Consider the following 57,671-nt stretch of genomic DNA (forward strand, 5'->3'; position numbering starts at 1 on the left):
AGCTACCAAGCATTGGTTTATTGCTTCTTTTACAACAAATGGAGAGTGGCAGACTATAGAAATTAAGCTAAGCAGTATGTATGCAATGTTTAGAGGAAATAAGGTTGACATTCCTAATTTTAATGGTGACAACATTAACGAAATAGCCTTTTTAATAGGAAATAAAACAGCAGAGAATTTTAGTTTAGAACTGAAGAGTATTGCTTTAAAATAACAATCTTACTTTTTTAGGCTTCCCTTCTTTATTAGTCTTTTTAGTTGTAAAAAACCGTTTGTAACATTTCCTTTATTTACCACAATTGGTATCGCCAAGGTTACTAAAAGAGCAATACAGGCGGCAGAACCCAATCCGCCTCCAAAGCCTGTGAAAAATTTACTTGTATTTAAAAAAAGCAGTGTAAAAATTGCTCCAGATACACCTATTATCCAATAGCTTTTTACCAGATTAGAAGATACCATACCTATAAAAGAAGCTCCAAAACATACCAATGGTAAATTCTGCGATAAATAACTTGACAAGACATTAGGAAATAACAACACAAATAAACCCGAAAAAACACCAACCAATGAAGATGATCTTACAGCACTTTGCTTGTACTTAAACTGAAGTAAATATGTTACAATTGCTGATAAACTACCGGCAAAAACTAATATAAAATGTACTATTTTCATTGCGATAGTAAAAATGTTATTAAAAATGCCAATACAACTCCGCCAAAAGCTAATGTACCAAGCTTACCTCCTACTCCGTGAAAACTATCTTTAGATCCCACTAAAAGTAACCCTGTAAAAACACTTGCCAAGGCTATAAACACATAATCTGGAGCAATACTAGCGTTCGTCATACCCACAAATGCGCCACAATAAACGGCTGTTGGTATCGTATTTACTACTGTATTATCTTTAATAATGTTAGGAACAAAACTAATGACCAACCCCACTATTGAAGCTGCCAAAACAGTAGAAAATCCAAAAGATGTATGCAATACATAGGTCACAATAGCGCCAAAAAAAACGAAGGCTACAGTTAAAAAATGTTCAAAAGTGTGATTTTTAGCACTAACTGGTGTCTTTTTATAAGTAACAAGTAACAAGGCCAATGCAATAATTAAAAAGCCAAAAATTAAATAATTGTTTTGCTTTTCAAAAAGAATAGCCGCCAAGAAACCTAAATGACAAAGGATTATTAAAATAAAAGTAAGCTGTTTTGCACGCTTCTTAATCATACTACTAATTTAATAATTGGTAAAAATAAGCAATATAACAAGTGTACAAGCATAGAATTTGTGTGAAAAATGAATATAAATGAGATGAATTAGTGTTGTTGCAAATTTTGTAACTTACCTACTTATTCATCAATCTATAAAAATGGAAAATCAAAAACAGAACAGTAGCAGAAGGTCTTTTATTAAAAATGCCTCTTTATTAACCATGGGTACAAGTAGTTTACTAGCATTTCCTTTAGGAAAACCATCAACAATTGTTACACAAGAAACTGATATTAATATTATTGGCCCAAAAGAAGGCTATAGTCCGCAAATAGGAACTTTAGTTTCTATGATGACTTGGATGCGCATGGTAATATTAGCTCCTGTACATAATATGAGTGCTACAGATTTAGATTATTTGGTAGACGATAATGCTAACTCTATTGGTGCAATGCTTATGCATTTAGCTGCAACAGAACGCTTTTACCAAATACATACATTTAACGATAAAGCTTGGGGAGATTGGCCCAAAGAAGATACAAAAAGATGGAGTATTGCTTCTGGTTTAGGCGATAAAGCACGAAAAAAAATTAAAGGAAACGAGCTAAGTTATTATTTAGATGCCTTAGATGAAGTACGACAAAATACTTTAAAAGAGTTTGCTAACCGGGATGATAAATGGCTTTTAAAAGTAGATGAAGCATTTCCTTGGGGACCAACAAACAATTATTGTAAATGGTTTCACGTTTGCGAACACGAGTCTAACCACAATGGACAGTTTAAGTTTATAAAAAGTAGAATACCATCTTAATAAAAGACAAAAAAGCAGGATTATAAAAATCCTGCTCTTTTTTTAAAAATGGTTGTGTTTGTGCAATGGTTATGTTTGGTAATGGTTAGTGTTTACGTAATGGTTGTGTTTATTTTTTTATCATTTTACCACTCCAAATAGCATTATTAGAGCTAATTAATTTGTATAAATAAATTCCTGTTGCTAAGCTAGATACATTAACATCTATACTATTTTGTCCTTGTTTTGCACTACCAACTATGGTGTACGCAGGCATTAATGTTCCTGATACAGTATAAAACTCTAATGTATAGGTGCTTGGCAGCTCTTCAAAAAAGTACAATGTTGTATTTTCTTCTACAGGATTAGGTAGTAAAAAAGATTTAGTTCTGTTTTTTTCTAAATATGCATTACGCTTTTCAGTGTTATTAAAATCAATATCCGACAATTGCAATTCCTTATTTTGCAAACTACCATCACTCGACTTTAAATTAAACAACAATACTTTTAATGAATTAAAATCTGTAATGCCACCAAATTGATTTCTAAAATCGCTATCTTCTATCACAAAACGTTTTGCTTCTCTTGTTAATTCTACTGTAGCAATATATGGTTCTCCAGAGCCTTTAAGCAATTTAACTTCTAAGGCTCCTGTGCCAGATGCAGTAAAAGATAATTTTTTATATTCTGATAAGTCTACTGCCAAGAATCTAGGGTTAAAAGCTCTATATGCTCCTAAATACTCTTGTGTTGTACCTTTTAAATGCAGATTACGCTCTACTCGGTAACCATCTCCAAAATACGAAGTACTGTTTTGTTCTATCTCATAAGTATCAATAGACGTAGAAGCAGAAGAATTATCTAACCCCCAAGGAGCATCTGCAACAAATAAATCGTCCGGAGTATCTCCTTTTTCATTTTTAAGTCTAAACCCTAAATCGAATAAAGCACCTGTTTCTATAGTAATTACATCTATATATTTATCTAAAGAAGATTCTAAAGTTACTTTATCTGTTTCACTAGTTTCAGTACGTTTTAATCCGCCTTCTAAAGTTATTTTTTTAGAAACGTTTGTATTTACAACCTTCATTTCTACAGTGCCATTTACATATTTTGCAGATCTAACAAATACTGGTGGTGGCGCAGAACCTTTGTACGCTGTTATTTTATTATTAGACTCTAACAGGGACAATATTTCTTCAGCAAGTAGTACTAAATCATCAACAGAATTAGACCATATCTGAAAATTATAAAACATATTATTGTTCTCGTATGCATCTATATTCCAATGAGATTCTACTGTAAAAGTCTTATCAGTATTAAGTCTTGCAGAAAAAGACAGTGCAAATTCCTTATTGCCATCTGCTTGTTTAATTATAGATTTTATAAAATTATTATCTTTTACTTTTAAACTTGATACTGATAGTAACTCTGCTCCTAAAAAACGATCACAAATAAACTTACTGTGCTCATACACTTTATCTTCAGTTTTAATAACCATTAAAGCTCCAATAGTTTCATTTTCGTATAAATAATCTACAGAGAAAATATCACTAGCATTGGTAAGAGCAAGTAAATCTGCCGGAGAAGATTCTATGGTACTAGTCTCACCAATAACACCTAAAGGCACAAGCTTATTTAGAGGTATGTTAGCACTATCGTATTTTCCACTAAGCTTATACTCTTTACTTTTTGTTACCTGTGCTGCGGTTAATTTGTCAAAAATGTAATTATTTTTTGCTCTATTATAATTTCTATTGGTAATTAAGTTTGCAAGCCTATCGTTACTTTCTAATCCGCCATCGTTACCACCAGAAGTTGTTGTAATTACGGGACAAGCACTAACTCCAGAACAAGAAGGATCATCACAATCTACTAGTCCGTCACCATCATCATCTATTCCATTTGCACAATTCTCTTGTGGCACTGGAGCTGTTGGGCAACGCGCACCATCGTTAGAAGAACTAGAAGGGCCAAAAGCAAATATATTAGATGTTATATTGTTTGGCGTAATATCTTGTACATTATTAATTTTATAGACAGAACCTGTCTGGTTTGCAGAAACATAAAGGTTACCATCTACATCAAAATAAACAGCACCATATGTATAACTAAGTCCTGCTAAAATAGGAACTTCACCTAAATCTTCTACCGTACCTGTTTCTGCTGTAATTCTGTACAAACGGTTTGTACTTTTACTAACGCTATATATTTTACCATCTACAGCATTAAAAGCCCAATCATGAATACTAATACTTGTGTCTAAAGTATAAGAACCTATATATTCTAGATAGTTATTAGATTCGGGATTTAAGTCTATTGCATAATATGTAGTGCCACCAGCTCTTAAATAATAAATGCCGTCCAAATTAATATCTCCAACATACTTATTACCATTAGTAGGCAATTCTGGAATAGTGTGTATCGTTGGCTTAAAATCTTTTCCTATTTGTACTATTGACATCTGTGGAGAGGATAAGTAACCCCAAATATAACCATCAGCAGAATTATAAGCAGCTGCATTAATATTACCTGGCACTATGTCTTCTGCAACTATGTAGGAGCTTCCCGAGGCTAAGTCTAATGCGTAAATATCGTTTGTCTGAAATAAATACGCATTAAAATCGCACTCAAAAGGATCTGACTGAGCCGATACTTTTATACTTATAAATGTGGTAGCTAAAAACAAAAAAAGTGTAATCCTTTTTTTTATGTAACTTAAGTTGCGTAGATATTTATTCATAATTAATAATTTGGGCGTTAATTAATTACGGCAAATATCCTAAACACTTAGTGATATTTTTATTGCTTAAAGATGGCCTGTTTTATTTGTGCTATAAAATGCGATTTACTGTAGACAAATGGTAAAAAAATACAAATCGCCCTAAAAAAGAGATACTTAAGAATAAAATTATAACATATAATTATATATTTCTGGTTTATAATTGTTGTATTTTAGATATGTCTTTGGCAATAAAAGTGTACTTAATTAAGTTAAAAAGAATAAAAACAAATCAATTGTTAATCTAAAAATTATTTTAACAAAATGTTAACTTGTTAAATTATAGCATTTTACTAAACTAGACTAAGAAAATAATAGAATTTACAGTGTTTTTTTACGAATCTAATTTTAAAATAAGCATTCCTTTTCTTAATTTGCAACTCTGATACAATCAATTCTTATGCAAGAAGTTACTAGACTATTTGATTTCCCTTACTATCAATTAAAAGAATACAACCTACAACAATCATTAGCTACAAAGTACGATGGCAAGTGGGTATATATGTCTACGCAAGAGTACATAGACAAAGCAAATACAATGAGTAGGGCCTTGTTAAGGCTAGGTGTTTCTAAGGATGACAAAATTGCCGTAATATCTTCTGCCAATAGAATGGAATGGAATATTATGGATATTGGTATTCTGCAGTTGGGCGCACAAAATGTTCCTGTATATCCGACTATTTCTGAAGAAGATTATGCTTATGTTTTAAATCATTCTGGAGCTAAATACTGTTTTATTTCTTGTCGTGATGTTTATGAAAAAGTAAAATTAATCAAGGACCAAGTACCCTCTTTATTAGACGTATATTCTTTTGATGATTTAGACGATTGTAAAAATTGGTCAGAAATGTTAGAACTTGGCAAAGATCAATCTAACCAAGTAGAAGTAGAAAAATTAAAAAACAGCGTTAAGCCAACAGACTTAGCTACTCTAATATATACTTCTGGCACAACCGGAAGACCTAAAGGTGTTATGTTATCTCACGAAAATCTTGTGAGCAATGCTTTGGGAAGTTTTAAAAGAATACCAATAGCATTAGGTACTTCTAAGGCGCTTAGTTTTTTACCACTATGTCATGTATACGAGCGTATGTTAATATACTTGTACCAATATTGTGGTGCAACTATACATTATGCGCCAATAGACCAAATTAGTGAGTATGCACAAGAAATACACCCGCATGTAATGACGGCTGTACCGAGACTACTAGAAAAAGTTTACGATAAAATTATAGCTAAAGGAGCGGCATTAACCGGCATAAAAAAGAAATTATTTTTCTGGTCTGTAGATGTTGGCTTACAATACGAGCCTTACGGAGCAAACGGATGGTGGTACGAACAAAAATTAGCAATAGCTCGTAAGCTAATCTTTAGCAAATGGAAAGCTGCTTTAGGTGGCGAAGTTGGTGTTATGGCCTCTGGTAGTGCGGCATTACAACCACGCTTAGCACGTGTATTTAACGCTGCAGGTTTTGGTGTTATGGAAGGTTATGGGCTTACGGAAACTTCTCCAGTTGTATCGGTAAACGATATGCGTAATCGTGGTTTTAAAATTGGCACCGTCGGTAAACCTATTCAAAACACAGAAGTTAAAATTGCATCAGACGGAGAAATTTGTATTAAAGGTCCACAAGTAATGATGGGCTACTATAAAGATGAGGTTAAAACAGCAGAAGTAATTATAGATGGTTATTTTCATACAGGAGATATAGGCGAAATAGATGCTGAAGGCTTCTTAAAAATAACAGATCGTAAAAAAGAAATGTTTAAAACATCTGGTGGTAAATATGTTGCGCCACAGTTATTAGAAAACAGATGTAAACAATCTAGATTTATAGACCAAGTAATGGTTATTGGTGAGGGCGAAAAAATGCCAGCTGCTTTTATACAACCAGATTTTGAATTTATAAGAAACTGGGGAAAAATACATAATCTTGAATTGGGTAGCAATGAAGAAATTGTTGCTAATAAAGAAGTAATTGCACGTTTCCAAGAAGAAGTAGATGCTGCCAATGAAAACTTTGCTAAATGGGAAAAAATTAAACAATTTAGATTAACTGCAGATACATGGAGTGTAGAGGGCGGACACTTAACCCCTACTCTAAAACTTAAAAGAAAAATTATAAAAGAGAAGTATAAAGCTCTTTATAACGATATTTACGGATATTAAATTGTATTTAGCTGCTAATGCCCTAAATCATTAGCAGCTAAACTACTACACTACTTCACACACCACGTATACTTCATGTTAAGTATACATTAAGTCCTCATTTTTTCTTAAATTTATTATGCATGCATAATAAATTTTACTATATTTGGTAACCTATTCAAACAACAAATGAAGGAGATTACCATAGATTATGCTTTACGAGAAACTTGGCTAGCTGTAGCCAAAATGTATAACGAAGAAGCTAAGAACCATAATAACACAATGGCTATGGCTTTTACCTTATTAAGTATAGACCCGAAAACAGGTACTGCATCTACTGCATTAGGCCCAAAAATGGGAATGGAAGCCACTAGTCTATCTAGAATATTAAAGAGTTTAGAAGCAAAAAAATTTATAGTTCGTAAACCCAACCCAAATGATGGTAGAGGCGTAATAATACACCTAACAGATATAGGTTTAGAAAAAAGAACCCTATCCAAGGATACTGTATTTCAATTTAATAGCGTTATAAAGGCAAGTATTCCAGAAGAAAAGCTAAATAACTTTTTTGAGGTTACAGAAACAATCAACGCACTTATTGCTAAAAAAGAAATTTTTAAATAAAATTATAACTAATAAATAGGTCTAAATAAAAATGAACAAACACATAAAAAAAATAGCTGTAATTGGCTCTGGTATTATGGGTAGTGGCATTGCTTGTCACTTTGCCAATATTGGTGTAGAAGTGCTATTGTTAGACATTGTTCCAAGAGAACTAAACGACAAAGAAAAAGCTAAAGGCTTAACACTAGAAGACAAAGTAGTTAGAAATAGATTGGTAAACGATGCTTTAACTGCATCTTTAAAATCTAAACCTTCTCCTATTTACAATCAAAAATTTGCTAATCGTATTACTACGGGTAACCTAGAGGATGATATTGCTAAAGTTGCCCATGTAGATTGGATAATGGAAGTTGTTGTTGAAAGGCTAGATATAAAGCAACAAGTTTTTGAAAAGCTTGAAAAGTACCGTACACCAGGAACGTTAATTACATCAAATACCTCTGGTATTCCTATTCATTTTATGAGTGAAGGTCGTTCTGAAGATTTTCAGAAACATTTCTGTGGAACGCACTTTTTTAATCCTGCACGTTACTTAAACCTATTCGAAATTATTCCTGGACCAAAAACTGATGCGTCTGTATTAGAGTTTTTAAGCGGTTACGGAGAAAAATTTTTAGGTAAAACATCTGTAGTTGCAAAAGATACGCCGGCCTTTATTGGTAACCGTGTTGGTATTTTTAGCATTCAGAGTTTGTTTCATGCTGTAAAAGATTTAGACTTAACTATAGAAGAAGTAGATAAATTGTCTGGTCCAGTAATTGGTCGTCCAAAATCTGCAACTTTTAGAACTGTAGATGTTGTTGGTTTAGATACTTTAGTACACGTAGCAAACGGTATTAGAGAAAACTGTCCAAAAGACGAACGCTTAGAGCTTTTTAAATTGCCAGATTTCATCAACACAATGATGGAGAATAAATGGTTAGGAAGCAAAACGGGACAAGGCTTTTATAAATTAGAAAGACACGCAGATGGTTCTAAAGACATTTTATCTTTAGACTTAAACACTTTAGAATACAGACCTAACAAACGTGCAAAATTTGCAACTTTAGAATTAACTAAAACTGTTGATAAGGTTGTAGATAGATTCAAAATTTTAGTAAAAGGTAAAGATAAAGCAGGTGAGTTCTATAGAAAAAGCTTCACTGCATTATTTGCTTACGTATCTAACCGTATTCCTGAAATTACAGATGAATTGTACAAGATTGATGATGCAATGAAAGCTGGTTTTGGTTGGGAACACGGTCCTTTTCAAATTTGGGATGCTATTGGAGTAGAAAAAGGAATTGAATTAATGAAAGCTGAAGGCTTAGAGCCTGCTGCTTGGGTTAATGAAATGATTGCTTCTGGCAGTACGTCATTTTATACCGTTAAAGATGGTGCTTCATTCTTTTACGATATTCCTACTAAAAAACAAACAAAAATTCCAGGTCAAGATTCTTTTATCATTCTAGATAACATCAGAAAAACAACAGAAGTATTTAAAAACTCTGGCGTTGTTGTTGAAGATTTAGGTGACGGTATCCTTAATGTAGAATTCCAGTCTAAAATGAACACTATTGGTGGCGATGTTTTAGCAGGATTAAACAAGGCTATTGACCTTGCTGAAAAAGACTTTGCTGGTTTAGTTGTAGGTAACCAAGCTGCAAACTTCTCTGTTGGTGCTAACATAGGTATGATATTTATGATGGCTGCAGAGCAAGAGTATGATGAGCTAAATATGGCTATTAAATACTTCCAAGATACAATGATGCGCATGCGTTATTCATCTATACCAACTATTTCTGCTCCTCACGGAATGGCTTTAGGTGGTGGTTGTGAATTATCATTACACGCAGATAAAGTAGTTGCTGCAGCAGAAACTTATATGGGACTTGTAGAGTTTGGTGTAGGTGTTATCCCTGGTGGTGGTGGTTCTAAAGAAATGGCTTTAAGAGCTTCTGACCTTTTTAGCAAAGGAGATGTACAATTAAATGTATTACAAGAGCATTTCTTAACTATTGGTATGGCAAAAGTATCTACTTCTGCTTACGAGGCTTTTGACTCTAACCTTTTGCAAAAAGGAAAAGATATAGTTGTAGTTAACAAAGCACGCCAAATAGCAGTTGCAAAACAACACGCTAAATTAATGGCAGATATGGGGTATACACAACCTGTACGCAGAACAGATGTAAAAGTACTTGGTAAACAAGCTTTAGGTATGTTCCTTGTTGGTACGGATTCTATGGAAGATAGTAACTATATTAGTGAGCACGACCATAAAATTGCCAACAAATTAGCTTATGTAATGGCTGGTGGAGATTTATCTGAGCCAACACTTGTTAGCGAACAATATTTATTGGATTTAGAACGCGAAGCTTTCTTAAGTTTATGTACAGAACGTAAAACGCTAGAAAGAATTCAGCATATGTTAACTAAAGGGAAACCACTTAGAAATTAGAAACAAGACCTGGGGACTAAAGAAAATTTGTCTTGACTCTTGATTCTATTAATCTTAAAGAAAAAAAATGAAAACAGCATATATAGTAAAAGCATACAGAACCGCAGTTGGTAAAGCTCCAAAAGGCGTGTTCCGTTTTAAAAGAACAGATGAATTAGCTGCAGAGACCATTAAACATATGATGAGTGAGCTGCCTGGTTTAGACCCAAAGCGTATTGATGATGTTATCGTTGGTAACGCAATGCCAGAAGGTGCTCAAGGATTAAATATGGCACGTTTAATCTCTTTAATGGGATTAGATATTGTTGATGTTCCTGGAGTTACCGTAAATCGTTTTTGTTCTTCTGGAATAGAAACTATTGGTATGGCTACTGCAAAAATACAAGCCGGTATGGCAGATTGTATTATTGCTGGTGGAGCAGAGAGTATGAGTAGTGTTCCTATGACTGGTTTTAAACCAGAATTAAACTATGATATAGTTAAGGCAGGACACGAAGATTACTATTGGGGAATGGGTAACACCGCCGAAGCTGTTGCAAAGCAATTTAAAGTATCTCGTGAAGATCAAGATGAGTTTGCTTTTAACTCGCATATGAAAGCTTTAAAAGCCCAAGCAGAAGATCGTTTCCAAGACCAAATAGTTCCTATAGAAGTAGAACAAACTTATGTTGACGCTAACGGAAAAAAAGCAACAAAAACGTATACTGTTACTAAAGATGAAGGTCCACGTAAAGGAACTAGTAAAGAGGCTTTAGCTAAATTACGTGCAGTATTTGCTGCAGGTGGTAGCGTTACAGCTGGGAACTCGTCACAAATGAGTGATGGTGCTGCTTTTGTAATGATAATGAGCGAGGATATGGTTAAGGAATTAAATCTAGAACCTATTGCTCGTTTAGTTAACTATGCAGCTGCTGGTGTAGAACCTCGTATTATGGGTATTGGTCCAGTTAAGGCTATTCCAAAAGCATTAAAACAAGCAGGTTTAAAGCAAGAAGATTTAGGTTTAATTGAATTAAACGAAGCTTTTGCTTCTCAATCTCTAGCCGTAATTAGAGAATTAGGTCTTAACCCTGATATTATTAACGTAAACGGTGGTGCAATAGCACTGGGTCATCCACTTGGTTGTACAGGAGCAAAACTATCTGTACAGTTATTTGACGAAATGCGTAAACGTGATATGAAAGGTAAATACGGAGCTGTTACAATGTGCGTAGGTACAGGACAAGGAGCTTGCGGAATATTTGAGTTTTTAAACTAAAAAGAGAAAAGAGAACAGAGAACAGAATATAGAGTTAAGACAAATGTGTGCCAAACAAAGACATAATTATAGAAATTTAAAAATTTGGAAGCTTGGTTTAGAGATTACAAATGATATTTCTGATATATTATTAAACTTTCCAAAGCACGAGAGATTTGATTTAAGTTCACAATTAAGTAGATGCTCAGTGTCAATGCCAAGTAACATTGCTGAGGGTTCTTCTAGAACAGATAAATCTTTTAGTCATTTTCTAGATATTGCTTTAGGTTCTTCTTTTGAATTAGGAACTCAGTTATTAGTAGCAAAACATAGACAATATATAAACAACGAAATATTAAAAACAATTGAAGATAAAATAGAAGAATTCCAAAGAATGACGATGGGATTCCAAAACGGGCTAAACTGAGTCTATATTCTATTTTCTTTCTTCTATAATCTAATATAAAAAAACAAATGGCAGATACAGAAAAAGATATCCTACGTGGAGGTCAATTCTTAGTAAAAGAAACAAATTGCGAAGACGTTTTTACTCCTGAAGATTTTTCAGAAGAACAAACAATGATGAAAGAAGCGGTAGCTGAATTCAACGAACGTGAAATTATAGCACACAAAGCAAGGTTCGAGGCTAAAGATTATGCATTAACAGAAGAAGTTATGCGTAAGGCTGGTGAATTAGGATTTTTAGGTGTTTCTGTACCAGAAGCATATGACGGTTTAGGTATGGGCTTTGTGTCTACGGTATTAACTTGTGATTACATCTCTAGTGGTACCGGTTCTTTTAGTACTGCTTTTGGTGCACATACGGGTATTGGTACAATGCCAATTACATTATATGGTACCGAAGAACAAAAACAAAAATACGTTCCTAAATTGGCTACTGGTGAGTGGTTTGGTGCGTATTGCTTAACAGAACCAGGTGCAGGATCTGATGCAAATTCAGGTAAAACAACTGCGACTCTTTCTGATGATGGTAAGACATACAAAATAAACGGACAAAAAATGTGGATCTCAAATGCAGGTTTCTGTAGTTTGATGATTGTTTTTGCTCGTATTGAAGATGATAAAAACATTACTGGTTTTATTGTTGAGTACGATCCAAAAAATGCCAATGGTATTACATTAGGTGAAGAAGAGCACAAATTAGGTATTAGAGCATCTTCTACGAGACAAGTTTTCTTTAGCGATACAGTTGTATCTGCCGATAATATGCTTGCTGGTCGTGGAGAAGGATTTAAAATTGCAATGAACGCATTAAACGTTGGTCGTATTAAATTAGCTGCTGCTTGTTTAGATTCTCAACGTAGAATTGTAACAACTGGCGTACAATATGCTAACGAGCGTAAGCAATTTAAAACTCGAATATCAGATTTTGGAGCTATTAAAATAAAATTAGCTGAAATGACAACTAACGCTTATGTTGGTGAGTCTGCAACATACAGAGCTTCTAAAAACATAGAAGATCGTATTGCAATGCGTGAGGCTGCGGGTAATACACACCAAGAAGCGGAACTTAAAGGTGTAGAAGAGTACGCTATTGAATGTTCTATACTAAAAGTTGCAGTATCAGAAGATGTACAGAGTTGTGCAGATGAAGGTATCCAGATTTTTGGCGGAATGGGCTTCTCTGAAGAAACACCTATGGAAGCTGCTTGGAGAGATGCTCGTATTGCTCGTATTTACGAAGGTACAAACGAAATTAACCGTATGCTTTCTGTAGGTATGTTGGTTAAAAAGGCAATGAAAGGTCACGTAGATTTATTAGGCCCTGCAAGTGAAGTACAAAAAGAATTAATGGGAATACCATCTTTTGAAACTCCAGATTTCTCTGAGTTATTTTCAGAAGAAAAAGTAATGATTAAGAAATTAAAGAAAACATTCTTAATGGTTGCTGGTGGTGCTGTTCAAAAATACGGTCCACAATTAGAAGATCACCAACAGTTATTAATTGCTGCTGCAGATATTTTAATTGAGATTTACATGGCAGAATCTGCAATTCTTAGAACTGAGAAAAACGCAAAACGTTTTGGTGAAGATTCTCAGAAAACGCAAATAGCAATGTCTAAATTGTACTTATACAATGCTGTAGATATTATAGAGAAAAAAGGTAAAGAAAGTATTATTTCTTTTGCTGAAGGCGATGAGCAACGTATGATGTTAATGGGACTTAAACGTTTTACGAAGTACCAAAACTACCCAGACATCGTAGATTTACGTAACGAAATTGCAGAAAAAGTAAAGGCAGAAAACAAATATTGTTTCTAATATAAAAGAAACTATACGTACTGCCGTTCTTACTCATTTTAGCAGGTAAGAATGAAGATTGACTAATTCGAATTGAAGCTTACAAAGCAGAGATTTAACAAACCATCAGTTTTTGCTGATGGTTTTTTTTGTTTAAAAGGCTTAATTTTACAACAACTGTTTAATTCTTATAGATTGAAAAAATTAACCGAAGCTTATAGTCCAGAAAATTTCAGAAAAAGAGGTCACGATTTAATAGACCAATTAGCCGATCATTTTGAAAATACAATTCAAGAAAAAAACACCAAGGTTATACATTGGAGTCAGCCTAACGACGAACATATTTTTTGGAAAGACTATTTAAAAAACGGAGATGAAGAAAATTTATTTAGTACTATTATTGGTCACTCAATACACGTACACAATCCTAAATATATTGGACATCAAGTAACACCAACTTTGCCTATAACAGCTCTTACTGCAATGCTAAGTGCATCTTTAAATAATGGAATGGCTGTTTATGAAATGGGTGTAGCAGCATCTGCCATAGAACGCATTGTTACAGATTACATTTGTAAAAAATTAGGCTATACAACAGCTTCTAACGGCATATTAACCTCTGGCGGCACATTAGCCAACTTAACAGCGTTACTTGCAGCACGTAAAGCAAAAGCAGCTACAAACGTATGGAGACAAGGAAGTTCTAACGCATTAGGAATTATGGTTAGTGAAGAAGCACATTACTGTGTAGATAGAGCTGCTAGAATTATGGGATTAGGCGATGCTGGGATTATAAAAATACCATCTACTTCTAATTTTAATATGGATATTAACTTGCTAGATAAAGAATACGAGAAAGCAAAAAGTAATGGAATAGAAATATTTGCCATTATAGGCAGTGCTCCATCTACCTCTACCGGTATTTATGACGATTTAGAAGCCCTTGCAGATTTTAGTACTCAAAAAGATATATGGTTTCACGTAGATGGTGCTCACGGCGGTGCCGCTATCTTTTCTAAAACCTATAAGCATACGGTAAAAGGAATTGAGAAAGCAGATTCTATTGTAATAGATGGTCATAAAATGATGATGATGCCAGCGTTAACCACTGCTCTACTTTTTAAAGATGGCAGCACGTCTCACGCAACATTTAGTCAGAAAGCAGATTATTTACTAGAAGAATCTATAGAAGAAGATTGGTATAATATTGCCAAACGCACCTTTGAGTGCACAAAAACAATGGCGTGTATACATTGGTACACTATTTTAAAAACGTATGGCGAAGAAATTTTTGATGAATATGTTACTACGCTTTACGACTTAGGGCATCAATTTGCAGAAATGGTTACTGCTAATCCTAATTTTGAAATTGCGGTACAACCGGCTTCAAATATAGTTTGCTTTAGATACGTTGACGCGCATTTGTCAGAAAAAGAAACGAACTCTTTAAATGAAAAAATTCGTCAATCTATATTAGAAAAAGGCGAATTTTACATTGTACAAACAAAACTAAGAGGTATGCATTATTTACGAGTAACAATAATGAATCCGTTTACAACTAAAGCACATTTACAACAATTGCTAGATCGTGTATTAGAAGAAGTAAACTAAAATATGCAGACAAAAAAGATCCCTTACAATGATGTAAGGGATCTTTTTTATAATACAATAATGAAAAAACCACTACCCTACTCTCTCATAGATTCAAGTATTTTTTCTTCATTTTTTTTTGCAGAAAAATTAAGAGCACATTCTATTAAAGCTAAATGAGAATACGCTTGAGGGAAATTACCCAAAAGTCTTTTTGTTTTAAAATCGACATCTTCACTAAACAGACCTAAGTGGTTGCTATACCCTAGTAACTTATCAAAATACATACGTGCTTTTTCTTCTTCACCTATTTTAAACAAACTGTTTATAAACCAGAATGTACAAATAGTAAAAGATGAAGATGGGAGTCCAAAATCGTCTTCATTCTTATATCTATATAACAAACCGTCATTACATAGGTTTTCTTCTACAGCTTTAACTGTTGCAACAAACTTTGGATGCTTAGCGTGTATAAATCCGTAAGATTCCATTAACAAAACAGAAGCATCTAAATCTGTAGACCCGTAGGACTGTGTAAATGCATTTACGTCGTCATTCCAAGCATTATCGTGAATATCCCGTTTAATTTCTTGTTCTAACTTGGTCCACTTTTCAATTTTGTGGCTTTTATCAAAGATTCTAGCAACTTTAATAGCTCTATCTATTGCGACCCAGCATAGCACTTTTGAAAATGTAAAGTGACGATCTTCTGCCCTAAATTCCCAAATACCTTTATCTGCTTCTTTCCAGTGCTTTTCTACAATCCAAACAATACCTTTTGTTATACCCCACAAATCTTCTCCATTTTCTAAATCGGTAGAAAACTTAACAAGCTGTTCGTAAATAACATCCATAAGAATGCCATAAATATCGTTCTGCTTTTGCTTGTAGGCTGCGTTACCAACACGTACAGGTTTAGACCCTTTGTAACCCTCTAGATGTTCTAAGGTTTCTTCCGTTAGTTGTTTTTCACCATTAATACCATACATTATTTGCAACTTCTCATCCTTATCTGGTATAAGGTTTATAATAAATTGCAAGTATCTTTTGGCTACATTTTTATGTCCTAGTTCGGACATAACTTTTATAACCATTGATGCATCTCTAATCCAACAAAAACGGTAATCCCAGTTTCTTACTTCACCTATTGTCTCTGGCAAAGAGGTTGTTGCTGCTGCTAAAACGGCTCCAGTTTTATCGTAAGTTAATAGCTTTAAAGTTATAGAACTTCTATTTATTTCGTCATTATATAATTCGTAATTCGGTATTTTTCCACTCCAGTTTAACCAATAAACCTTAGTACGCTGCTGCTCTAAATAAACATTTTTTACTGTTGGTAAAAAAATCTTCTCGTTGTAACCAAACAAAAAATAACCATCTTCAGTTAGTTCTATTTCATTACCACCTACTACATGTTCTTTATTAAATGAAGTATATAAAAAAACGGTATCAAATTTTTCTCCGTGAGTTAAACTCGTAATAAAGTCCTTTTTAATATATGTTTTTGTTTCACCAGCCGCATATTCTAACTTAGGGTTATACAACACTTTAAAAGTTGGTTTACCAGAAACATACCGTAAATAACGTGCAATTTCTGGAGGCGAGTAATAAGAACCATCCTCGGTCTTATAACGAGGCATAAAATCACGTACTTCAAAAATATGCTCACCATTACTATATGTGGTAACTAATATTGCCGTCTGTTTTATATAATTCTGTGTAATTTTATAATCACTACTTGTTAGGATTTCAAAACTACCTCCTTTATTCTCGTCTAAAATTTTAGCAAAAACCGAAGAAGAATCAAATGCAGGTAAACAACTCCATTCTATTGCACCATTCTTAGAGATAAGGGCTGCGCTTCTACAATTTCCTATAATTCCATAGTCTAAATTATCCATATAATAAATTAGGGTTAAACATTTCTAATTAGTAGGTTTTATTACCAATTTTATCGAAATTTATACAAAAATCAATTAAATACTACCAAAAAATACCGATTTATGAGTAAAACTATCATTATCTCAAATAGACTACCAGTACAATTGGAAATTCATAATAATGAAATAAAAACAACACCCAGCGTTGGCGGATTGGCAACAGGGATGAAATCTGTACACTCTGGAAGTAACGATTTATGGATAGGATGGAGCGGTTTAACGGATGAAAATATACCCGAAAATTTAGAAAGTAAGATAGATGCTACTTTAAAAGATCACGGTTGCGCAAAAGTTAAATTAAATGCAGAAGAGGTAGATGGTTTTTATTTTGGTTTTAGTAACAGAACAATTTGGCCATTATTTCATTATTTTTTAGAATATTCAGAGTTTGAACTTGATAATTGGGAAATATACAAAGCGGTAAATCAAAAATTTGCAGATGAAATTATAGCCAAAGCAGATGATGATGATATTATTTGGGTCCACGATTACCAACTAATGTTAGTCCCTCAGATGGTTAAAGAAAAGAAACCAGACATTTCTATTGGTTTCTTTTTACATATTCCTTTTCCTTCTTATGAAATATTTAGAACACTACCATGGCGTGAAGAAATCTTAAGAGGTCTGCTAGGGTCAGATTTAATTGGTTTTCATACGTACGATTATGAAAGACATTTTTTAAGCTCGGTTAGACGTTTACTAGGTTTAGATGTTAGTTTTAATGAAGTACATATAGAAAATAGAATTGTAAAAGTAGATTCTTTTCCTATGGGAATAGATTACAAAAAATTTAGTGAAGCGGGCAAAGCAAATTCACTAAACGTTAGAGAAAAGCAATCAGACTTTCAACAACGATTAAATTCACACAAAGAATCTACAAAAGATGCCAAACTAATTTTATCTATAGATAGATTAGATTATACAAAAGGAATTGCAAAAAGATTAAACGCTTTTGAATACTTTTTAAATAAGCACCCTGAATACAAAGAAAAAGTTAGGCTAATCATTTTAGCTGTACCATCTAGATCTAACGTACCACAATACCAATTATTAAAAAAAGAAGTTGATGAATTAGTAGGTAGAATTAACGGAGAATTCTCTACTGTAAACTGGACACCAATCTGGTATTTCTACAGATCTATGCCGTTTGAAAACTTAATAGATTTATATACCTCTTGTGATATTGCTTGGCTTACTCCTATTCGTGATGGTATGAATCTTGTAGCCAAAGAATACATTGCGACAAGAACAGATAAAACCGGCGTTTTAATTTTAAGTGAAATGGCTGGCTCTGCTAATGAGATGAATGAGTCACTACTAATTAACCCAAATAATTTTGAACAGACTGTAGACGCCTTGCAACAAGCAATTAATATGCCTATTGAAGAACAACAAGAACGCAATGATATTCTACAAAAGAGATTAGAACGTTACAATGTTGAAAAATGGGCTAACGATTTTGTTAATTCCTTAAAAGAACAAAAAGAAAACAGCATTTCTTACGTATCTAAAAAACTAGGAAAAGAACTTTTAAATACTGTAGAAAAAAATTATAAATCTGCTAAAAAGAGACTGCTATTTATAGATTACGACGGTACTTTAGCTGCTTTTAAGAATGATCCACAAAAGGCTAGTCCAGATGAAGAGTTATACGATTTACTAGATAATATAGCTGCACAACCAAATACAGATATGTATTTAATTAGCGGTAGAGATAAAGAAACTTTTACCAAGTGGTTTTTGCATAAAAAGTATAATATGATTGTAGAACACGGTGTTTGGATTTCTCAAAACGGAGAAGAGTTTAGAATGCTAGAGAATGTAAAAAAGGAATGGATGCAAAAAATTCATCCTGTTTTAGAATCTTTTGTAGACCGTACGCCTGGTAGTTTTATTGAAGTGAAAAATTACTCCTTAGCTTGGCACTACAGAAAAACCGATCCAGATTTTGGAAACAAAAGAGCTACAGAATTAAATACTGTACTAACTAGTTTAATTGCTAATGACGATTTAAGCGTGTTAAACGGTAATAAAGTAATGGAAATAAAAAGTAGCAACGTAAACAAAGGACGTGCTGCCATGCGTGTTTATAATGATGATGCCTATGATTTTGTTTTTGCTATAGGTGATGATTGGACAGATGAGTTTATGTTTCAAGAACTACCAGAAAGTGCTATTACGGTAAAAGTAGGGCACCAAAAAACACAAGCAAAATATTTTGTAGATGGCACTGCAGATGTACGTAAATTACTGAAACGCTTTTTAGAATAATTTTAGGCTTTAGGTTTAGTACTTTTGTACGACCAACCAAAAACCTAAAATTAGTAACTTGACAAGGAAAGTTTATATTTTACCATTATTAATAGTCTCGCAATTTGCGTGTACATCTTTATGGTTTGCTGGCAATGCCATTGTAGACGATTTAGCCTTAAAAACAGGCTTAGGAGATAGTATTATTGGCTATGTTCTATCTTCTGTACAATTGGGTTTTATTTTAGGTACTTTGGTCTTTGCTTTATTAATGATTGCAGACCGGTTTTCTCCTTCTAAAGTTTTTGCTATTTGCGCTTTATGTGCTGCGCTTTGTAATTTTAGTTTGCTGGCAGATACTATTACAAAATGGCATATTTTAGGAGCACGTTTTGGCACTGGTTTTTTCTTAGCAGGAATTTACCCTGTAGGTATGAAAATAGCCTCTGATTATTATAAAGACGGACTTGGGAAAGCATTAGGCTATTTGGTTGGTGCACTTGTTTTAGGCACAGCTTTTCCTTTTTTAATAAGTGGCTTAGGCTGGGGTAGCAATTATCAAACTATAGTACAAGCAACTTCTATACTCGCTATTTTAGGAGGCTTACTTGTTCTACTACTTGTTCCTAATGGTCCGTTTAGAAAACAAAGCTCTAAATTAGAACTAAAAGCAGGAATACAACTATTTAAGAATCCCATATTCTCTAAAGCTGCACTAGGCTATTTTGGGCATATGTGGGAACTGTACGCTTTTTGGGCCTTCACACCATTAGCCATAAAAACAATAAACAGCATACAAAACATAAACTATTCTGTACCATTACTAACTTTTATAGTTATTGCACTAGGGGCATTTTCTTGTGCTCTTGGAGGTTACTTTTCTAAAAAATATGGCAGTTACAAAGTTGCCGTTATTTCTTTATTTATCTCTGGGGTATTTTGTTTTATATCTCCCTTATTATTTCAGCTACCTGCAGTATTCTTTTTCATTGGTTGGTGTGTTTGGGGAATGGCAGTAACCGCAGATTCGCCCCAATTTTCTAGTCTTGTTGCGCAAGCAGCACCAGCAGAGTTAAAAGGTACCGCTTTAACTATTGTAAATTCTATAGGGTTTGCTATTAGTATTATTAGTATTCAACTTTTAGCTGCTTTAACTACTAAAATAAATACTCCTTTAATTTTCTTATTTTTAGGAGTTGGACCATTAATTGGCTTATTCGCATTGCTAAAAAAGAAATACAACTAACTCACATAAAAACTAAAAAAATGACTCTTAAAAAATTATTCTCGCTCTTATTTCTGTTTGGAACAATAGTACTTAGCGCCCAAACAAGCTCTAAAATTTATGATATCATTAATTCCGTATCGGAAGAGCGTATAAAAAGTGATGTAACTACTCTTGCTAATTTTGGAACTAGAAATACGTTTAGTGACACTGTTTCTAACACCAGAGGAATTGGTGCAGCTAGAAGATGGATAAAATCTAAATTTGATAACATGTCTTCCCAATGTAGTAATTGTTTAAATGTATTTTATCAGAAAGATTTTGTTACAAAAAAAGGAAACAATAGAGTACCACACGACGCCTGGGTTGTTAATGTTGTTGCGATACAAAAAGGCACAAAATACCCTAACAGATATATAATAATGAGTGGCGATATAGACTCGCGCGCTAGTGACACTATGGATTTTACTACAGATGCTCCTGGAGCAAATGACAATGCTAGCGGTATGGCTGGTACTATGGAGGCTGCCCGTGTTTTATCAAAATACAAATTTGAAAATAGCATTATATACGTTGGGTTATCTGGTGAAGAACAGGGTTTATTTGGCGGCGCCGGTTTAGCTGCATATGCACAAGAAAAAGAATGGGAAATTATTGGCATTCTTAACAATGACATGATTGGGAATATTAAAGGGGTAGACGGCGTTATTAGCAATAGAGATTTTAGAATTTTTTCTGAACCTGTACCTGCTAACGAAACAGAAAGACAACGTAAAGCAAGACGTTTTTATGGAGGTGAAGTAGATGGTATTTCTCGTCAATTAGCTCGCTACATTCACAAAAATGTAAAAACATATATGCCAGAAATGAATCCTATGATGATTTACAGACTAGATAGGTTTGGTAGAGGTGGTCATCACAGACCTTTTAACGACCTTGGCTTTCCAGGAATACGTATTATGGAAGCGCATGAAAATTACACACAACAACACCAAGATATTAGAACCGAGAATGGTATTGCTTATGGGGATGTTGTAGAACACGTTAATTTTGGATATGCTAAAAAACTAACTGCTGTAAATGCACTAACAATGGCAAATTTAGCTTGGGCGCCACCTGCCCCTAAAACCGTGAAAATTGGTGGTATTGTAGAAGCTTCTGCAAAATTTGAGTGGTCTGCTGTAGAGGGTGCGGTAGGTTATAAAATATACTGGAGAGACACCACCTCACCTACTTGGGACCATAGTAAATATGTTGGCAATGTAACAGAACAAATATTAAAAGGTATTGTTATAGATAATTCATTTTTTGGCGTTGCTGCTGTTGGCAAAGATGGTTTTGAGAGTGTTGTTGTTTTTCCAAACCAGATTATGAGATAACATTAACTTAATTTTAAAATTAAATTCTAAGCTAAAGAGCTATATTTGCTCAGCTAAAAAAACACCACAAATGAAATACGGAATACTAATACTAGTTTTTACATTATTTATTTCTTGTAAAAACGATGACAATGTAGATTACACAGAAAAAAACGAAAAAGAAATTAAAGCTTACATAGAGGACAATAGCTTAACGGCTTTAAAAAGTCCAACAGGTTTATATTATGTAATTAATGACGAAGGAACAGGCTTAAGACCTACTACAACATCTGATGTTACTGTAGCTTACAAAGGATATTTTACAGATGGTAATACTTTTGATGAAAGTGATGCTAACGGTATTTCTTTTAACTTACAACAAGTAATTGCTGGTTGGACGGAAGGTATTACTTATTTTAAAGAAGGTGGTAACGGTATTTTACTTGTACCATCTAGATTAGGATACGGAGATAGCGGTCGTGGTTCTATACCAGGAGGGGCTGTTTTAGTTTTTGATATAAACTTACTTAGCGTTAACCAGAACTAAGCACACTTTACAATATTATAAAGCCATTAAAGAGGAAACTTTTTAATGGCTTTTTCCTTTTATAAGAACTTTAGATAAGTATATATTTGTAAGACTAACAACTACTACTCTTATGAAAAAAACTTTTTTACTAAGCGCTGCCATTCTTTTTAGCTTTGGTGTTATAGCTCAAAAAACATTTACAAAAACCGACACGCTACGTGGCACTATTACACCAGAACGTATTTGGTGGGATCTAAATTATTACGATTTAGATGTAACTGTAGATCCTGCTAAGAAATATATTTCTGGTAAAAATACTATTAGATATACTGTTTTAGAAAATAACCAAGTGCTTCAGGTAGATTTGCAACCGCCCTTAAAGATTACAAAAGTGATGCAAAAAGGTAAAAAACTAAAATTTACCTCAGCTATAAATGCTCATTTTATCAAACTAAAACAAAAGCAACAAGTTGGTGCTGTGAACGAAATTGTTGTGTATTATGAAGGCAGTCCAAAAGAAGCTGTAAACGCTCCCTGGGATGGTGGTTTTTCTTGGTCTAAAGATGAAAATGGAAAGCCATTTGTTGCTACATCTTGTCAAGGTTTAGGCGCTAGTGTTTGGTGGCCAAACAAAGACCATATGTACGACGAGGTAGATAGTATGCGCATTAGCGTTACAAACCCTAAAGATTTATCTAATATCTCTAACGGAAGGCTAGAAAAAATTGAAGAACATGCAAACACAGTAACATCTCATTGGGTCGTTAAAAACCCAATTAATAATTATGGTGTTAATGTTAATATTGGTGATTATGTACATTTTTCTGAAGTGTATCAAGGTGAAAAAGGTCCTTTAGACATGAATTATTATGTGCTACGTGATAATTTAGAAAAGGCGAAAGTACATTTTAAAGATGCTCCTAAAATGATGAAAGCTTTTGAGCATTGGTTTGGGCCTTATCCTTTTTATGAAGACGGCTACAAACTAGTTGAAGCACCATATTTAGGAATGGAACACCAAAGCTCTGTTACGTATGGCAATAAATATATGCAAGGGTATATGGGTAACGATTTTTCTGGTTCTGGCTGGGGGCTAAAGTTCGATTATCTAATTATTCATGAATCTGGTCACGAATGGTTTGCAAACAATATTACCAATAAAGATATTGCAGATATGTGGATTCACGAGAGCTTTACAACGTACTCTGAAAGTTTATTTTTAGACTATTACTACGGCACACAAGCTGCTAATGAATATATTATTGGCTTACGAAGAAATATTGCTAATGACATACCTATTATTGGTCATTACAATGTAAACGACGAGGGCTCTGGTGATATGTACTTTAAAGGTGCTAATATGATACATACTATTAGACAATTGGTAGATAATGATGAAAAATGGAGACGTATTCTAAGAGGTCTAAATAAAGAATTTTACCATTCTGTTGTAACTACAGAACAAATTGAAGACTACTTAAGTCATCAATCTGGAATAGACTTAACTACCGTTTTTAATCAGTATTTAAGAGACACACGCATTCCTAACTTAGAATATAAATTAGAAAACAACAACCTAAAGTATAGGTATACCAATACTGTAGCTGATTTTGAGATGCCTTTAAAAGTAGTAATTAACCAAAAAGAACAATGGATATTCCCTTCTGTTGATTGGAAAACAACTAAAGTTTCTTCTGCAAACGCTACTGTTGTTTTTAATCCTAATTTTTACATCAATCTAAAAAAGATTTAAATAAATAATATGTTACTTTTCAGAATAAAAAAAATCCGCTTTACAAGGTGTAAAGCGGATTTTTTTAGGTTTAAAACTGTGGTTTAGTCTTTTAATATTTCATCAGGATTTAATAATTCTGGCTCACCATAACCTAACTTATCTAGATTTTTAAGCTGTGTTTTAGCATCACCTACAATTAAGTAAATCATTTTATCAGGATTAACATACTCGTCTACTAACGCTTTTACATCTTCTACAGACATGTTTTTTACCCCTTGCTCCCTTTGCTTAGCATAATCTACAGGATAATTATAAGTACTAATATTAAGTAGCATATTTAATTTAGAGTCCATAGTTTCAAAAGCTCTTGCATTACTCTTTATCATGTATCCTTTAGACACATCTAAATCGTTTTGGTTGTAACCTTTGCTGTAATTATTAAAAATATCCTTAATTAATTGTGAAGCCTCATAAGTTACATTTGTACGTACACCACTAGAAACTGTAAACAAACCTGCAGTTTTATCTCCACTAAAGCTAGAGCGTACTCCGTATGTATATCCTTTACCCTCTCTAAGCTCTTGTGTTAATTGAGAAGCAAAACTACCACCTCCCAATCTATAGTTCATTACCTGTGCTGGGTAATAATCTTTATCTGTAGCTGCTATTGCAGGTGCTCCAAACAAAAGAACAGATTGCTTAGCATCTGGTACATTGTAAAAATATACTTTAGATTTCTCTGGAGTTTTAGCTGCTATAACCGTTGGCACATTCACATCTTTCTTTTCCCATTTTGTATTTAACGTTTCTAAAGATGCCGTTACATTTGCAGTTGTAATATCTCCTACAATATGAAAGCTAGCGACTGTTGGCGATACATTAGCTTTGTAATAGTTTTGTAAATCTTCTAATGTTATTGCCTTTACAGATGCCGTTGTACCAGCATTGTTATTCGCTAAAATATTGTCTTTGCCATAAAGTACTTTAGAAAACTCATCCCTAGCAATACTATTAGGGTTTGCTTGTGCTCTTTGCAACTGGCTAATAGTACTTTGTTTTAAAAGTGCAAACTCTTTAGCATCCCAACGTGTTTCTAAAATAATTTCATTTACAAGCTCCATTACTTTAGTGTAGTTTTTAGCTAAACTATTACCAGATATTGTAATATACTGGTCGTTGGCAGATGCATTAATACTTGCTCCTAAACTCTCTATTGCATTCTCTAACTCTTCTGGTGTTTTATTTTTTGTTCCTTTAGTTAACATAGAAGCTACTAAATTAGAAACACCAATTTTATTTTTATCTTCTAACAACATACCACCATTAATTTTAATACTAAACTGTACTAATGGCACTTCGTTATTTTCTATACCAAAAACCTTAATACCAGAAGAAAGTTCTTCTTTGTATACATCTGGGACTTTTACATCTGGACTAGATCCGTATGGCGGCTCTATACTACGATCAAAACTAGAAGGAGTTTTCTCATAAGTAGCAGCAATGCTAGGATCAAAACTACTTTCCTTACCTTCTACTATTTGCTCTTCTACAACCTCAGCTTTTGTAGAGCCTTCTAAAACCAAAGATGCTTGCCCTTTTGGCACTGCACTTACTGCAATAAAGTTTTTACCTTTTACATACGTATTATACACGCGCATAACATCTTCTTTTGTTACTGCTAGAATGTTTTTTACATCTTCACTAACGTAACCAGGATCACCTGCAAATATTTCGTATTGCGCCAACTGAAACCCTTTACCCAATACACTAGAAAGTGAATTGTAAAAATCTGTTTCTTGTCCTGCTTTAATTCTACTTATATCTGCATCAGAAATACCCTCTTTTTCAAACGTAGCAAATGCTTCTTGTATAGCACTATTCACTTTTGATAACTCTGTAGTATCAAAAGCAGTAACAGATAATGTTAACTCGCCCGCAAGTTCTGATGAGTAATTATACATACGTACAAAATCTGTAAGTTGCTTTTCCTCTACTAATGTCTTGTATAAAGGGGCTTTTTTTCCTGAAGATAAATAAGACGTTAATACATCTAATGCATAGGCATCTTTATCAAACTCTGGTACAGAAGGCCACGTTAAAGATAATTGTGGTAAACGAGCAAAGTTATCTTCATAATACAACTTTTTAGTTTCTGCCAATGTAACAGGTTGTTTCTCTAGAGCAGGAATTGCGTCTCCTTTTTTAATTTCGTTAAAATATTTTTTTACCCACGCTTTTGCTTGGTCCTTATCAAAATCACCCGCAATAGTTAGTGTTACGTTATTAGGAACATACCATTTATTATAAAAGTCTTTTACATCTTGTAATGTAGCATTTTGCAAATCTTCTAAAGACCCAATAACCGTCCAGCTATACGGGTGACCTTCTGGATATAATGCTTTTGTTTGCACATAATTTACGTGCCCGTAAGGATTGTTATCTACACGTTGCCTTTTTTCATTCTTTACAACTTCTTTTTCCTTAGCTAAAACAGGGTCTGTAACTGTATTAATAAAGTAACCAAGTTTATCTGCCTCTGCCCAAATCATTTTTTCTAAGGCATCTTTAGGAACAGTTTGGTAGTAATTTGTACGGTCTCTACTCGTAGATCCGTTTGCTCCAGAACCGCCGATACGTGCACTCATTTTATCTAAACCACCTTTACCAAGGTTTTCAGATTCTAAAAACAATAAATGTTCAAATAAGTGAGCAAAACCTGTTCTACCTACTTTTTCACGAGCAGAACCAACGTGACTAGTTAAAGCCACTGCCACAACAGGATCTGACCTATCAATATGAAAAATAACTTGTAAACCATTATCTAAAGTAAATTTTTCATATTCTACTTTAAATTCTGTTTTTGCTATTTCTTCTGTTTTCTGTTCCGGTTTCTCTTTACAAGAGACTACAAACAACACGGCTAATGCTGCTAAAAAAGGTTTCATTTTTCTCATTTTTTTTATTGATGAATTAGTTTTTAGTTAAGTGTAATTATTTTTTAGTTCCCATTAATACATTTACACCTTTTGGCATTGGATTACCAGATGTTCTGCGCATTACTACTATTTGTCCGCTATGCCAAATGGCATCTGTAATGGGTCCGTTTATAGCATTCCAAAACGGAAGTTTAAATTTTTCATTAAAAACCAACTCGTGCTCTTTTAGGTCAGTTGCATTTTTTAAAATATCACTAGCTTTTTTAAAATTTTCTAGTGTTTGCTTTCTTTTTTGTTCAAACGTTAGCTCTTGATTCTTATCTTCGTCAACCTTTAAACTTGTAGTTTTTAAAATCATTTTAGACAAACCATAAATATGATCTACAGTTTCTCCTGTACTTCTACCCTCTTCATTTGGCTTATATGTTAAATCTTCTGATCGTAAGCCTTCTGTTGCCCAATAATACCTAAAACCCAAAGCATCTATAGTTCTGGCTGCTACTGTACCTGCTGTAAAATTTTCTGGGGCGTCTGGTATTTGGTAATAAGGTAAGTCTTGCGCAGACTGCTCTTGCGCATTTGCAGACATCATAATCATTAGGGTTAAAACAATGAAGGTATATGTACGTTGCATGTATTTTTATTTAATTTTGGATATAAATATACATTAAACTTTATAGTAAAATATCACCCTATTAAAAAATGAAAACAAAACCAGAGTTCTATTTTAAAAATACTATAGAATGATTAGAGTGGTTACGCGACTACCAAAAAATTAGTTTTGGAATTTATATCATGTGAGATAAGATAAATCACGAAAAAGAAAGTATGCTTTGGATAGATGCTATAGAAAGTGGAGTTATACCCGCAAACCCGCAATTAGATTTTACTAAAAACCTTACTGCTTTTAGTACTTACAACAACCTTGTGCCATTATACAAAAAAAACAATATGTACAGTAACTAAATCAAGCTAAAAGAGAAGAAGCTAAACAAAAAAGAATCGCAGAGATTCTAAAACTCTACGATTCTAATATAAAATCTAAATATGTATAATTACTTATAACCCGCTTATATAATTACTGTACGGATCTTTAAATTGTATGCCTTCTGTAAATCTGTATTTACTTAATTGCTTAAATTGTACCAAGCCCCAAAGTATAAACTCTTTTACAAAATAGCTTTCTTCTTTTTTTAATTTTGGTTGATGTGCTCCTAGCAAATCATCTAACGGAGATACAGCATCTAACATATTTGTATATTCTTTATCACTTAGATCGTCTAAAAGCTCAAAACCAGCTTCGTTATTAAAGAACCAAGAAACTACATCGTCATACGGACTAGCATCTTCTTGCTTTTTAAGTTTTTCAATCTTAGGAAAATACTCTACAAATAATGTTTGTACCGCTTCACCTATTAAATTATAGGCAACACTTGCTGCTCCTTCTTGTTCGCCTTCGTAAACCAATTCTACTTTACCTGTTATCGCTGGTATAATACCAATAAAGTCACTTAGTCTAACTGTTGTTTTATTTTCTCCGTTTTTTAAAGCTCTAAGTTCTGCTGTACTTAATAAGTTTTCAAAAGCAGTAATACTAAGTCTAGCACTTACTCCACTTTTTGCATCTATATATTCACTTTTACGTGCTTCAAAAACAATTTGTTCTAAAAGATCTTTAGCTAAATCTGGCACTAAAATAGCGTCTGACTGTCTGCTATCTAATTTAGCTTCCTGTGCCGTAATAATTTTAGCCGTTTCTATATCTTCTGGGTAATGCGTAAGAATCTGCGATCCTATTCTATCTTTTAAAGGAGTAACAATACTACCCCGATTTGTATAATCCTCAGGGTTTGCTGTAAATACAAACTGCATATCTAGGGGCAATCGTAATTTAAAACCTCTTATTTGTATATCGCCCTCTTGTAAAATATTAAACAAAGCAACTTGTATTCTTGCTTGTAGATCTGGCAACTCATTAATAACAAAAATACAACGATTGGCACGCGGTATCATCCCGTAATGTATTACTCTATCATCTGCATAACTTAATTTTAAGTTTGCTGCTTTTATAGGATCTACATCTCCAATAATATCTGCTACAGTAACATCTGGCGTTGCTAATTTCTCTGCAAAACGTTCACTTCTATGCATCCAAGTAATAGGTGTATTATCACCTTCTTCTTTTATTAACTCTACTGCATATCTAGAAATTGGTTGTAATGGGTCATCATTTATTTCAGATCCTTTTACAACCGGTATATACTCATCTAATAAATTAAGCATTAGTCTAGCCAAACGTGTTTTTGCTTGTCCACGTAAACCTAATAAGTTAATGTTGTGTCTAGAAAGTATAGCTCGTTCTAATTCTGGTATTACTGTATTTTGGTACCCGTGGATACCAGTAAACGTTGCTTCTTTATTTTTAATTTTCTCTATTAAATTATCTCTTAACTCGTCTTTTATAGACTTGCTTTGGTATCCGGCTTTTTTTAATTCGCCTAGTGTTTTAATTGTATCTATTTTCATATTTTATTTTTAGAAATGAGGTTAATAGATTTAAGAAAACCGACTTGATTATAATTATCTTTTTTCTTAACGCTACGCTCTTAATTCTTTTATCCTTTAATTCGTTTTTTTCTATTGGTTTCGTAATCTTCAAAAATCATTTCTCCCAATCCTTTTAAACCAGTATAAAATGCTTTTCCTTGGTTTGCTTGGGTAAATGCCTTTACAAATTGCATTAAATACGGGTCTTGCGCAATCATAAACGTAGTTATAGGTATGTGCAACTTTCTTGCTTGTTGTGCCATTCCGTAACACTTATTAATAATATCCTCGTCTAGACCAACACTATTTTTATAGTATGTACCATCTGGCATTTGCAAACAACTAGGTTTACCATCTGTAATCATAAAAATTTGTTTGTTGGTATTACGTTTTCTTCGCAGTAAATCCATTGCCAACTGCAAACCAGCAACAGTATTGGTATGGTATGGTCCTACTTGTAAGTATGGTAAGTCGGCTATTTTAATAGGCCAAGCATCATTACCAAAAACAAGAATATCTAAGGTATCTTTTGGGTAACGCGTAGTTATTAACTCTGCCAAGGCCATAGCAACTTTTTTGGCTGGTGTAATACGGTCTTCCCCATAGAGAATCATGCTATGACTAATATCTATCATAAGCACCGTACTCATTTGTGATTTATGCATTGTTTCTTCAACCACCAAATCATCTTCAGTTAAATTAAAATCATCAATACCATTATTAATTTGCGCGTTTCGTAAACTCTCCGTCATAGATACTTTATCTAAAGCATCTCCAAATTGGTAATTTCTAAAATCTCCAGTATGCTCATCTCCTGCACCTACACCTTTGCTTTTATGGTTCCCTGAACCGCTACGCTTAATTTTACCAAAAATCTGATCTAGTGCTGCCTGGCGTATAGCTCTTTCTGTTTTAGCCGTAATAGCAGTACCATTAGTACCATCTGGTTTTATTTCTTCTTTTATATACCCTTTAGCTTTAAGGTCTTCTATAAAATCGTCTATGGTATAGTCTTCTGTAGTAAGTTTATATTCTTTATCTAACTCCCGCAACCAATCTATAGCTTCATCAAAATCTCCAGATGTATGTGTAATAAGCTCTTTAAATATATCAAAAAGCTTTTCAAACGGAGTTTGTGAAGGGGCTTTGTATTCTTTAAAAACAAAACCTTTTCTGTTTATTTTATCATTCTTCATACAAGTATAAAAATACGGATTTTTGAGTTAAACATTGGTTTTCAGAAATGAAATTATATTAAATGTTTGCTAAATAACAGAACGCTTTGTTAACATATTATTATGAAATTTTGATAGAGTTTTCATTATTTTCGGAAACTTTAAATAAGTTCCTATTGAAAATAAAAATTAATAAGCTTGCGAAAAGCACTCGTTTATACAGAAAATTACATAAAACAATAGCAATTGTCTTGGTGTTTTTTATTCTACTTATAAGTGTTACAGGTGCCTTACTTGCCTGGAAAAAAGAACTTTATTTACAGCCACCAACATCTAAAATAGCGCACAATAATAAAGCGCTTGTTCCTTTAGAAATAATAGAACAAAATGCTATTGCCTATATAGACTCTTTGCAACTCTCTACTACAATTAACAGAATAGACTACAGGCCTACAAAAGGCATTGCTAAAGTTAGTTTCGAAGATCACTTTACGGAACTACAAATAAACTGTTACACTGGTAAAATTGTATCCGCAAAGCAGCGTACAGATACTATTATAGAAATGATACACGATGGGTCTATTCTAGATTTTTTAATAAAGAATAATACCTCTGCATTTAAACTCTTTTACTCATCCATAATAGCTCTAGGCCTTATATTTATAAGTGTAAGTGGAATTATACTTTGGATAAACCCTAAGAAAATAAAAAAAATTAAATCTACTGACAATCAATAAAATAACTCACAAATACCTATTTTTAAACCAAACTAAGATCAACTAAAAATGAAAAAACTACACTCACTTTTATTCTTTTTTACCGTCTTGTGCCTTTCTGCACAAGATTTTAAAATGGACTATGTACAAGATTTAAAACCTAGAAATATTGGCCCCGGAGGTATGAGCGGCCGTGTAACTGCCATTGATGCAGTACATACCAATCCTGATATTATTTATGCCGGTACAGCTTCTGGTGGATTATGGAAGTCTACTTCTGGTGGTATAAAATGGGATCCTATATTTGATAAGGAAGTTACGGCTTCTGTTGGTGCTGTTGCTATACAACAAAGTAACCCATCTGTTATTTGGGTTGGTACAGGCGAAGGTAACCCAAGAAACAGTTTAAATGGTGGTTACGGTATTTACAAATCTTTAGACGGTGGTAAAAACTGGTTGCCAATGGGCTTAGAAAAAACCAGACACATACACAGAATTGTAATAGACCCTACAAATCCAAATATAGTTTATGCTGGTGCAATTGGTTCTCCTTGGGGAGAACATCCAGAACGTGGTGTTTTTAAAACTATTGATGGCGGTGTTACTTGGAAAAAAATATTATTCACCAACAACAAATCTGGTGTTGCAGACTTGGTCATGGACCCTACAAACCCAAACAAGCTAATTGCTGCCATGTGGGAGCATAAAAGAGATCCTTGGTTTTTTAAATCTGGAGGTTCCGGCAGTGGTTTGTATATGACCCATGATGGCGGAGAAAACTGGAAAAAAATAACAGAAGAAGATGGTTTACCTAAAGGTGAGCTAGGCCGTATTGGTATTGCTATTGCACGTAACAAACCAAATGTTGTTTATGCTTTAGTAGAAGCTAAAAAAAATGCACTATACAAATCTGAAGATGGCGGATTTAAGTGGAAAAAAATTAATGATAAAGCCGATATAGGAAATAGACCTTTTTACTACTCAGAAATTTACGTAGATCCTAAAAACGAGAATAGAGTATATTCTGTTTTTACTTATATAAATGTATCTGAGGATGGAGGAAAAAACTTTAACCAATTAATGCCTGCTTATGGTGCAGATAATGGTGTGCACCCAGATCATCACGCGTGGTGGATACACCCTGAAAACGGAGAATTTATGATGGACGGTAATGATGGTGGATTAAACATTACCAAAGATGGCGGTAAAACTTGGCGTTTTATTGGCAACTTACCTGTAGCTCAATTTTATCATATTAATGTAGATAATGAATTCCCTTATAATGTTTATGGTGGTATGCAAGACAATGGTTCTTGGCGTGGACCTGCTTTTGTTTGGAAATCTCAAGGGATACGTAACAGCTACTGGCAAGAAATTTCTTTTGGAGACGGCTTTGATGTTGTTCCAGATTTAGATGATTCTCAGTACGGTTATACTATGAGTCAGCAAGGTTCTTTATCTAGATACGATTGGAAAACCGGTAACAACTACTCTGTAAAACCAACTTCACCAGATGCAGAAACTAAATTACGTTTTAACTGGAACTCTGCAATTGGGCAAGATCCTTTTAACAACGCTACAGCCTATTTTGGTAGTCAGTTTGTTCATAAAACTACAGATAAAGGGTTAACGTGGACTGTAATCTCTCCAGATTTAACCACTAATGATCCTGAAAAACAAAAACAAAGTGAAAGTGGTGGTTTAACTATGGATGCCACTGGTGCAGAGAATCATTGTACAATTTTAGTCATAGAGCCTTCTTCTGTAGAAAAAGATATGCTATGGATTGGTACAGATGATGGCCGTGTACACATAACACAAAACGGCGGCACTACTTGGACAGACGTTACTAAAAACGTTAAAGGTTTACCAGAAGGCAGTTGGATACCACAAATTAAAGCATCAAACAAAAACAAAGGAGAAGCGTTACTTATTGCCAACGATTATAGAAGATTTAATTACACACCTTATGTATACAGAACAAGAAATTACGGTAAAACGTGGACAAGAATTGTAGATGAAAACGATGTTAAGAGTTATGCTTTAGCTATTATTGAAGATCCAGAAACACCAAACTTATTGTTTTTAGGTACAGATGATGGATTATATGTTTCCTTTGATGCTGGTAGTAAATGGCAAAAATGGACAGAAGGTTTCCCTACTGTATCTACAAAAGATTTAGTTATACACCCTAGAGAGCACGATCTTGTTATTGGTACTTTTGGTAGAGCTGCTTGGGTTTTAGATGATATTAGACCACTAAGAGCTATAGCTAAAGACAAAACTTTACTTTCTAAAGATGTTGTTTTATTTACACCTCCTACAGCATACCAAGCTGCATACCAACAACCAACCGGAAGCAGATTTGGTGCAGACGCCTTGTTTAATGGCGAAAACAAAAAAGGTGGTGCCATGCTAACGTATTTCTACAAGAAAAAAGAAAAAGTAGAAAAGCCAGAAGCTACTAAAGATAAAAAAGATGACAAAGATGATTCTCTTGCTAAAAAAGATGGCGTTGTTTCTAAAGATTCTTTACATTTTCAGTTTTATAATGGTGATGATTTAATACGTACTATTAAAATTAAAGCTCCTAAAAAGACAGGATTACAACGTTACTACTGGAATATGACGGAAAAAGGTCCAGAAAGACCATCGCGTAGCATAAAAAAATCGAAAAGAGAGCCTAGCGGACAAGGTGTAAAACCTGGCACATACAAAGTGCAGTTAACATACGGTACAACTACAGCAGAGACAATGCTAATTGTAAAATCGGATCCAAGGTTAAATGTATCTTCTGCTGCTATTAATGATGTTTATGCTGCCAACAATGTTTTAGCTAATTATACACAAACTGCTGCAGACGCTGTTAAACAATTGGTAGAAAGTAAAAATACAGCAACTAAATACAAAGCAGATTTATCTTTATTGGACAAAGAAAAATACAAAGAAGAGATAAAATTATCTACAGAAATTGTTAAAGAAATAGATAGTGTTATGGCTCTTTATTTAGGTACAATAGACAAAAGGCAAGGGATAACAAGAAATCCAGAAATAACAGTTATGCAAAGAATTAGCAGTGCCAGCGGGTATGTCCGCAGCAGAAAAACTGGCATAACTGAAACAGAAAAAAGATTAATACAATTTGCCAAAGAAGAGTTAGAAAATACTTTAGAAAAAACAAATACATTTTTTACAGAAAAATGGAATCCCTATAAATCTAGAATAGGCGACTTAAAAACTATTTCTTTTAAAGAAATTAAAACCTTTAGAGTTAATTAAAAGGATAAGAGTAATAGATTTTTTACCTTTATGCTTTATTAAATAATAGTATTATGAAAAAGATAAAATTAGTATGTGTAAGCTTATTAGCCGTAGCAGCTTTTAGTTGTAAAAATGCAAACAAAGAAGATTCTCATAGCTCAGAAGACCATAATGATGCAGATCATAGTCACGCAGAGACAGAAGTACAATATTCTTTAGTAGCAGATTCTACAAAAGCTAGTTTTACGGCGTACAAAACTACAGACAAAGTACCTGTTGGTGGAACATTTAAAACTATTAACATTACTAAATCTAATACTGGTGCTACAGCTTTAGAAGCTTTAAATGGCACAGAGTTTAGTATTCCTGTTAGTAGCTTATTTACAAACGATGGTACTGGAACTAGAGATCCTAAAATTTTAGAATTCTTTTTTGGTGTAATGAAAAACACCGAGTTAATTTCTGGGGTTTTAAAGGTTGATGGAGATAAAACTTCTTTAGAGGTTACTTTAAACGGAGAAACGGCTAGCATACCATTAGAAACTGAAAAATTAGCTGATAACAAATACACCTTTACTGGAGTAATGAATTTAGGTGAGTGGAGTGCTTTAGATGCAGTTGCATCTATTAACAAAGCTTGTGAAGCATTACATACTGGTGCAGATGGTATAAGTAAAACTTGGGAAGATGTTGCTATAAAAGGAGAGGTTCTTTTAATGAAAAAGTAATATACAGAAACTCCCAAAAGCAATCTATATAAAAGCTACGTTATTACGTAGCTTTTTGTATTTTTAGAATCTAGATATATAAATTTATATGCAATTAGAAACCCTAGTAGTACAGTTTCAGCAAAAAGATCCCAAAGCTTTTGAAAAACTCTACAATATGTATGCAGAAAATATCTGTGGTGTAATTAACACTATTGTTAAGAACTCAGATATATCGCAAGAAATTTGTCAAGATGTATTTATTAAAATATGGAATAATGCTGATAAATATAATTCTTCTAAAGGTCGTTTTTTTACTTGGATTTTAAACATTGCGCGTAATGCCGCTATCGATGAAGTGCGCTCTAAGTCACACAAAAACAGCAAACAAAACCTATCTGCAGATTACTTCGTAGGTATACTAGAAGACAGTACAAATCTTGATCATAAAACTGATGCTATAGGTATTAAAAAGTTTTTACAAGATTTAAAAAGCACCTGTGTACAGATAATAGAAATGCTGTATTTTAAAGGGTATACACAGAAGGAAGCTTCTGAGGAGTTAAATATTCCTATTGGCACTGTTAAAACAAGAAATAGAAGTTGCATTTCGCAATTAAGAAAAAATGTATTGAACTAGGCATATGAATATTGAAGAATACATATCATCCGGAAAATTAGAACTTTATGTTGCTGGTTTGCTTTCTAAAGAAGAAAACGAACAAGTACATAAAGATGCTGAACAATATCCTGAATTAAAAAAGGAAATAGAAGCTATAGAGGCGTCAATTTTAGCTTTAAGTAAAAAAGCTGCCCCAACTATGGACAAAGCTAACTTTAACGCACTAAGACCTAGACTAGGCCTGTCTGAACCTAAAGTTATAGCATTACCAAAAGAAAAAAGCAACTGGTCTAGTTATACTGGTTGGGCTGCTGCTGTTGTTTTATCTGCTGGTTTATTTTGGATGTACAACCAGAATAAAGAATTAGAATCTAAAATAGAGGTAGTATCTCAAGAAAAAGAAACTTTAGAAACTACCATAGAGAATGCCAACAACTCTTTACTAAAATCTCAAGATTTATTAAATACAATTAGAGATAAAAATATTGCTGTAGTTGCCTTAGGGGGACAAGCCGTATCTCCTGAGTCTTTTGCTAAAGCGTATTGGAACAAAGCAGAAAAGAAAGTATTTATAGATGCAAAGGGATTACCACAGCCTCCAGATGGTTTTGTATACCAAGTATGGTCTTTAAAACTTAATCCTTTAACGCCAACCAGTCTTGGTTTATTAGAAGACTTTAAAGGTGATAAAAACAAAATATTTGCGTTAGCAAATAACAATGAATCTGAAGCATTTGGTATTACATTAGAACCAGCCGGAGGTAGTGAGTCTCCAAATCTAGAGCAACTATATACATTAGGTGTAGCTTCTAACTCTTAATAGTTTAAGAGTACAAACAATAAAAAATCCTCTAGTCTATACTAGAGGATTTTTTATTTTATATGATAGTAGCGCATAAAAAAAGCTCTACACGCGTAGAGCTTCCTTATTTAACAAAACCAATAAATGTTAAACAAACATATTTTAAGAACCTACTAAAAAACACTACTTGTGTATCTTAATCTGTTTATCTTTTCTTTTGTGTGTGTTATTATACTCCATCTTTTTTAAAGATTTATGAGCAGCTAATAACTTATAACCATAAAAGGCCATAATTGCGATCCAAAGTATAAAAAAGTAATATTCCATATACAAATATGTTTTAATACAAATAGTACAACTTTAGGAATTGCACTACCGCGATTTTCACTACATACGGAGTTTTAGGTTAAGTGGTTTTATTAAAACTGTATTTTTATCAATTTAGTATTGAAGATACAAAAAAATCTTAAATTTTGTTAAAAAAAAAGTGCCTAAAACATAACTGTTTTGGCACTTTTAGCAACAACCTACAACTAAGCTCTACAAAAGTTGTACTTATAAACAATCCCTAACCTTACTTATAATAGCTTAATCTTCTTCTCCATATTTGGACCTAATTCGTAAATAGCTCCAGATAATTCTACTTTTAATTCTTTGACCTTTTGTGTATTACCTGCTGCTTTGTATATTTCTGCAGCATTATATAAAATATGTGGTTCAAAAGTTTTACCATCTATATGCTTTACTATAATTTGTAGAGCATTAGTTAAATCTCCCTTTTTATAAAGACTGTTGGCTAATAACATATACGACTCTGGTGTTTCTCTATTTTTAATTTCTTGTTCTGCTATTTCTAGAGCTTTTGTGTATAAATCTGTGTAATCTAAATAAAAATTAACGTTATAACTGTTGTACATAGCTCCATACGCAGGGTTGTCTACTGCCTTTATGTATTGATCCATATTTTTAAGCTTCTCTTTATGGTTCCCTTGATATTCTGCAATCTCTGTCTTTAACAAATAGTAATCTGGAGAATTATAGTTTTTGGTAATCGCATTTAGAATGCGCAATGCTTCTTCTGGGTTTCTTTCATGAGAAAATACAATCCAAGCAATTCCCTTTTTAGCATACGCATTGTGAGGTTCTAACTCTAATGATTTTAAATAGTAGTTATAAGAATCTTTAATTCTTCCGGCGTGACCGTAATAATCTGCAATATTAGTGTAAGACCATATTTTAAGAGTTTTATCATTCGCCATTTCTGCTAATTGCTTTGCTTTTTCCATATACGCAATGGTTGCTTCTAAATCACCTTTATAATCTTTCCATTTAGCAATACGTATTAAATAACCAAAACTATTTTTATCTTTTAAAAGGTTCAAGTTATTTTCGGCTTCCGTATAATTTCCTAATTCCATATACACATCAAACAAAAGACCTTGAGTTTCCTCTACTCCACTTCCCATTTTTTGCGCTTTCATTGCCATTTCTAAAGCTTCTTTAAATCTGTGTTCAGAAATATAAGTACGTGCTAAAGACCTATAATACCCAGCTTTACCAACTGCTGCAATTTCTACTGCCTTAACTAAGCTTTGTTCTGCCTTTTTTAAGTATTCTATTTTGCCAGTATTTTTAAAATACCTGTTATACTCTTGCGCAACTATACCAAAACTGGTTAATTGCATACTGTCTGGTTCTATTTTTGAGTTCCACAACTCATATTTTCTTGAGGTTGTTTTTTCTGCATCAACCTTTAAATAAGCATTGTAATCTTCTGCACTTGTAACTGCTGTACTGCCTCCTAAATTACAAGAGACCAAAGTAATTGTTAGTATAAGTAGGGCTATCTTTTTCATTATATTTAATTTTTGTAGAGTTATAAAAAGTAGTAATAAAGGGAGGCAAAAACCTCCCCTTATAGTTATTGTATTCTAGTTTTCTGGAGTTCCTAAAAAAGGAAAATCAGTAGAAACTGTAGCTGTTAAGCTAACACCATCTGATGTTAAACGAGGTAAATCTGCCATACCATCGCCATCTGTATCTTGACCACTAAAACGATCGCCTTCAGCTCCACCAAAAAGTAGAATTAAAGAAACATCAATAACATCGTCTGTAATTAATCTTCCAGTTAAAGCAACTTCATCACCATCTGGAACTAAAATTCTACCATCGCCATCGTTGTCTGTACCAGGATTAAAGTAAGTAGTTGGTAAATTAGGAGCAACTTCTAAAACATCAGCAGCTAAATAACCAGTTAATGTAGCAGCATCTAAACCTAAAATATTGTTCTCGTAGTTTACAGCTGCAGGATCTGCTCCTAATAAATTTGCATAAACATCATGGTATTGTTCTAACCTTGCTTCAAAACCTGCCTGAAACATAGCTCCCATTTCCGATGGTATTGTAACATTCTGTGCGTCTTTTACACTTGCTTGTCCGTTCATGTCAAAAGACAAAACTGTATTTATACCTGGTCTCCCCATATGGTCTACCTGTGCATACGTTCCAGAAAAATCAGTCGTTTCTGGTTCCATTTGCATATCTCCGTTATCATCATCAGAACAAGATGCAATAGTTAATGCCGCTCCAAAAGCTAAGGCAAGGTGTTTTATATTGTTTAGTTTCATAATTGTAAATTTTTAGTGTTGTTATTATTTTTTGTTTGTAGTAACCCAAGTTTTGTATACTTCTAAACCTAAAGCATTAGTAGCAGTAGTAGTACCTAACATTGCATTAGGAATCTCTATTGCTATAGACATCGTATTTGCACCATCAAAAGTATCTACAGCCTCTGTAGAAACTTTAAAACCTTCTGGAGCCATACCACCTATTACAGCATTAAATTGGAAAAAATCAAAAAAGAAAGCATCTTGTCTTGGGCCAGCAAATAACTTAACTCCGTTAGATAACTCTTCTACTGTAGCCGTAGCATTAGAAATAGCAACAGATCCTAAAGGAGAATCTACCATTACTTCTCCGTTTAACCCTGTAGAAGATGGAGCAACTGGACCAAAGAAATACATTTTACCATCTCTTGGTATAGCTTGTATCACTATATCCTCTACTAAATCACCATCTCTATCAATATTTATTTCTGTTAATACGCCTTCGTCAAAAGTACCATAAGCTAAATCTGGAAGAACACTTGTTTGTAAGTCAACAATAAATACTGTATTGTCTGACCCAACTGTTGGCTCAAAAGCATAAAAATCTGCAATATCCGCAGTCTTACCTGTAGTAGACGGAGCATCAATATGATCTGCCGCTACTAATACCACACCTACTATTGCTAGTAAGCATACAACTAATAAATTTCTGTTTTTTCTCATTGTAGTATGTTTAAAATTAAATTCGCCTTACCTACGCAGCATTGATTAGGAGGGTTTGGTTTTTAATTGTTAAAATTATGTTAAAACGAAATAATCCATTTATTACATCTATACAATATATAGCTTAGCATAAAAATTAAGTTATGAACCCTTCTTCTTCTGGTTGGATAGATAAGTTTGGACAAACGGTAACAAATAGTGGCGTTACTTATTCTAATTTTAATGACTTATACCGTAGTCTTTCGACTACAGGTTTTATTTATGGAATACACGTAAAATGGTTAGATTTTATACCAATTACACACACACCCACAGAGGATGAAAATGCAAAAGCAAACCTTATTACTGCTTTATATTTTACGTATGTTATAGCGTACAATGACAAAAATTATAGCAATTTTGTAGAAAAAACGAACCACTTTTACGAAGCTCTAGGAGTAGATTCTAGCTTTTTTGACAAGGTTTTTACCAGTTCTAAAGCGAGTAACAAACTAGAAATACTTATAAAATCTAGAGTCTCTTTAGAAGATAATTTAATAAATAAAACCTTTGGAAGCTCTGTTACAAACACCTTGCTATTTGTTGATGTTTTACTTTTTAAACGTTTTTTGCAGGATGAAAAAGACATAAAAAAGTATGCTGAAGAGTTAGAATATATCTTAATAAATCTTGTACACCACACGTTAAATTCTAAACATCAGCAAAAATATGACGAGCGATTAAGTTATTTATTTATTGCTTCTTTATCGTTTTTACCTGACGATTATCATCATTTTGATGCACAATATAGAGTTCGTTTAATTGATAAATTTACACCCGAAGTGTATCACTATTTAATGGATATTATTTGTGTTACAGCCTGGGAAGATTTAACCTTAGACTACAAAGAATCTGAGTTTGTTTTTGGTATCGCAAACGATCTAAATTTGACAAAAAAAGAAGTAGAAAACTCTATAGAAAAAGTAGCTGTATTTTTTAAAGAAAATGCTAAAAAAATACCGCATTTAAAAGATCATAATTTAGCTGAGAAATTCTACGATAACACGTCTAAATTTGCCAATAAACTAATACTAAGAAATAGTAAAAGATTGCAAAAAGAGTTATCTGAAAGTAAAGAATTAGTCGCCCTAATTTCTAAATCTACGGTTACAAATTTAAGTGTAGAAGAAAAGAGAAAAGTACAAAACCAACTCTTAGACATTTTTAAAAGCATACCGTCTTTGGCTATTTTTATGTTGCCAGGAGGAGCTATTTTACTACCTATTTTTATTAAACTGATTCCAAAATTACTTCCCTCTTCTTTTGATGAGAACAGAATAGAATAACAATACACAAAAACATAAAAAAACCTAGTATAGAGAAAACTTATACTAGGTTTTTTTATTATATTACCATACTGCAAACCATTTATTTAAAAAGCACTACTCTAACCACAACTTAAAGTCTTTTACCTTTTCCCTACTCACTATAATTTCTGACTCACTGTACTTATTTAGCACTATTTTTAATCTAGAATTTGTGTAAGATACAATATCTTTTATAAAATTTACATTTACATAAAACTTACGACTAACTCTAAAAAAGTTTTTAGGTTCTAGCTCAGATTCTAAATTCTCAAGGCTAATATCTAACAGGTAATTTCTACCATCTGAAGTAGCTGCATATGTGCCTTTATTCTCGCTATAAAAACATTCTATCTCATCTGCATTTATAATCTTTATATGCTGCCCAACCTTAACCGTAAATCGCTTTTTATACTCGCGCTCAATTGGGTTTACAAGCAGTCTTTTTATGTCTTCAAAATCTACAGATAATTGAGTTTTAGAAGAGGCCATATCCCTGTACTTTTTAACAGCAACTTCTAGCTCCTCATCATCTAAAGGTTTTAGCAGATAATCTATGCTATTTAATTTAAAAGCTTGCAGCGCATATTCATCATAAGCAGTGGTAAAAATAATAGCGCTTTTCACCTCTACTTGATCAAAAATTTCAAAAGACAAACCATCTGATAATTGTATGTCTAAAAAAATTAAATCGGGGTGCTTGTTCTCGTTAAACCAAATTATAGATTCTTCAACCGAGTGTAACATTGTAGAAACTGTAACATCTAATTCTGCAAGCAATCTACTTAGTCTTCTTGCTGCTGGTTTTTCATCTTCAATAATTATTACATTCATTGGTTTGGTTATTTAGTTATTGTTGGCAACATAGAAAAATTAATTTAAAACTGCCTGTTCTATTTCTAAATTTTAAGATCGTATTTTTTAAATTACATGTATTTGGTATCGTTATCTTCCTCCATATATTTTTCAATTTGGCGTTGCTCCCAGTTTTTATAAAACCGAAACTTGTCTTTAAAAACATAAAGCCCATGACAGGTTAGTCCAAAGAGCCAAAGTAATGGCAATATCGTCATATTAACATCAATCCAATTCGTAACGTTTTTTCCTACAACATCAAATTCAACAGAGAAGCTATCTATCATTTTAAATCTAACTATTAAGACTATACTATTAACAACCAAAAACCAAGCTAAATGATTGTAAAAATCCATAATTTCTTTTACTTTTTTTTCCGCTCTTTCTAATTTACCCAATGGTTCTTTTTTCATTTTATTTCTTTTTTAAAAAATCATCTGACTCTCTTTTTTCCTTTTCCATGTACTTTTCTATCTGACGTTTCTCCCAGTTTTTACTAAAAAAAGGTAACGAACCATATACTTTAGAATAATGGCCAACGAGTCCTATTCCCCAAAAAAATGGTGTAAAGTAAGTTCCTATATTTAAAAAGCCATCCCATCCAGAGTTGTAAACAACATTGCCAACAATAAAGGTGTTTACTATTACATATACTGTTAGGTGTACGTAAAACCCTTTTAGCTGCTTTATTTTTTCTTGAGCTCTCTCTAGCTTTTCGTTTCTATATTCTTGACTATAATCTTCCATTACCTCCATTTTTTATTAGTTTCCTCATCCTCTTTCATCAACTGGTTAATTTTCTTCTGCTCCCAGTCCTTACCCATAAACGGAAAAACATTAAATACTTTTACCGCTTTAAAAACAAGACTAATACCCACTCCTAATACAACCCATAAAAACCAAGGGTTACTAAATTCGTTTACATAGTAGTTTATTGCAGCTACTACGGCTATTGTAAAAGATGAAGATATTACTTTGTTGTAAAACTCTTTTTCATCCTTTACACGCTCTTTAGCCCTTATATATTTGTCTTCGTTAGTGTTAATTTCCATCTTTCTATTTTAAGGTTAGTTGGTGTATTATTTTAAAACTTGTCGTCTTCCATGTATTCTTTAATCTTACGATTCTCCCAGTTTTTGCCAAACAATGGATTGTAACCAAAAGCCTCCATACCGTGAGCAGCTAACCCTAAGCCCCAACCAAAGGCAGGAAATACTGACCAAGGAAAATCTGTAGTTCTATAGTTTAACCATATTAAAAATGGAATAACAAAGCAATAGGAAACTAGGTTGTATGTAAACCCTTTTATTTTCTCTACTCGTTCTTTTGCGCGTTGATATCGTTTTTCGTCTAAATGTACTTTTTGCGTTTCCATGGTTGATACTTTTTTGGTTAAGATTGGCAAGTGAACACTAAATTCTGCTGCGTCTTTGTTGATGATTACTGTTCTGTCTGTTAACATTTTGTAGCGTTGATGTATGTTTTTAAGTCCCACTCCACTACTCTTTTTAACAACTTTTTTCTCTTGTAAATTATTACTCACAATTAGCATATTATCTATTTCTTCAACCCTTAAATGCAATGGTTTATTGGATGACACTATATTGTGTTTTACTGCATTCTCTAACAACAATTGTAAAGACAATGGTATTATTTTAGCATCTGGATTACTACTTTTTTCTGGCACTTCAAAAACAATACTGTCTTCAAACCTCATTTTTAGTAATCGTATATATGTTTTAGCAAACTGCAATTCTTCGTCTACTGTCACCAAATCTTTATTTTTCTGTTCTAAAACATATCTGTATACTTTAGATAATGATGTAGTAAACTTTTGCGCCTGGAACGGATCTTCTTCTATTAAACTTGTTAGCACATTTAAGCTGTTAAATAAAAAATGTGGATCTAACTGGTTCTTTAAAGCATCGAACTTTGCAGAAGCCGTACCTGCTATAATTTTTTGCTCTTTTATTTTAGAATCTTGTATGTATTTATAAAAATAATACGCGTGTAATGCTAATGAAACTACTATAGAAATTAATAGCGCTAACATATACGGCGCCAGCGTTTGGTTGTTTACAAAATGCTCTATACTGTTACCAAAAAGAACAATTGCTATTATAAATTTTACTATTGCAAAAGCAATAACCGTAAGTAATATGGAGCCAAATGCACCAAACCACAATCTCTTTTTTGGTTGATGTTCCCAAGTATACACTTTAGTTATGTATTGAAAATAATAAGCATTTACCACACTTAAAACAAAAGAATATAAAAAGCTAATAGCCGCATTACGTAACGCATTGGTTAAAGAAAAGCCGTTACTAATAGTACCCAATACATTTATAATGGTTAGTACAATTGTAATGTAAATACTTATTTTTAATATTTTTCTTATGTTGAACATTCTAAAAATCTGATTTGCCTCTAAATTACTAAATATTTGTTGTTCTTATCTGCTACAAAGTTGAAGTATTACCTACACTACAACAATAAAATAAAACCGAATTGTATGTTTTTGCAGATGAGCTGTAAAAAATTAGTACAATTCTGTAATCTACACGACTAAAACTCAGAAAAATTAAAGGAACAAAGTAAAACAAACCCTTATCTTTGTCGTTAGAATAGCAATTATAATGAAAGAAGTACAAGCAACTAGAATTAATAAATATTTAAGTGAAGTTGGTTATTGCTCTCGCCGAGCGGCAGACAAACTAATAGACCAAGGACGTGTAACCATCAATGGCAAAGTGCCAGAAATGGGAACTAAAATAGTTCCTGATGATGAAGTACGCGTAGATGGAGAGCTAATTTCTGAACCTAAAGAAGATTTTGTATATCTAGCTTTTAACAAGCCTGTTGGCATTGTTTGCACCACAGATACACGTGTAGAAAAAGATAATATCATAGAATATATAAATTACCCTAAACGTATTTTTCCTATTGGTAGATTAGATAAGCCTAGTGAAGGTTTAATATTCTTAACTAACGACGGCGATATTGTAAACAAGATTTTACGCGCTAGAAATCATCACGAAAAAGAGTACATAGTTAAGGTAGATAATATTATTACAGACGAATTTCTACACCAAATGAGTAATGGTATACCTATTTTAGACACTATTACCAGAAAATGTAAAGTAGAAAAATTAAGTAAATACGAGTTTAAAATTATACTTACACAAGGTCTTAATAGACAAATTAGAAGGATGACAGAGTATTTAGGATACAATGTTGTTACACTAAAACGTGTACGTATTATGAATATTTCTTTGGATATGCCAGTTGGCACGTACCGTGAGTTTACTAAAGAGGAGCTTACAGAAATAAATAGACTTGTAGAAACATCTACAAAAACAATTAGAAATGATTAAAAAGTATGCCTTTGTTATAGTTGTTGCGTTTACATTATTTTCGACTTCTCTTACTAGTCAGAATATAAAGGCAATGACCTTTAATATTAAGTATGATAATACTGGTGACACTATAAACAATTGGAACTTTCGCAAAGCTAAAATGGTAGCTTTAGTACAACATTACAATCCAACTTTTTTAGGTATACAAGAAGGCTTACACAACCAAGTTAGGTATTTAGATACTAATTTACCAAACTACAGTTACGTTGGTGTTGGTAGAGATAATGGCAAGGAAAAAGGAGAATACAGTGCTATTTATTACAACCATAAAGACTATAATGTAATAGCTACCAATACATTTTGGTTATCTACAACACCTAATAAAATCTCTATTGGGTGGGATGCATCTATGGAACGTATTTGTTCTTATGCCCTTTTTGAACATAAAATAACAAAACAGAACTACTGGGTATTTAATACTCATTTTGATCATATTGGTGTGGAGGCTCGTAAAAACTCTGCCAAACTAATTACAGAAAAGATTAAGAGTTTAAATACAGAAAACAATCCTGTTATTTTAATGGGAGATTTTAATGTTACCCCAATTACAACAACTATTACAACCATAAAAAATTACCTAGAAGATAGCTACTCTGCAACAGCAGAAAAACCATACGGACCAAAAGGCACTTTTAATGGCTTTACAGATATGGTTTTAAAAGACAGAATAGATTACATATTTGTAAAAAATCTTGATGTTTTATCTGTGCTAATTATAGATGACAGACTAGACAACAACAAACACGTATCTGATCATTTACCTGTACTTACAACACTAACTATAAAAAAGTAATAATGTATATTCCGCCAGCTTATCAAAATAAAAATGTAGAAGAAGTAAAAAATTTTATAACCAAAAACAGTTTTGGTATTTTGGTAAATCAAACTAACGGCAAACCTTGGGCTACGCACATACCTTTGGAACTAGCTCGTAAAGACGGAAAAGACATACTTGTAGGCCATATTGCAAAAGCAAACCCGCAGTGGCACAATTTTAAGGAAACTCCAGAAGTGCTTTGTATTTTTAACGGACCACACGGCTACGTCTCTTCTTCTTGGTACAAAGATGAAGAAGTACCAACCTGGAACTATATTGCTGTACACGTATACGGCAAAGTGTCTATTGTAAATAATGCTACTGCTATGGAAGGTTTACATACGTTAGTTAATAAATATGAGAAAGCTTCTGAGTGCCCTATACATTTAGATAATTTATCTAAAGGCACCTTAGCGCAAGTAAATGGTATTGTTGCTTTTGAGATTGAGATAACAGACATACAAGCCACCTACAAACTGTCTCAAACAAGACAAGAAGACAAACCCAAAATAATTGAAGAGTTAGAAAAAAGAGATGTAGGCAGTAAGGAAATTGCTGAGCAAATGAAAAAGCAAAAATAGGGATCTACTAAAACAAAGTAGATACCTAATAATTTTGTATTTTTAAATATGCCAACAATCAACCTAAAATCTTTACGCTCTAAAACGATACTTATTTTTGTAGGCATCACTTCCCTTTTTCAAATTACATCTTGTTCTAGCGATAGTAAAGAAGAAGAATTACCAACACCTACAATACCAAATGTTGTTTTTACAGCTATTGGCGATGTCCCTTATAATACTGAACAAAGAGATTCTATTATTAAGGTTATTGCTGCTCATAACACAAAAGCCAAGTCGGACTTTGCAATTCATTTAGGTGATATAAAACCTGGAGCCGGCGCTTGTGAAGAGGCCGTTTACAAAGATGTAAGCAACATTTTAAAACAGTTTAACACACCAACCTTTGTAGTTCTTGGAGATAACGAGTTTAACGATTGCATAGATCCGGAACAAGGTTTAGCGTATTGGAACACTCATTTTTTAAAATTTAATACAAACTGGACCTTTGCACCTAAAGTTAGCTACCAAGCAGAACGACCAGAAAATTTTAGTTGGGTACAGAACAAGGTTTTATTTATAGGCATAAACATAGTTGGCAGCACAGTACACAATACAACAGAATGGGAAACAAGATTAACAGATAATGCAAATTGGGTACAACAACACCTGCAGGCAGAAAAAAACAATGTAAATGCCGCAGTTGTATTTGGACACGCAAATATTACGGAAGGAGACGCTACCAAGTTTAATACATTTACTACCGTTTTTAGATCCAGTGCAGCTGCTTTTAAGAAACCCGTACTTTATGTACAAGGAGACGGACATATTTGGTTTACAAATAAACCTTGGCCAGAAAAAAATATAACTCGCGTACAAATAGAAGGCGGACATAGAGCTGTAGAAGTTACAGTAGACCCAAACAAAAGTAATCCGTTTAGCTATAACCGTACTTTTTTAGATTAGAAATAGGTTTTATTTTCTACCCCACAACACCTGTTTTTTATTTCATTGCATTACACAATACTCTTTATACTTTCTACTTAAGACATTATACGTTAAAGTTTATTTTCTATTCTCTATTCTCTATTCTCTCTTCTCAATTTTCTATATTTCATCAACACAAATCCATATTCTACAACTCAGTCTTAAAAATCTACAGTTGAGTCTATTGTATTTTAAAATACAGACCTAGCGCTTCATCTTTGTATCATAATCAACTTAAAAAAAATATTATGAGAACTTTAGGATTACTTTTAGGATTATTTTTAATGAGTATTGTAGCAACAGCTCAAAACGAAGAAACTACGTATAACATTACTATAACTATAGACAATGTAGTTAACGATAATGGTACTGTTTTAGCTGGCTTACACAGCGTAGAAACTTTTATGAAAGGTCAAGGTTTACAAAATCTACAAAGTACTATTAAAGACGGAAAAATAACGCTAGTGTTTAAAGATGTACAACCTGGAGAATATGCAATTTTAGCAATGCATGACAAAAATAATAACAAACAAATGGACAGGGAAGCAAACGGAATGCCAACAGAGGATTATGGTATATCTGGATCTTCAACTCCTTATGGACCACCGAGCTTTAACGATGCTAAATTTATAGTTACAGACAAAGATTTAGAGTTTGCTATCCGCTTTTAAAAAACAACTAGTCAACATAAAAAAAGGGAGGTAAAGCATTTGCTTTATCTCCCTTTTTTGTCAACTTAATTACAGAAATCTATTCCTCTAACCAAGCATTCATCATCCAAATAGTTTTTTCTTGTTCAGCTATAAAGTCACTCATTAAAGAGTTTGTACCTTCATCATTAGCATCTCCAGAAACTTCTAGTAAATCGCGTTCTATAACTAATAATTCTTTTAAAGAATTTACAATTAATTTTATAGCTTCTACATCTACAGATATGTTTTTACCTACTGGTAATTTAGATATTGCCATATAATCTTCAAAAGTATGCAAAGGTTTACCTCCTAATGTAAGTATACGTTCTGCAATCATATCTACTTTTAAATTTGCATCTGTGTATAACTCTTCAAACTTAATATGTAAATCAAAAAAACGTTTTCCTCTAATGTTCCAATGAACACCTCTTAAATTTTGGTAATACACCTGAAAACTAGATAATAATATATTTAATTTACTGTTTAGTTCTGTAGCTTTTTCTACCTCTAATCCTATACTGTTTAATTTCATAATATATATCTTTTTTTGTTACTACAAAGTTAGCTTCTATTTAGTATTTTTGAGGTGATTTAAATCATTTATTTTTATAATTTTATAGTTTTAACCTATCAAGAATGACAATAACTCAATTACAATATGTATTAGCGGTTGCCAAATACCAAAACTTTACACTAGCAGCGGAAAAAAGCTTTGTTACGCAGCCAACTTTAAGTATGCAAGTACAAAAGTTAGAGGACGAGTTAGATATTCAGATTTTTGACAGAAGTAAAAAACCAATTTCTATTACGGAAGTCGGACAAAAAATAGTAGAACAAGCTAAAAACATTGTAAACGAAGCTGATCGTATTAAAGATATTGTAGATCAAGAAAAAGGATTTATTGGTGGTGAGTATGTTTTAGGAATTATACCTACCATAATGCCTACGCTCTTACCTATGTTTTTAAAGGCTTTTATTTCTAAATTTCCAAAAGTGAATTTGGTCATTAAAGAACAAAGCACAGATACGCTTATTAGAAATTTACAAGACGGACAAATAGATGCTGCTATTGCCGCAACTCCTTTAGAGATTGAATTTATAAAAGAAAGACCTTTGTATTACGAGCCATTTGTTGGTTATATACCACAACAACATAGGTTGGCCAATATTGAAAAATTAACTCCAGAAGATTTAGAGATTGATGATGTTTTGCTATTACAAGACGGACATTGCTTTAGAGATGGTGTTATTAACTTATGTAAATCGCCTAAAAACTCTGTTGTAGATCATTTTAGATTGCAAAGTGGTAGTTTTGAAACTTTGATAAATCTATCTAATGAAGGGTTAGGAATGACATTGTTGCCCTATTTAAACACATTGGATTTAGATGATAAGAAAAGACAAAATTTAAAACATTTTGAAACTCCATCTCCTGCAAGAGAAGTAAGTCTTATTTACCATAAAAAAGAGCTAAAAATACAAATAACAAATGCGCTACACGAAGTAATTACAAGTGTTGTACGTGGTGCAATTGCTTTTCAAGATGTAAAAATTATTAGTCCTATTACTAAAAAATAAGTTATTTGCGAGCGTATCTATAAGAACACTCTTCTATACAACCAATAAAACCTAAGATAATTTTATCGTCTTTAAAAGTAACATAGTAAGACGGGGAGTAATCCTCGTCATTACATTTGCCTTTAAAAGAAATTATATCCTCTTTAAAAGTATAAGACCCCGTAATTGGTGTATTATTACAGTTGTAACTATTGGTATGCGTAAAAGTATAATCTGCATTAAACTTAATTATATCTCCGTCTTTAACAGCTGTCCATTCTTTTACTACTGTTCCTGGACTAATTTTAGTAGCGTCTAGTTGCCAAGCACCTACAAGTTTTCCTTGTGTTAAAGGAATATCGTTATCATCATCCTTATTTAAACCACAAGCAACTACCCCTAAAAACAACAAACACACTACATATCTCATACATTATTTTTAGATAAGATGTTAACAACAACAAAAGGTTGCTTATAAAAAAAGCCACCTTATCGGTGGCTTGTTTTTAGTTCTTTATATATATCATACACTGCCTTAATTCCGGCTTATCTGTAGTAAAAGAATTTAACCAGAGTTTTAATTCTTCAATCTCGTAAGGTAATAGCCTTGAAATTGATTTTTCTAGTTCTTTGCAAAACAACTTAGAATCAAAACTTACTTTTTGTAAAATAGTCTTAGTATAGTCAAACATTGCTCTTGCCATTTTTCTAATTATTAATTTATTATTCCATAAATTTAACGATAAAAGGTATTACAATAGTCTATACAAAATGTTAAATATTCAATGATTTTCAAAAAAACTTACGTAAAGTCCTACAAAGCCATATTTTACAATACTTACCGACTTACTCTAAAAATTTTTATTTTTTCTTTTTTGGCAAGTTGCGCAACTAGTAAATCTAAAATAACTAAAGTTGCGACTAATAAACTAGAAACTTCTTTGTTTAAGAATCATTTTGTGGGCTTAAAAGTATATGACCCAGCTAGCAAAAAAACTCTTTTTGAAAAAAACAGCACCAAATATTTTACACCTGCCAGCAACACTAAAATATTTACACTTTATACCACTTTAAAACTATTACCGGAATATAGTCCGTTATTAAAATATGCTGTAAAAGGCAATACAACCTATATCCAAGGAACGGGAAACCCAACAATAGTACATCCGTATTTTAAAGACGATACTGCTATTGAGTTTTTAAAAAAGCAAAAAAATATAATGTTATATCTAAACAACTTTACGTCTGACAAGTTTGGTGGTGGCTGGGCTTGGGAAGATTTTGACACCTATTTTTCTCCCGAACGCGGTGGTTTACCTCTTTATGGTAATGTAGTAACTGCGTATAAAAAAGGAGAAATTGAAACATACCCTAGTTATTTTAAAGACAGTGTTTCTAGAAGGCCACATAGTTTTAAAAGAGACTTAGTTAAAAACATCTTTTATATAAGTCCTAATTTAAGAGACACACTAGAAGTTCCTTTTAAAACAAGTTCTAAACTAACCAAGGAGCTATTAGAAGCAGAAACAAGTAATAAAGTTACCGTAACAAAGAGCTTTCCTTCTATAAAAAAAACAATCCTTTATGGTATAGCAACAGATTCAATTGCAAAAAGAATGATGTATACAAGTGATAACTTTTTAGCAGAACAGTTGCTTATTATGGCTTCTAGCACTTTGTCTGATACGCTTAACACGAACAAAACAATTAATTATATTTTAAAAACTGATTTAGCCGATTTAGAAGAACAACCACGTTGGGTAGATGGTTCTGGACTCTCTAGGTACAACTTATTTACACCAGCCTCTTTTGTAGACGTACTAGACAAAATGTATACAGAAGTCCCAAGAGATAGGTTGTTATCATTATTTCCGGTAGGCGGCATTTCTGGAACCTTAAAAAACTGGTATAAAGGCAACCCAACACCATACATATATGCAAAATCTGGTAGTTTGGGTAACAACTATAGTTTAAGCGGCTACTTAATTACGAAGTCTGGAAAAACATTAATTTTTAGTTTTATGAACAATCATTTTAAGACAAAAACTTCTGATGTAAAAAAAGAAATGGAAGCCGTTTTAGAACTAATTAGAGATAACTATTAATTATATATTGATAAAACTAAAGACTTATTAACGATGATGAAACTAGTGGTAATCGCAATTGTATTTATACTTACTGTACTATACTTGATAAAAACTAACGACCCCAATAAATTAAAAATAGATAAGAGTCTCTTCCTATTTACAAGTAAATCAATACTAAAAGGTTTTATCCTTTATACTATTGCGGGCTGCTTATTAGCTTCTATAATACTATGTACTATGTTTTACCAAAACGGAGAACCTCATTCTCACAATATGCCCGAATTGTTGTACATATGGCTTGGTGCAGCAGGTGCAATTACAGGTTGTATTTTAGGTTTCTTTTTATCTTTAGTAAGCAAAACTAATATAAACAAAAAACTAACAATTGGATCTTTCCTTTTTGCAATTGGATGCTTTATTTGGTTAAACCTTTTATGATTTTTAGCCCTAACTATTCCTATTCAATTTTACACTACCAAATATTTAAAAACCTATTAAACTTACCTGCAAGTCAACTGCTACCCTACTATTAATTACTTTTTGCACAGAAAAAAACACGTAAATACGCTCTACGTAATTCCTTTTACCTAGTACTTCTTACTTTCTTAAACGTATTGTCCAATCAAAATTAAAAGTAGAAACCACTACTCCGTCTTTATTAACACCAATAGATTTCATTGTAAAAATTTGTCCTTCTCCAGTTGCAACTGTTTTAGCAATTGCATCCTCAATTAAATGTCCGTCTTCACACGTAAACGTAATTCTCCCCGTAGCTTTTTTAGTAAATGTAGCGTTGTTACTCGCTACCAACATAGAAATTTTTTTTCCACTTTTCTCAATTTGGTCAATAACCATAATTCCTGTTGCGTATTCCGCAGCCATACCTTGCACTGCCCAAAACATAGAGTTAAATGGGTTTTGATTAAACCATCTGTGCTTAACTGTAACTACTGCTTTTTTCTCATCTATGTGCTGTAAACGTACGCCACACCACCAAGCAGATGGTAGTTTAAAAAAATTAAATACGTTGTACTTTAATGTGCTCTTTGCCATTCTATAATTTATAATTTTTATAAAAGTATTGAAAATAGTTGAATTTATAAATGTTAAATTAAAGTTAATTTTTAGTACTATGTTTTGCATAATACCTTTTTAAAGACATATATTTGTATAAGAAACTAACAAGTTAGAATTATAGAACTTAATCAATTCTATAAAAAAATAATTCAGCGGAGTTTGTTCATCAAATCAATTAACCCTTTTCTGGTGGGTTATTAAAAGAATATCTAAACTATGAAGATAGAAAACACAAAGGCACAAATGCGCAAAGGTGTTTTAGAGTATTGCATCCTCTCTATACTTAAGGGAGAAGACAAATATACTTCTGAAATTCTTGCTACATTAAAAGATGCCAAAATGCTAGTTGTAGAAGGCACTATTTATCCATTACTAACAAGATTAAAAAATGCCGGGCTACTAACCTACCGTTGGGAAGAGTCCACATCTGGCCCACCAAGAAAATACTACGCACTTACAAAAACAGGAGAAGATTTTTTAACCGAATTAAATTCTACCTGGGACGATCTAAGAAATGCAGTAAACCTAGTTACCAACTCAAAAAAAACGAACAATGAATAAGACGATAAACATAAACCTGGCTAACTTATTCTTTCATATAGACGAAGATGCATTTCGCAAATTAGACAACTATTTAAAAGCAATAAAGCAATCTTTAAACAATGGTACGGGTGCGGACGAAATTATTTCTGATATTGAGGCTAGAATTGCAGAACTTTTTCAGGAAAAAATTAAAAACAACCAACAAGTAATTACCAAAACAGATGTAGAAGATGTTATTGCTGTTATGGGGCAACCTGAAGATTACCGTGTAGACGAAGAGATTTTTGAGGACGAAGAAGCACCTGCATCAAAATCTAAAACAAAAAAGCTTTACAGAGATACAGACAACAAATATATTGGTGGTATTTCTGCAGGTATGGCGCATTATTTAGGCATTAACCCTTGGTGGGTTCGTTTATTATGGATTGTACTTACACTAGCTACTTTTAGCGGATTTATAGTAATTTATATTCTATTACTTTTTTTAATACCAGAAGCTAAAACAACCTCGCAAAAACTAGATATGCGAGGAGAGTCTATAAACATTAGCAACATAGAGCGTACTGTAAAAGAGAGTTTTAATACTGTTACAGATAAGGTTAAAAACGCAGATTACAATAAGGCTAGCGGAAAACTAAAAACAGGTATTCAAACTTTTTTTGATGCAATAGGAACCATCTTCAATTTCATTTTTAAAAGTATTGGTAAAATTATAGGTGTATTTTTTATTTTAATTGGTGGCGCTGTAGTAATAGGTACCTTTATAGGCTTATTTACTGCTGGTTTCACAGATGCATTTGTTATAAACAACACACCACTTTACAGCATCGTTAATAGTACAAGCGCACCAATTTGGTTAATATCATTACTAACATTTTTTGCCATTGCAATACCATTTTTCTTTCTACTTTATTTAGGATTAAAAATTGTTGTATCTAACTTAAAATCTATTGGTACAATTGCTAAATTAACTCTACTTGGTGTTTGGTTGGCTGCTATTATAGGCTTAACAATTGTTGGTATTAAAGAAGCGACTGCTAATATGTACAAAGGAAGTGTAAACAAAACAGAGGAACTTAATTTTACACAGCCCTTAGATACTTTATACATAGCTACTAAAACAAGTAAAAATTATGACAGACCAGAAAATTTTAGAATTAATGGAATGACATTTACTATAGATGAAAACGGAAAAAAACTGTTACTAGATAACGATTTTATCTTTGATATTGTTAGGTCTAATGACAACGTAGCACGAATTAAAATACAAAAAGTATCTCAAGGTAGTTCTTTTGATGAGGCTAGAGAAAGAGCTAAAACTATAGAATACAACTACCAAGTATTAGACAATAAAGTAGTTTTAGATAACTTTTTAATGCTAGACCCTAAAAGTAAAATTAGAGACCAAGAGGTTAATATTACCCTTTACATTCCTAAAGGTGTAATTATTAAGTTTGATTATGATGCTGATACTCACAACATTGGTTGGCATACATCATACAAAGAAGAAATTTACAGATCTGAGGTAAAAGATTACACTTGGGTTATGAATAAGCAAGGAGTTTTAGATTGTTTAGATTGTCCAAGTGAAGACATTATTGAAGAAGAAGCAGATGAATTTGATAAAGAGACAAAACTATCTGTGGACGAGGAAGGCGTTAATATTAAAATTAATGGAAATGAGAGCTCTTTAAATATTAAAATTGACGAAAATGGAGCACGTATTGAAGCTTCAAAAAATTAAAACATACAATTCAGTATCAAAAAATAACAATTGAGTCTATCTTTTTAGAAATAAGACTATCATTTATAGACTTTTACATCATCAACCAAAAAACAACAATTATGACAACACTATCTAAAATCACAATCGCATTAGTAGTAAGTTTACTGTTCAGCTCTTGCTCTTTTAACTTTGGAGACGGAAAAAAAGGAAATGGCGAGTTAACAGAGCAGAATCGTGAAATTACAAACAGTTTTGATCGCATTTCAGCATCAGAAGGCATTACTGTTTATGTAACTCAAGCAAAAGAATTTAGTATACGAGTAGAAGCAGATGAAAATGTTATAGACCTAATTGGTACAGACGTTAAGGATGGTAAACTTAAAATACACGCTATTGAAAACATTGGTAGAGCCACTAAAAATGTACATGTTACATTACCAGTTGTTACTGCTTTGTATAGCTCTAGTGGAGCCGACTTAAATTCTGAATCACAGATAGAAGCAGATGAAATTGACTTAAACGCAAGTAGTGGTGCAGATATAGATGTTGCCCTTGTAGCAAATTCTATAAACGCAGACTCTAGCAGTGGGGCAGACATTAAACTAAGTGGTAAAACAAATAACTTAACTGCAAATGCTAGTAGTGGGGCTGATATTGATGCTCGCGATTTAAAAACTAAAACTTGTGATGCAGATGCAAGTAGCGGAGCAGATATTAGCGTAGATGTGTCAGATTCTTTAATTGCAGATGCCAGCAGTGGAGCAGATATATTGTACAGCGGTAATGCATCGGTTAAAAAGAATAAATCTTCTTCTGGAAGCGTAAAAAAGAGATAAAAAAACTAAATGTTAAAAGCGTTTTATTAAGGTCAATCTTGTTTTGTTTACAAGGTTGACCTTATTATATTAGTATAAATTTAAATATTGATATGAATTTAACCTTAACAAAGTATGTACTTCCCCTAAAACATACATTTAGCATCTCTAGAGAGTCGCATAATTTCCAAGATAGTATGGTGGTAAGTCTTGGTTTAAACGACAAAACAGGTTATGGTGAAGCTACTGCCAATCCTTATTATAAGATCACTTTTGAGAGTATGCAAAAGGAGATTGAAAACATACGTACAGCAATAGAGAATTATAATTTTACTACGCCAGAAGATTTTAATCAGTTTTTAATACAACAACAATTAAGCAACTTTGCTATTTGCGCTCTAGATTTAGCTGCGCACGATTTATATGGTAAAATTTTAAACAAACCTTTGTATAAAATCTGGAATACAGATAACAGCACCTACCCTATTACAAATTTTACGATAGGCATAGATTCTATAGAGAATATGGTTGCTAAAATGAAAGAACAACCTTGGCCTATTTATAAAATAAAACTAGGAACAAACCAAGATGTTGCTATTGTTAAAGAACTTAGAAAACATTCTGATGCTATTTTTAGGATTGATGCAAATTGCGCCTGGACTGCAGAAGAAACTATAAGTTACGCTCCTGAACTTAAAAAATTGGGCGTAGAGTTTTTAGAACAACCATTAAAAGCAGATGACTGGACTGGAATGGAAAAAGTAATGCACGCTAGTGTTTTACCTGTTATTGCAGACGAAAGCTGTATTGTTGAGTCTGATGTAGAAAAATGTGGTTACCATTTTAACGGTATAAACATTAAACTAACCAAATGTGGTGGTTTAACTCCTGCTCTTAGAATGATAAAAAAAGGAAAAGAACTTGGGTTAAAAGTTATGGTTGGTTGTATGACCGAATCTTCTGTTGGCATATCTGCTATAGCACA

54 protein-coding genes (2 of these 54 cut by a window edge) are annotated in these 57,671 nt (G+C 32.9%); 33 read left to right on the top strand and 21 right to left on the bottom strand.

What is annotated here, in order from left to right; genetic code table 11:
• Positions 1–214 carry the end of a CIA30 family protein gene (locus tag M4I21_RS03555; RefSeq protein ID WP_249557652.1) on the top strand. It extends 269 nt beyond the left edge of the window, so the window shows 214 of its 483 coding nt (coding positions 270–483); the start codon falls outside the window, past its left edge; it ends in the stop codon at positions 212–214.
• A gap of 5 nt (positions 215–219) precedes the next feature.
• On the opposite strand, the gene M4I21_RS03560 is transcribed toward M4I21_RS03555, so the two are convergent.
• Positions 220–672 (bottom strand): hypothetical protein, encoded by a 453-nt coding sequence (locus M4I21_RS03560; protein ID WP_249557653.1) that lies wholly within the window; start codon positions 670–672, stop codon positions 220–222.
• Positions 669–1,226, bottom strand: a complete 558-nt coding sequence (locus tag M4I21_RS03565) for a hypothetical protein (RefSeq protein ID WP_249557654.1) — start codon at positions 1,224–1,226, stop codon at positions 669–671. The genes M4I21_RS03560 and M4I21_RS03565 overlap by 4 nt, the downstream gene beginning before the upstream one ends.
• Positions 1,227–1,368: 142 nt before the next feature.
• Between M4I21_RS03565 and M4I21_RS03570 the strand changes: the two genes are divergently transcribed.
• Positions 1,369–2,019, top strand: a complete 651-nt coding sequence (locus M4I21_RS03570; protein WP_249557655.1) for a DinB family protein — start codon at positions 1,369–1,371, stop codon at positions 2,017–2,019.
• 109 nt (positions 2,020–2,128) lie between these two features.
• Here the strand turns inward: M4I21_RS03570 and M4I21_RS03575 are convergent, their stop codons facing one another.
• On the bottom strand, positions 2,129–4,741 hold the full coding sequence (locus tag M4I21_RS03575) for a T9SS type A sorting domain-containing protein (RefSeq protein ID WP_249557656.1): 2,613 nt from the start codon (positions 4,739–4,741) through the stop codon (positions 2,129–2,131).
• Between the two features lie 439 nt (positions 4,742–5,180).
• Between M4I21_RS03575 and M4I21_RS03580 the strand changes: the two genes are divergently transcribed.
• From M4I21_RS03580 to M4I21_RS03610, 7 genes are all read left to right on the top strand, one after another.
• A complete protein-coding gene (locus tag M4I21_RS03580) occupies positions 5,181–6,950 on the top strand; it encodes an AMP-dependent synthetase/ligase (protein ID WP_249557659.1) in 1,770 nt (589 codons plus the stop codon).
• Positions 6,951–7,118: 168 nt separating this feature from the next.
• Complete coding sequence (locus M4I21_RS03585) at positions 7,119–7,553, top strand: MarR family winged helix-turn-helix transcriptional regulator (protein ID WP_072301848.1); 435 nt, start codon at positions 7,119–7,121, stop codon at positions 7,551–7,553.
• A 31-nt stretch (positions 7,554–7,584) separates the two neighbouring features.
• The gene (locus M4I21_RS03590; protein WP_249557661.1) at positions 7,585–9,990 is read left to right on the top strand and encodes a 3-hydroxyacyl-CoA dehydrogenase/enoyl-CoA hydratase family protein; all 2,406 of its coding nucleotides are present in this window, start codon (positions 7,585–7,587) and stop codon (positions 9,988–9,990) included.
• A 67-nt stretch (positions 9,991–10,057) separates the two neighbouring features.
• Positions 10,058–11,248 carry an acetyl-CoA C-acyltransferase gene (locus tag M4I21_RS03595; RefSeq protein ID WP_249557663.1) on the top strand — a complete coding sequence of 397 codons (1,191 nt, stop codon included), beginning with the start codon at positions 10,058–10,060 and terminating at the stop codon, positions 11,246–11,248.
• 43 nt (positions 11,249–11,291) lie between these two features.
• On the top strand, positions 11,292–11,654 hold the full coding sequence (locus M4I21_RS03600) for a four helix bundle protein (protein WP_249557668.1): 363 nt from the start codon (positions 11,292–11,294) through the stop codon (positions 11,652–11,654).
• Positions 11,655–11,701: 47 nt separating this feature from the next.
• A complete protein-coding gene (locus tag M4I21_RS03605; RefSeq protein WP_249557670.1) occupies positions 11,702–13,510 on the top strand; it encodes an acyl-CoA dehydrogenase FadE in 1,809 nt (602 codons plus the stop codon).
• A gap of 174 nt (positions 13,511–13,684) precedes the next feature.
• Positions 13,685–15,100 carry a pyridoxal phosphate-dependent decarboxylase family protein gene (locus tag M4I21_RS03610; RefSeq protein ID WP_249557671.1) on the top strand — a complete coding sequence of 472 codons (1,416 nt, stop codon included), beginning with the start codon at positions 13,685–13,687 and terminating at the stop codon, positions 15,098–15,100.
• 77 nt (positions 15,101–15,177) lie between these two features.
• Here the strand turns inward: M4I21_RS03610 and M4I21_RS03615 are convergent, their stop codons facing one another.
• Entirely contained in the window at positions 15,178–16,980 is a 1,803-nt protein-coding gene (locus M4I21_RS03615) for a glycoside hydrolase family 15 protein (protein WP_249557673.1), read from the bottom strand.
• Between the two features lie 102 nt (positions 16,981–17,082).
• On the opposite strand from M4I21_RS03615, the gene M4I21_RS03620 reads away from it, so the two are divergent.
• The 5 genes from M4I21_RS03620 to M4I21_RS03640 all read left to right on the top strand — a co-directional run bounded on the left by M4I21_RS03620 (position 17,083) and on the right by M4I21_RS03640 (position 24,134).
• A complete protein-coding gene (locus M4I21_RS03620; protein WP_249557674.1) occupies positions 17,083–19,290 on the top strand; it encodes a bifunctional alpha,alpha-trehalose-phosphate synthase (UDP-forming)/trehalose-phosphatase in 2,208 nt (735 codons plus the stop codon).
• Between the two features lie 58 nt (positions 19,291–19,348).
• Complete coding sequence (locus M4I21_RS03625) at positions 19,349–20,515, top strand: MFS transporter (protein ID WP_249557676.1); 1,167 nt, start codon at positions 19,349–19,351, stop codon at positions 20,513–20,515.
• A 20-nt stretch (positions 20,516–20,535) separates the two neighbouring features.
• Positions 20,536–21,873: a M28 family peptidase gene (locus M4I21_RS03630; protein WP_249557677.1), complete on the top strand. Its 1,338-nt coding sequence runs from the start codon at positions 20,536–20,538 to the stop codon at positions 21,871–21,873.
• A gap of 70 nt (positions 21,874–21,943) precedes the next feature.
• A complete protein-coding gene (locus tag M4I21_RS03635; protein ID WP_249557679.1) occupies positions 21,944–22,399 on the top strand; it encodes an FKBP-type peptidyl-prolyl cis-trans isomerase in 456 nt (151 codons plus the stop codon).
• A gap of 112 nt (positions 22,400–22,511) precedes the next feature.
• Positions 22,512–24,134 (top strand): M1 family metallopeptidase, encoded by a 1,623-nt coding sequence (locus M4I21_RS03640; protein ID WP_249557680.1) that lies wholly within the window; start codon positions 22,512–22,514, stop codon positions 24,132–24,134.
• 83 nt (positions 24,135–24,217) lie between these two features.
• On the opposite strand, the gene M4I21_RS03645 is transcribed toward M4I21_RS03640, so the two are convergent.
• On the bottom strand, positions 24,218–27,070 hold the full coding sequence (locus tag M4I21_RS03645; RefSeq protein WP_249557682.1) for a M16 family metallopeptidase: 2,853 nt from the start codon (positions 27,068–27,070) through the stop codon (positions 24,218–24,220).
• Positions 27,071–27,107: 37 nt separating this feature from the next.
• Positions 27,108–27,686: a DinB family protein gene (locus M4I21_RS03650; RefSeq protein WP_249557684.1), complete on the bottom strand. Its 579-nt coding sequence runs from the start codon at positions 27,684–27,686 to the stop codon at positions 27,108–27,110.
• A 194-nt stretch (positions 27,687–27,880) separates the two neighbouring features.
• On the opposite strand from M4I21_RS03650, the gene M4I21_RS03655 reads away from it, so the two are divergent.
• Positions 27,881–28,018: a hypothetical protein gene (locus tag M4I21_RS03655; RefSeq protein WP_249557686.1), complete on the top strand. Its 138-nt coding sequence runs from the start codon at positions 27,881–27,883 to the stop codon at positions 28,016–28,018.
• Positions 28,019–28,111: 93 nt separating this feature from the next.
• Here M4I21_RS03655 and M4I21_RS03660 read toward each other — a convergent pair whose 3' ends face one another.
• Positions 28,112–29,578 carry a MoxR family ATPase gene (locus M4I21_RS03660; protein ID WP_249557688.1) on the bottom strand — a complete coding sequence of 489 codons (1,467 nt, stop codon included), beginning with the start codon at positions 29,576–29,578 and terminating at the stop codon, positions 28,112–28,114.
• 89 nt (positions 29,579–29,667) lie between these two features.
• Positions 29,668–30,795, bottom strand: coding sequence for a vWA domain-containing protein (locus tag M4I21_RS03665; protein ID WP_072301835.1), 1,128 nt, complete (start codon positions 30,793–30,795; stop codon positions 29,668–29,670).
• Between the two features lie 155 nt (positions 30,796–30,950).
• On the opposite strand from M4I21_RS03665, the gene M4I21_RS03670 reads away from it, so the two are divergent.
• From M4I21_RS03670 to M4I21_RS03690, 5 genes are all read left to right on the top strand, one after another.
• Positions 30,951–31,511 (top strand): PepSY domain-containing protein, encoded by a 561-nt coding sequence (locus M4I21_RS03670; protein ID WP_249557689.1) that lies wholly within the window; start codon positions 30,951–30,953, stop codon positions 31,509–31,511.
• A 48-nt stretch (positions 31,512–31,559) separates the two neighbouring features.
• Positions 31,560–34,769 carry a VPS10 domain-containing protein gene (locus tag M4I21_RS03675; RefSeq protein ID WP_249557691.1) on the top strand — a complete coding sequence of 1,070 codons (3,210 nt, stop codon included), beginning with the start codon at positions 31,560–31,562 and terminating at the stop codon, positions 34,767–34,769.
• A 53-nt stretch (positions 34,770–34,822) separates the two neighbouring features.
• Positions 34,823–35,479, top strand: a complete 657-nt coding sequence (locus M4I21_RS03680; protein ID WP_249557693.1) for a hypothetical protein — start codon at positions 34,823–34,825, stop codon at positions 35,477–35,479.
• A gap of 88 nt (positions 35,480–35,567) precedes the next feature.
• Positions 35,568–36,098 carry an RNA polymerase sigma factor gene (locus M4I21_RS03685; protein ID WP_072301831.1) on the top strand — a complete coding sequence of 177 codons (531 nt, stop codon included), beginning with the start codon at positions 35,568–35,570 and terminating at the stop codon, positions 36,096–36,098.
• A gap of 4 nt (positions 36,099–36,102) precedes the next feature.
• Positions 36,103–36,900, top strand: a complete 798-nt coding sequence (locus M4I21_RS03690) for an anti-sigma factor (protein ID WP_249557695.1) — start codon at positions 36,103–36,105, stop codon at positions 36,898–36,900.
• 165 nt (positions 36,901–37,065) lie between these two features.
• Here M4I21_RS03690 and M4I21_RS03695 read toward each other — a convergent pair whose 3' ends face one another.
• From M4I21_RS03695 to M4I21_RS18640, 4 genes are all read right to left on the bottom strand, one after another.
• Positions 37,066–37,209: a hypothetical protein gene (locus M4I21_RS03695; protein WP_249557697.1), complete on the bottom strand. Its 144-nt coding sequence runs from the start codon at positions 37,207–37,209 to the stop codon at positions 37,066–37,068.
• Between the two features lie 251 nt (positions 37,210–37,460).
• Positions 37,461–38,738 carry a tetratricopeptide repeat protein gene (locus M4I21_RS03700; protein WP_249557698.1) on the bottom strand — a complete coding sequence of 426 codons (1,278 nt, stop codon included), beginning with the start codon at positions 38,736–38,738 and terminating at the stop codon, positions 37,461–37,463.
• Between the two features lie 75 nt (positions 38,739–38,813).
• Positions 38,814–39,509: a hypothetical protein gene (locus M4I21_RS03705; protein ID WP_349628820.1), complete on the bottom strand. Its 696-nt coding sequence runs from the start codon at positions 39,507–39,509 to the stop codon at positions 38,814–38,816.
• Positions 39,510–39,533: 24 nt separating this feature from the next.
• Entirely contained in the window at positions 39,534–40,211 is a 678-nt protein-coding gene (locus tag M4I21_RS18640) for a DUF4331 family protein (protein WP_349628821.1), read from the bottom strand.
• A 143-nt stretch (positions 40,212–40,354) separates the two neighbouring features.
• Between M4I21_RS18640 and M4I21_RS03715 the strand changes: the two genes are divergently transcribed.
• Positions 40,355–41,536 (top strand): LETM1-related biofilm-associated protein, encoded by a 1,182-nt coding sequence (locus M4I21_RS03715; protein ID WP_249557699.1) that lies wholly within the window; start codon positions 40,355–40,357, stop codon positions 41,534–41,536.
• A gap of 96 nt (positions 41,537–41,632) precedes the next feature.
• Here the strand turns inward: M4I21_RS03715 and M4I21_RS03720 are convergent, their stop codons facing one another.
• The 5 genes from M4I21_RS03720 to M4I21_RS03740 form a co-directional block, all read right to left on the bottom strand.
• Positions 41,633–42,388: a LytR/AlgR family response regulator transcription factor gene (locus M4I21_RS03720; RefSeq protein WP_249557701.1), complete on the bottom strand. Its 756-nt coding sequence runs from the start codon at positions 42,386–42,388 to the stop codon at positions 41,633–41,635.
• A 92-nt stretch (positions 42,389–42,480) separates the two neighbouring features.
• Positions 42,481–42,822: a 2TM domain-containing protein gene (locus tag M4I21_RS03725; protein ID WP_249557705.1), complete on the bottom strand. Its 342-nt coding sequence runs from the start codon at positions 42,820–42,822 to the stop codon at positions 42,481–42,483.
• 1 nt (position 42,823) lies between these two features.
• The gene (locus M4I21_RS03730) at positions 42,824–43,156 is read right to left on the bottom strand and encodes a 2TM domain-containing protein (RefSeq protein ID WP_249557706.1); all 333 of its coding nucleotides are present in this window, start codon (positions 43,154–43,156) and stop codon (positions 42,824–42,826) included.
• On the bottom strand, positions 43,156–43,461 hold the full coding sequence (locus tag M4I21_RS03735) for a 2TM domain-containing protein (RefSeq protein ID WP_249557708.1): 306 nt from the start codon (positions 43,459–43,461) through the stop codon (positions 43,156–43,158). The genes M4I21_RS03730 and M4I21_RS03735 overlap by 1 nt, the downstream gene beginning before the upstream one ends.
• A 32-nt stretch (positions 43,462–43,493) precedes the next feature.
• Positions 43,494–44,816: a 2TM domain-containing protein gene (locus tag M4I21_RS03740; RefSeq protein ID WP_249557709.1), complete on the bottom strand. Its 1,323-nt coding sequence runs from the start codon at positions 44,814–44,816 to the stop codon at positions 43,494–43,496.
• A gap of 229 nt (positions 44,817–45,045) precedes the next feature.
• Between M4I21_RS03740 and rluF the strand changes: the two genes are divergently transcribed.
• The 5 genes from rluF to M4I21_RS03765 all read left to right on the top strand — a co-directional run bounded on the left by rluF (position 45,046) and on the right by M4I21_RS03765 (position 48,860).
• Positions 45,046–45,783, top strand: coding sequence for a 23S rRNA pseudouridine(2604) synthase RluF (gene rluF / locus M4I21_RS03745; RefSeq protein ID WP_249557711.1), 738 nt, complete (start codon positions 45,046–45,048; stop codon positions 45,781–45,783).
• Entirely contained in the window at positions 45,776–46,618 is an 843-nt protein-coding gene (locus M4I21_RS03750; RefSeq protein WP_249557712.1) for an endonuclease/exonuclease/phosphatase family protein, read from the top strand. The genes rluF and M4I21_RS03750 overlap by 8 nt, the downstream gene beginning before the upstream one ends.
• A 2-nt stretch (positions 46,619–46,620) precedes the next feature.
• Positions 46,621–47,223, top strand: coding sequence for an FMN-binding negative transcriptional regulator (locus tag M4I21_RS03755; RefSeq protein WP_249557713.1), 603 nt, complete (start codon positions 46,621–46,623; stop codon positions 47,221–47,223).
• A 48-nt stretch (positions 47,224–47,271) separates the two neighbouring features.
• The gene (locus M4I21_RS03760; protein ID WP_249557715.1) at positions 47,272–48,168 is read left to right on the top strand and encodes a metallophosphoesterase; all 897 of its coding nucleotides are present in this window, start codon (positions 47,272–47,274) and stop codon (positions 48,166–48,168) included.
• A 269-nt stretch (positions 48,169–48,437) separates the two neighbouring features.
• On the top strand, positions 48,438–48,860 hold the full coding sequence (locus tag M4I21_RS03765; protein ID WP_249557716.1) for a DUF2141 domain-containing protein: 423 nt from the start codon (positions 48,438–48,440) through the stop codon (positions 48,858–48,860).
• A gap of 79 nt (positions 48,861–48,939) precedes the next feature.
• On the opposite strand, the gene M4I21_RS03770 is transcribed toward M4I21_RS03765, so the two are convergent.
• Positions 48,940–49,413 carry a Dps family protein gene (locus M4I21_RS03770; RefSeq protein WP_249557717.1) on the bottom strand — a complete coding sequence of 158 codons (474 nt, stop codon included), beginning with the start codon at positions 49,411–49,413 and terminating at the stop codon, positions 48,940–48,942.
• A 104-nt stretch (positions 49,414–49,517) separates the two neighbouring features.
• Between M4I21_RS03770 and M4I21_RS03775 the strand changes: the two genes are divergently transcribed.
• The gene (locus tag M4I21_RS03775; protein WP_249557719.1) at positions 49,518–50,459 is read left to right on the top strand and encodes a LysR substrate-binding domain-containing protein; all 942 of its coding nucleotides are present in this window, start codon (positions 49,518–49,520) and stop codon (positions 50,457–50,459) included.
• Between the two features lies 1 nt (position 50,460).
• Here the strand turns inward: M4I21_RS03775 and M4I21_RS03780 are convergent, their stop codons facing one another.
• Both M4I21_RS03780 and M4I21_RS03785 read right to left on the bottom strand, forming a co-directional pair.
• The gene (locus M4I21_RS03780) at positions 50,461–50,868 is read right to left on the bottom strand and encodes a lipocalin-like domain-containing protein (protein WP_249557721.1); all 408 of its coding nucleotides are present in this window, start codon (positions 50,866–50,868) and stop codon (positions 50,461–50,463) included.
• 76 nt (positions 50,869–50,944) lie between these two features.
• On the bottom strand, positions 50,945–51,142 hold the full coding sequence (locus M4I21_RS03785; protein ID WP_072301815.1) for a hypothetical protein: 198 nt from the start codon (positions 51,140–51,142) through the stop codon (positions 50,945–50,947).
• A 255-nt stretch (positions 51,143–51,397) separates the two neighbouring features.
• On the opposite strand from M4I21_RS03785, the gene M4I21_RS03790 reads away from it, so the two are divergent.
• A complete protein-coding gene (locus M4I21_RS03790) occupies positions 51,398–52,543 on the top strand; it encodes a D-alanyl-D-alanine carboxypeptidase (RefSeq protein WP_249557723.1) in 1,146 nt (381 codons plus the stop codon).
• Between the two features lie 33 nt (positions 52,544–52,576).
• Positions 52,577–52,963 carry a hypothetical protein gene (locus M4I21_RS03795; protein WP_249557724.1) on the top strand — a complete coding sequence of 129 codons (387 nt, stop codon included), beginning with the start codon at positions 52,577–52,579 and terminating at the stop codon, positions 52,961–52,963.
• A gap of 159 nt (positions 52,964–53,122) precedes the next feature.
• On the opposite strand, the gene M4I21_RS03800 is transcribed toward M4I21_RS03795, so the two are convergent.
• Entirely contained in the window at positions 53,123–53,578 is a 456-nt protein-coding gene (locus M4I21_RS03800) for a DUF4442 domain-containing protein (protein WP_249557726.1), read from the bottom strand.
• A gap of 240 nt (positions 53,579–53,818) precedes the next feature.
• Between M4I21_RS03800 and M4I21_RS03805 the strand changes: the two genes are divergently transcribed.
• The 4 genes from M4I21_RS03805 to M4I21_RS03820 form a co-directional block, all read left to right on the top strand.
• On the top strand, positions 53,819–54,163 hold the full coding sequence (locus M4I21_RS03805) for a PadR family transcriptional regulator (protein ID WP_249557727.1): 345 nt from the start codon (positions 53,819–53,821) through the stop codon (positions 54,161–54,163).
• A complete protein-coding gene (locus tag M4I21_RS03810; RefSeq protein ID WP_249557728.1) occupies positions 54,156–55,889 on the top strand; it encodes a PspC domain-containing protein in 1,734 nt (577 codons plus the stop codon). The genes M4I21_RS03805 and M4I21_RS03810 overlap by 8 nt, the downstream gene beginning before the upstream one ends.
• Positions 55,890–55,990: 101 nt before the next feature.
• Positions 55,991–56,707 carry a head GIN domain-containing protein gene (locus M4I21_RS03815; protein WP_249557730.1) on the top strand — a complete coding sequence of 239 codons (717 nt, stop codon included), beginning with the start codon at positions 55,991–55,993 and terminating at the stop codon, positions 56,705–56,707.
• A 92-nt stretch (positions 56,708–56,799) separates the two neighbouring features.
• Positions 56,800–57,671: the 5' portion of a dipeptide epimerase gene (locus M4I21_RS03820; RefSeq protein ID WP_249557731.1), read on the top strand. The gene runs 139 nt beyond the window's last position; the window shows 872 of its 1,011 coding nt (coding positions 1–872); it begins with the start codon at positions 56,800–56,802; its stop codon lies beyond the right edge, outside the window.

Origin of the sequence: Cellulophaga sp. 20_2_10 (assembly GCF_023476645.1) — a bacterium.
Taxonomy (GTDB): domain Bacteria; phylum Bacteroidota; class Bacteroidia; order Flavobacteriales; family Flavobacteriaceae; genus Cellulophaga.

What these genes read in the sequence shown, in the direction of transcription:
- M4I21_RS03560 (WP_249557653.1), bottom strand. Translation starts at nt 672, where the DNA reads ATGAAAATAGTACATTTTATATTAGTTTTTGCCGGTAGTTTATCAGCA.
- M4I21_RS03565 (WP_249557654.1), bottom strand. Translation starts at nt 1,226, where the DNA reads ATGATTAAGAAGCGTGCAAAACAGCTTACTTTTATTTTAATAATCCTT.
- M4I21_RS03570 (WP_249557655.1), top strand. Translation starts at nt 1,369, where the DNA reads ATGGAAAATCAAAAACAGAACAGTAGCAGAAGGTCTTTTATTAAAAAT.
- M4I21_RS03575 (WP_249557656.1), bottom strand. Translation starts at nt 4,741, where the DNA reads ATGAATAAATATCTACGCAACTTAAGTTACATAAAAAAAAGGATTACA.
- M4I21_RS03580 (WP_249557659.1), top strand. Translation starts at nt 5,181, where the DNA reads ATGCAAGAAGTTACTAGACTATTTGATTTCCCTTACTATCAATTAAAA.
- M4I21_RS03585 (WP_072301848.1), top strand. Translation starts at nt 7,119, where the DNA reads ATGAAGGAGATTACCATAGATTATGCTTTACGAGAAACTTGGCTAGCT.
- M4I21_RS03590 (WP_249557661.1), top strand. Translation starts at nt 7,585, where the DNA reads ATGAACAAACACATAAAAAAAATAGCTGTAATTGGCTCTGGTATTATG.
- M4I21_RS03595 (WP_249557663.1), top strand. Translation starts at nt 10,058, where the DNA reads ATGAAAACAGCATATATAGTAAAAGCATACAGAACCGCAGTTGGTAAA.
- M4I21_RS03600 (WP_249557668.1), top strand. Translation starts at nt 11,292, where the DNA reads ATGTGTGCCAAACAAAGACATAATTATAGAAATTTAAAAATTTGGAAG.
- M4I21_RS03605 (WP_249557670.1), top strand. Translation starts at nt 11,702, where the DNA reads ATGGCAGATACAGAAAAAGATATCCTACGTGGAGGTCAATTCTTAGTA.
- M4I21_RS03615 (WP_249557673.1), bottom strand. Translation starts at nt 16,980, where the DNA reads ATGGATAATTTAGACTATGGAATTATAGGAAATTGTAGAAGCGCAGCC.
- M4I21_RS03620 (WP_249557674.1), top strand. Translation starts at nt 17,083, where the DNA reads ATGAGTAAAACTATCATTATCTCAAATAGACTACCAGTACAATTGGAA.
- M4I21_RS03630 (WP_249557677.1), top strand. Translation starts at nt 20,536, where the DNA reads ATGACTCTTAAAAAATTATTCTCGCTCTTATTTCTGTTTGGAACAATA.
- M4I21_RS03635 (WP_249557679.1), top strand. Translation starts at nt 21,944, where the DNA reads ATGAAATACGGAATACTAATACTAGTTTTTACATTATTTATTTCTTGT.
- M4I21_RS03640 (WP_249557680.1), top strand. Translation starts at nt 22,512, where the DNA reads ATGAAAAAAACTTTTTTACTAAGCGCTGCCATTCTTTTTAGCTTTGGT.
- M4I21_RS03645 (WP_249557682.1), bottom strand. Translation starts at nt 27,070, where the DNA reads ATGAGAAAAATGAAACCTTTTTTAGCAGCATTAGCCGTGTTGTTTGTA.
- M4I21_RS03650 (WP_249557684.1), bottom strand. Translation starts at nt 27,686, where the DNA reads ATGCAACGTACATATACCTTCATTGTTTTAACCCTAATGATTATGATG.
- M4I21_RS03655 (WP_249557686.1), top strand. Translation starts at nt 27,881, where the DNA reads ATGCTTTGGATAGATGCTATAGAAAGTGGAGTTATACCCGCAAACCCG.
- M4I21_RS03660 (WP_249557688.1), bottom strand. Translation starts at nt 29,578, where the DNA reads ATGAAAATAGATACAATTAAAACACTAGGCGAATTAAAAAAAGCCGGA.
- M4I21_RS03665 (WP_072301835.1), bottom strand. Translation starts at nt 30,795, where the DNA reads ATGAAGAATGATAAAATAAACAGAAAAGGTTTTGTTTTTAAAGAATAC.
- M4I21_RS03675 (WP_249557691.1), top strand. Translation starts at nt 31,560, where the DNA reads ATGAAAAAACTACACTCACTTTTATTCTTTTTTACCGTCTTGTGCCTT.
- M4I21_RS03680 (WP_249557693.1), top strand. Translation starts at nt 34,823, where the DNA reads ATGAAAAAGATAAAATTAGTATGTGTAAGCTTATTAGCCGTAGCAGCT.
- M4I21_RS03685 (WP_072301831.1), top strand. Translation starts at nt 35,568, where the DNA reads ATGCAATTAGAAACCCTAGTAGTACAGTTTCAGCAAAAAGATCCCAAA.
- M4I21_RS03690 (WP_249557695.1), top strand. Translation starts at nt 36,103, where the DNA reads ATGAATATTGAAGAATACATATCATCCGGAAAATTAGAACTTTATGTT.
- M4I21_RS03695 (WP_249557697.1), bottom strand. Translation starts at nt 37,209, where the DNA reads ATGGAATATTACTTTTTTATACTTTGGATCGCAATTATGGCCTTTTAT.
- M4I21_RS03700 (WP_249557698.1), bottom strand. Translation starts at nt 38,738, where the DNA reads ATGAAAAAGATAGCCCTACTTATACTAACAATTACTTTGGTCTCTTGT.
- M4I21_RS03705 (WP_349628820.1), bottom strand. Translation starts at nt 39,509, where the DNA reads ATGAAACTAAACAATATAAAACACCTTGCCTTAGCTTTTGGAGCGGCA.
- M4I21_RS18640 (WP_349628821.1), bottom strand. Translation starts at nt 40,211, where the DNA reads ATGAGAAAAAACAGAAATTTATTAGTTGTATGCTTACTAGCAATAGTA.
- M4I21_RS03715 (WP_249557699.1), top strand. Translation starts at nt 40,355, where the DNA reads ATGAACCCTTCTTCTTCTGGTTGGATAGATAAGTTTGGACAAACGGTA.
- M4I21_RS03720 (WP_249557701.1), bottom strand. Translation starts at nt 42,388, where the DNA reads ATGAATGTAATAATTATTGAAGATGAAAAACCAGCAGCAAGAAGACTA.
- M4I21_RS03725 (WP_249557705.1), bottom strand. Translation starts at nt 42,822, where the DNA reads ATGAAAAAAGAACCATTGGGTAAATTAGAAAGAGCGGAAAAAAAAGTA.
- M4I21_RS03730 (WP_249557706.1), bottom strand. Translation starts at nt 43,156, where the DNA reads ATGGAAGATTATAGTCAAGAATATAGAAACGAAAAGCTAGAGAGAGCT.
- M4I21_RS03735 (WP_249557708.1), bottom strand. Translation starts at nt 43,461, where the DNA reads ATGGAAATTAACACTAACGAAGACAAATATATAAGGGCTAAAGAGCGT.
- M4I21_RS03740 (WP_249557709.1), bottom strand. Translation starts at nt 44,816, where the DNA reads ATGTTCAACATAAGAAAAATATTAAAAATAAGTATTTACATTACAATT.
- rluF (WP_249557711.1), top strand. Translation starts at nt 45,046, where the DNA reads ATGAAAGAAGTACAAGCAACTAGAATTAATAAATATTTAAGTGAAGTT.
- M4I21_RS03750 (WP_249557712.1), top strand. Translation starts at nt 45,776, where the DNA reads ATGATTAAAAAGTATGCCTTTGTTATAGTTGTTGCGTTTACATTATTT.
- M4I21_RS03755 (WP_249557713.1), top strand. Translation starts at nt 46,621, where the DNA reads ATGTATATTCCGCCAGCTTATCAAAATAAAAATGTAGAAGAAGTAAAA.
- M4I21_RS03760 (WP_249557715.1), top strand. Translation starts at nt 47,272, where the DNA reads ATGCCAACAATCAACCTAAAATCTTTACGCTCTAAAACGATACTTATT.
- M4I21_RS03765 (WP_249557716.1), top strand. Translation starts at nt 48,438, where the DNA reads ATGAGAACTTTAGGATTACTTTTAGGATTATTTTTAATGAGTATTGTA.
- M4I21_RS03770 (WP_249557717.1), bottom strand. Translation starts at nt 49,413, where the DNA reads ATGAAATTAAACAGTATAGGATTAGAGGTAGAAAAAGCTACAGAACTA.
- M4I21_RS03775 (WP_249557719.1), top strand. Translation starts at nt 49,518, where the DNA reads ATGACAATAACTCAATTACAATATGTATTAGCGGTTGCCAAATACCAA.
- M4I21_RS03780 (WP_249557721.1), bottom strand. Translation starts at nt 50,868, where the DNA reads ATGAGATATGTAGTGTGTTTGTTGTTTTTAGGGGTAGTTGCTTGTGGT.
- M4I21_RS03785 (WP_072301815.1), bottom strand. Translation starts at nt 51,142, where the DNA reads ATGGCAAGAGCAATGTTTGACTATACTAAGACTATTTTACAAAAAGTA.
- M4I21_RS03795 (WP_249557724.1), top strand. Translation starts at nt 52,577, where the DNA reads ATGATGAAACTAGTGGTAATCGCAATTGTATTTATACTTACTGTACTA.
- M4I21_RS03800 (WP_249557726.1), bottom strand. Translation starts at nt 53,578, where the DNA reads ATGGCAAAGAGCACATTAAAGTACAACGTATTTAATTTTTTTAAACTA.
- M4I21_RS03805 (WP_249557727.1), top strand. Translation starts at nt 53,819, where the DNA reads ATGAAGATAGAAAACACAAAGGCACAAATGCGCAAAGGTGTTTTAGAG.
- M4I21_RS03810 (WP_249557728.1), top strand. Translation starts at nt 54,156, where the DNA reads ATGAATAAGACGATAAACATAAACCTGGCTAACTTATTCTTTCATATA.
- M4I21_RS03815 (WP_249557730.1), top strand. Translation starts at nt 55,991, where the DNA reads ATGACAACACTATCTAAAATCACAATCGCATTAGTAGTAAGTTTACTG.